This is a genomic window from Bradyrhizobium sp. IC3123 (genome assembly GCF_020193625.1).
Lineage (GTDB): Bacteria > Pseudomonadota > Alphaproteobacteria > Rhizobiales > Xanthobacteraceae > Bradyrhizobium > Bradyrhizobium yuanmingense.
Genome location: NZ_JADYVF010000011.1, coordinates 169,619 through 226,812, shown reverse-complemented (window position 1 = coordinate 226,812; position 57,194 = coordinate 169,619). Strand labels below are relative to the sequence as shown.

The 57,194-nt window shown below is 65.4% G+C and carries 54 protein-coding genes (2 of these 54 running past the window's edge); 27 read left to right on the top strand and 27 right to left on the bottom strand.

Going from position 1 to position 57,194, the window contains the following annotated elements; translation table 11 throughout:
* The 8 genes in view from I6F20_RS29325 to I6F20_RS29290 are tightly spaced (at most 11 nt apart) and all read left to right on the top strand, a layout consistent with a single transcriptional unit that may run on beyond the window.
* Positions 1-321, top strand: the final stretch of a protein-coding gene (locus I6F20_RS29325; RefSeq protein ID WP_036023669.1) for an NAD-dependent epimerase/dehydratase family protein. It extends 792 nt beyond the left edge of the window; only the last 321 of its 1,113 coding nucleotides appear in the window; its start codon lies off the left edge, out of view; the stop codon is at positions 319-321.
* Positions 321-1,382: an SDR family NAD(P)-dependent oxidoreductase gene (locus I6F20_RS29320; protein ID WP_225128987.1), complete on the top strand. Its 1,062-nt coding sequence runs from the start codon at positions 321-323 to the stop codon at positions 1,380-1,382. The genes I6F20_RS29325 and I6F20_RS29320 overlap by 1 nt, the downstream gene beginning before the upstream one ends.
* The gene (locus I6F20_RS29315) at positions 1,379-2,665 is read left to right on the top strand and encodes a TIGR04295 family B12-binding domain-containing radical SAM protein (protein WP_225128985.1); all 1,287 of its coding nucleotides are present in this window, start codon (positions 1,379-1,381) and stop codon (positions 2,663-2,665) included. The genes I6F20_RS29320 and I6F20_RS29315 overlap by 4 nt, the downstream gene beginning before the upstream one ends.
* The gene (locus I6F20_RS29310) at positions 2,662-3,774 is read left to right on the top strand and encodes a glycosyltransferase family 4 protein (RefSeq protein ID WP_225128984.1); all 1,113 of its coding nucleotides are present in this window, start codon (positions 2,662-2,664) and stop codon (positions 3,772-3,774) included. The genes I6F20_RS29315 and I6F20_RS29310 overlap by 4 nt, the downstream gene beginning before the upstream one ends.
* Positions 3,771-4,901 (top strand): CgeB family protein, encoded by a 1,131-nt coding sequence (locus tag I6F20_RS29305; protein ID WP_225128983.1) that lies wholly within the window; start codon positions 3,771-3,773, stop codon positions 4,899-4,901. Before I6F20_RS29310 ends, I6F20_RS29305 begins: the two co-directional genes overlap by 4 nt.
* Positions 4,898-5,986, top strand: a complete 1,089-nt coding sequence (locus I6F20_RS29300; protein ID WP_225128982.1) for a CgeB family protein — start codon at positions 4,898-4,900, stop codon at positions 5,984-5,986. Before I6F20_RS29305 ends, I6F20_RS29300 begins: the two co-directional genes overlap by 4 nt.
* Positions 5,983-7,107 (top strand): CgeB family protein, encoded by a 1,125-nt coding sequence (locus tag I6F20_RS29295; protein ID WP_225128981.1) that lies wholly within the window; start codon positions 5,983-5,985, stop codon positions 7,105-7,107. The genes I6F20_RS29300 and I6F20_RS29295 overlap by 4 nt, the downstream gene beginning before the upstream one ends.
* A gap of 11 nt (positions 7,108-7,118) precedes the next feature.
* Positions 7,119-8,183, top strand: coding sequence for a UDP-glucuronic acid decarboxylase family protein (locus tag I6F20_RS29290; protein ID WP_225128980.1), 1,065 nt, complete (start codon positions 7,119-7,121; stop codon positions 8,181-8,183).
* Between the two features lie 46 nt (positions 8,184-8,229).
* On the opposite strand, the gene I6F20_RS29285 is transcribed toward I6F20_RS29290, so the two are convergent.
* Entirely contained in the window at positions 8,230-10,542 is a 2,313-nt protein-coding gene (locus I6F20_RS29285; protein ID WP_225128979.1) for a TonB-dependent receptor, read from the bottom strand.
* Positions 10,523-11,602 (bottom strand): HoxN/HupN/NixA family nickel/cobalt transporter, encoded by a 1,080-nt coding sequence (locus I6F20_RS29280; RefSeq protein ID WP_225128978.1) that lies wholly within the window; start codon positions 11,600-11,602, stop codon positions 10,523-10,525. The genes I6F20_RS29285 and I6F20_RS29280 overlap by 20 nt, the downstream gene beginning before the upstream one ends.
* Before the next feature lie 108 nt (positions 11,603-11,710).
* On the opposite strand from I6F20_RS29280, the gene I6F20_RS29275 reads away from it, so the two are divergent.
* The gene (locus I6F20_RS29275; RefSeq protein ID WP_156447252.1) at positions 11,711-11,863 is read left to right on the top strand and encodes a hypothetical protein; all 153 of its coding nucleotides are present in this window, start codon (positions 11,711-11,713) and stop codon (positions 11,861-11,863) included.
* Positions 11,864-11,935: 72 nt separating this feature from the next.
* The gene (locus tag I6F20_RS29270; protein WP_225128977.1) at positions 11,936-12,136 is read left to right on the top strand and encodes a hypothetical protein; all 201 of its coding nucleotides are present in this window, start codon (positions 11,936-11,938) and stop codon (positions 12,134-12,136) included.
* 15 nt (positions 12,137-12,151) lie between these two features.
* On the opposite strand, the gene I6F20_RS29265 is transcribed toward I6F20_RS29270, so the two are convergent.
* From I6F20_RS29265 to I6F20_RS29220, 10 genes are all read right to left on the bottom strand, one after another.
* Positions 12,152-13,153: a formate dehydrogenase subunit gamma gene (locus I6F20_RS29265; protein WP_036023646.1), complete on the bottom strand. Its 1,002-nt coding sequence runs from the start codon at positions 13,151-13,153 to the stop codon at positions 12,152-12,154.
* 40 nt (positions 13,154-13,193) lie between these two features.
* The gene (fdh3B, locus tag I6F20_RS29260; protein ID WP_036005105.1) at positions 13,194-13,790 is read right to left on the bottom strand and encodes a formate dehydrogenase FDH3 subunit beta; all 597 of its coding nucleotides are present in this window, start codon (positions 13,788-13,790) and stop codon (positions 13,194-13,196) included.
* 13 nt (positions 13,791-13,803) lie between these two features.
* Complete coding sequence (locus tag I6F20_RS29255) at positions 13,804-16,746, bottom strand: formate dehydrogenase subunit alpha (protein ID WP_225128975.1); 2,943 nt, start codon at positions 16,744-16,746, stop codon at positions 13,804-13,806.
* Between the two features lie 14 nt (positions 16,747-16,760).
* On the bottom strand, positions 16,761-16,970 hold the full coding sequence (locus I6F20_RS29250; protein WP_036023641.1) for a twin-arginine translocation signal domain-containing protein: 210 nt from the start codon (positions 16,968-16,970) through the stop codon (positions 16,761-16,763).
* A 29-nt stretch (positions 16,971-16,999) separates the two neighbouring features.
* Positions 17,000-17,779, bottom strand: coding sequence for a molecular chaperone TorD family protein (locus I6F20_RS29245; protein WP_225111858.1), 780 nt, complete (start codon positions 17,777-17,779; stop codon positions 17,000-17,002).
* Positions 17,780-17,908: 129 nt separating this feature from the next.
* Positions 17,909-18,532: a DUF3306 domain-containing protein gene (locus I6F20_RS29240; protein WP_225128974.1), complete on the bottom strand. Its 624-nt coding sequence runs from the start codon at positions 18,530-18,532 to the stop codon at positions 17,909-17,911.
* Positions 18,529-19,044, bottom strand: coding sequence for a DUF3305 domain-containing protein (locus I6F20_RS29235; RefSeq protein WP_225128972.1), 516 nt, complete (start codon positions 19,042-19,044; stop codon positions 18,529-18,531). The genes I6F20_RS29240 and I6F20_RS29235 overlap by 4 nt, the downstream gene beginning before the upstream one ends.
* Positions 19,041-20,048, bottom strand: coding sequence for a DUF6352 family protein (locus I6F20_RS29230; RefSeq protein WP_225128970.1), 1,008 nt, complete (start codon positions 20,046-20,048; stop codon positions 19,041-19,043). Before I6F20_RS29230 ends, I6F20_RS29235 begins: the two co-directional genes overlap by 4 nt.
* On the bottom strand, positions 20,045-20,584 hold the full coding sequence (locus I6F20_RS29225) for a DUF6505 family protein (RefSeq protein ID WP_036005125.1): 540 nt from the start codon (positions 20,582-20,584) through the stop codon (positions 20,045-20,047). Before I6F20_RS29225 ends, I6F20_RS29230 begins: the two co-directional genes overlap by 4 nt.
* Entirely contained in the window at positions 20,581-21,321 is a 741-nt protein-coding gene (locus tag I6F20_RS29220; RefSeq protein WP_225127771.1) for a biotin/lipoate--protein ligase family protein, read from the bottom strand. Before I6F20_RS29220 ends, I6F20_RS29225 begins: the two co-directional genes overlap by 4 nt.
* Before the next feature lie 164 nt (positions 21,322-21,485).
* On the opposite strand from I6F20_RS29220, the gene I6F20_RS29215 reads away from it, so the two are divergent.
* Positions 21,486-23,456 carry a 4Fe-4S binding protein gene (locus I6F20_RS29215; protein ID WP_225128969.1) on the top strand — a complete coding sequence of 657 codons (1,971 nt, stop codon included), beginning with the start codon at positions 21,486-21,488 and terminating at the stop codon, positions 23,454-23,456.
* A gap of 30 nt (positions 23,457-23,486) precedes the next feature.
* Here I6F20_RS29215 and I6F20_RS29210 read toward each other — a convergent pair whose 3' ends face one another.
* Positions 23,487-24,728 carry a c-type cytochrome gene (locus I6F20_RS29210; RefSeq protein ID WP_225129013.1) on the bottom strand — a complete coding sequence of 414 codons (1,242 nt, stop codon included), beginning with the start codon at positions 24,726-24,728 and terminating at the stop codon, positions 23,487-23,489.
* 136 nt (positions 24,729-24,864) lie between these two features.
* A complete protein-coding gene (locus I6F20_RS29205) occupies positions 24,865-25,125 on the bottom strand; it encodes a hypothetical protein (protein ID WP_157783999.1) in 261 nt (86 codons plus the stop codon).
* A gap of 236 nt (positions 25,126-25,361) precedes the next feature.
* On the opposite strand from I6F20_RS29205, the gene I6F20_RS38020 reads away from it, so the two are divergent.
* Together I6F20_RS38020 and I6F20_RS29200 are read left to right on the top strand one after the other, a co-directional pair.
* On the top strand, positions 25,362-25,484 hold the full coding sequence (locus I6F20_RS38020; protein WP_260346694.1) for a hypothetical protein: 123 nt from the start codon (positions 25,362-25,364) through the stop codon (positions 25,482-25,484).
* Positions 25,485-25,797: 313 nt separating this feature from the next.
* Positions 25,798-26,934: a GNAT family N-acetyltransferase gene (locus I6F20_RS29200; protein ID WP_225128967.1), complete on the top strand. Its 1,137-nt coding sequence runs from the start codon at positions 25,798-25,800 to the stop codon at positions 26,932-26,934.
* 20 nt (positions 26,935-26,954) lie between these two features.
* Here I6F20_RS29200 and I6F20_RS29195 read toward each other — a convergent pair whose 3' ends face one another.
* Positions 26,955-28,172, bottom strand: coding sequence for an FAD-dependent oxidoreductase (locus I6F20_RS29195; protein WP_225128965.1), 1,218 nt, complete (start codon positions 28,170-28,172; stop codon positions 26,955-26,957).
* 409 nt (positions 28,173-28,581) lie between these two features.
* On the opposite strand from I6F20_RS29195, the gene I6F20_RS29190 reads away from it, so the two are divergent.
* The 3 genes from I6F20_RS29190 (at position 28,582) to I6F20_RS29180 (ending at position 32,876) form a co-directional block, all read left to right on the top strand.
* A complete protein-coding gene (locus I6F20_RS29190; RefSeq protein ID WP_128262439.1) occupies positions 28,582-29,928 on the top strand; it encodes a lipopolysaccharide biosynthesis protein in 1,347 nt (448 codons plus the stop codon).
* Between the two features lie 207 nt (positions 29,929-30,135).
* A complete protein-coding gene (locus I6F20_RS29185; protein ID WP_225128964.1) occupies positions 30,136-31,311 on the top strand; it encodes a glycosyltransferase family 4 protein in 1,176 nt (391 codons plus the stop codon).
* Positions 31,312-31,340: 29 nt separating this feature from the next.
* Complete coding sequence (locus I6F20_RS29180) at positions 31,341-32,876, top strand: glucosamine inositolphosphorylceramide transferase family protein (RefSeq protein WP_036023614.1); 1,536 nt, start codon at positions 31,341-31,343, stop codon at positions 32,874-32,876.
* Here the strand turns inward: I6F20_RS29180 and I6F20_RS29175 are convergent.
* The 7 genes from I6F20_RS29175 to I6F20_RS29145 form a co-directional block, all read right to left on the bottom strand.
* Entirely contained in the window at positions 32,841-34,568 is a 1,728-nt protein-coding gene (locus tag I6F20_RS29175) for an FAD-dependent oxidoreductase (RefSeq protein ID WP_036023730.1), read from the bottom strand. The two genes, I6F20_RS29180 and I6F20_RS29175, sit on opposite strands and share 36 nt — an antisense overlap.
* 46 nt (positions 34,569-34,614) lie before the next feature.
* Positions 34,615-35,082, bottom strand: a complete 468-nt coding sequence (locus tag I6F20_RS29170) for a MarR family winged helix-turn-helix transcriptional regulator (RefSeq protein WP_036023611.1) — start codon at positions 35,080-35,082, stop codon at positions 34,615-34,617.
* Between the two features lie 150 nt (positions 35,083-35,232).
* The gene (locus I6F20_RS29165) at positions 35,233-36,180 is read right to left on the bottom strand and encodes an ABC transporter substrate-binding protein (RefSeq protein WP_036023609.1); all 948 of its coding nucleotides are present in this window, start codon (positions 36,178-36,180) and stop codon (positions 35,233-35,235) included.
* A gap of 100 nt (positions 36,181-36,280) precedes the next feature.
* Positions 36,281-37,321 carry an ABC transporter permease subunit gene (locus I6F20_RS29160; protein ID WP_225128960.1) on the bottom strand — a complete coding sequence of 347 codons (1,041 nt, stop codon included), beginning with the start codon at positions 37,319-37,321 and terminating at the stop codon, positions 36,281-36,283.
* Positions 37,314-38,837: a sugar ABC transporter ATP-binding protein gene (locus I6F20_RS29155; RefSeq protein ID WP_057029954.1), complete on the bottom strand. Its 1,524-nt coding sequence runs from the start codon at positions 38,835-38,837 to the stop codon at positions 37,314-37,316. The genes I6F20_RS29160 and I6F20_RS29155 overlap by 8 nt, the downstream gene beginning before the upstream one ends.
* Positions 38,838-38,975: 138 nt before the next feature.
* The gene (gene xylB, locus I6F20_RS29150) at positions 38,976-40,421 is read right to left on the bottom strand and encodes a xylulokinase (RefSeq protein WP_225128958.1); all 1,446 of its coding nucleotides are present in this window, start codon (positions 40,419-40,421) and stop codon (positions 38,976-38,978) included.
* A gap of 13 nt (positions 40,422-40,434) precedes the next feature.
* Positions 40,435-41,358: a LysR family transcriptional regulator gene (locus I6F20_RS29145; RefSeq protein WP_225128955.1), complete on the bottom strand. Its 924-nt coding sequence runs from the start codon at positions 41,356-41,358 to the stop codon at positions 40,435-40,437.
* Positions 41,359-41,465: 107 nt separating this feature from the next.
* Between I6F20_RS29145 and I6F20_RS29140 the strand changes: the two genes are divergently transcribed.
* The 11 genes from I6F20_RS29140 to I6F20_RS29090 all read left to right on the top strand — a co-directional run bounded on the left by I6F20_RS29140 (position 41,466) and on the right by I6F20_RS29090 (position 52,333).
* A complete protein-coding gene (locus tag I6F20_RS29140; RefSeq protein WP_225128953.1) occupies positions 41,466-41,789 on the top strand; it encodes a Dabb family protein in 324 nt (107 codons plus the stop codon).
* Positions 41,786-42,865 carry a maleylacetate reductase gene (locus I6F20_RS29135; protein ID WP_225128951.1) on the top strand — a complete coding sequence of 360 codons (1,080 nt, stop codon included), beginning with the start codon at positions 41,786-41,788 and terminating at the stop codon, positions 42,863-42,865. The genes I6F20_RS29140 and I6F20_RS29135 overlap by 4 nt, the downstream gene beginning before the upstream one ends.
* A 4-nt stretch (positions 42,866-42,869) precedes the next feature.
* The gene (locus I6F20_RS29130; protein ID WP_225128950.1) at positions 42,870-44,234 is read left to right on the top strand and encodes an amidohydrolase family protein; all 1,365 of its coding nucleotides are present in this window, start codon (positions 42,870-42,872) and stop codon (positions 44,232-44,234) included.
* Positions 44,235-44,255: 21 nt separating this feature from the next.
* Positions 44,256-45,158, top strand: coding sequence for an NAD(P)-dependent oxidoreductase (locus tag I6F20_RS29125; protein ID WP_225128948.1), 903 nt, complete (start codon positions 44,256-44,258; stop codon positions 45,156-45,158).
* A gap of 14 nt (positions 45,159-45,172) precedes the next feature.
* Positions 45,173-46,057, top strand: coding sequence for an intradiol ring-cleavage dioxygenase (locus I6F20_RS29120; protein WP_225128947.1), 885 nt, complete (start codon positions 45,173-45,175; stop codon positions 46,055-46,057).
* Positions 46,058-46,107: 50 nt separating this feature from the next.
* A complete protein-coding gene (locus I6F20_RS29115; RefSeq protein ID WP_225128945.1) occupies positions 46,108-47,502 on the top strand; it encodes an FAD-linked oxidase C-terminal domain-containing protein in 1,395 nt (464 codons plus the stop codon).
* 10 nt (positions 47,503-47,512) lie between these two features.
* Positions 47,513-49,036: a sugar ABC transporter ATP-binding protein gene (locus I6F20_RS29110; protein ID WP_225128943.1), complete on the top strand. Its 1,524-nt coding sequence runs from the start codon at positions 47,513-47,515 to the stop codon at positions 49,034-49,036.
* Entirely contained in the window at positions 49,029-49,979 is a 951-nt protein-coding gene (locus tag I6F20_RS29105) for an ABC transporter permease (protein WP_225128941.1), read from the top strand. The genes I6F20_RS29110 and I6F20_RS29105 overlap by 8 nt, the downstream gene beginning before the upstream one ends.
* Positions 49,976-50,953, top strand: a complete 978-nt coding sequence (locus I6F20_RS29100) for an ABC transporter permease (RefSeq protein ID WP_036005199.1) — start codon at positions 49,976-49,978, stop codon at positions 50,951-50,953. The genes I6F20_RS29105 and I6F20_RS29100 overlap by 4 nt, the downstream gene beginning before the upstream one ends.
* A gap of 41 nt (positions 50,954-50,994) precedes the next feature.
* Positions 50,995-51,969, top strand: coding sequence for a sugar ABC transporter substrate-binding protein (locus tag I6F20_RS29095; RefSeq protein WP_036005202.1), 975 nt, complete (start codon positions 50,995-50,997; stop codon positions 51,967-51,969).
* 76 nt (positions 51,970-52,045) lie between these two features.
* Positions 52,046-52,333, top strand: a complete 288-nt coding sequence (locus I6F20_RS29090) for a YciI family protein (RefSeq protein WP_036005205.1) — start codon at positions 52,046-52,048, stop codon at positions 52,331-52,333.
* A 250-nt stretch (positions 52,334-52,583) separates the two neighbouring features.
* Here I6F20_RS29090 and I6F20_RS29085 read toward each other — a convergent pair whose 3' ends face one another.
* The 5 genes in view from I6F20_RS29085 to I6F20_RS29065 are tightly spaced (at most 31 nt apart) and all read right to left on the bottom strand, a layout consistent with a single transcriptional unit that may run on beyond the window.
* On the bottom strand, positions 52,584-53,576 hold the full coding sequence (locus I6F20_RS29085) for an ABC transporter ATP-binding protein (RefSeq protein ID WP_225111838.1): 993 nt from the start codon (positions 53,574-53,576) through the stop codon (positions 52,584-52,586).
* Entirely contained in the window at positions 53,573-54,562 is a 990-nt protein-coding gene (locus I6F20_RS29080) for an ABC transporter ATP-binding protein (protein WP_225128938.1), read from the bottom strand. The genes I6F20_RS29085 and I6F20_RS29080 overlap by 4 nt, the downstream gene beginning before the upstream one ends.
* 31 nt (positions 54,563-54,593) lie before the next feature.
* Complete coding sequence (locus I6F20_RS29075) at positions 54,594-55,517, bottom strand: ABC transporter permease (protein WP_036005259.1); 924 nt, start codon at positions 55,515-55,517, stop codon at positions 54,594-54,596.
* Complete coding sequence (locus I6F20_RS29070) at positions 55,514-56,455, bottom strand: ABC transporter permease (RefSeq protein WP_225128937.1); 942 nt, start codon at positions 56,453-56,455, stop codon at positions 55,514-55,516. The genes I6F20_RS29075 and I6F20_RS29070 overlap by 4 nt, the downstream gene beginning before the upstream one ends.
* A gap of 17 nt (positions 56,456-56,472) precedes the next feature.
* On the bottom strand, positions 56,473-57,194 hold the 3' portion of the coding sequence (locus I6F20_RS29065) for an ABC transporter substrate-binding protein (RefSeq protein ID WP_109145850.1). Its footprint extends 883 nt past the window's final position; the window shows 722 of its 1,605 coding nt (coding positions 884-1,605); the start codon falls outside the window, past its right edge; the stop codon is at positions 56,473-56,475.

The window sequence follows — 57,194 nt, the reverse complement described above, 5'->3', positions numbered from 1 at the left end:
GCGCTCGAATCCGACCACGCCCAGGACGTCTTCAACGTCGGCTCGGGCCAGAGCCGCACCATTCTGTCGGTAGCCGAGGATCTTGCCCAGGTGATGGGACGGTGTGAGATCGCTGCCGAGATCACACGGAAATACCGTGCTGGCGACATCCGGCACTGCTTCGCCGACATCGGCAAATCACGCGACCTGCTCGGCTTCGAGCCGCATGTCGCGTTCAAGGACGGGCTCGAAGAGCTCGCCGGGTACCTCGCCGACCAGATCGCCGACGATCAGGCGGAGCGGGCGACCCGTGAGCTGCTGCAACGAGGGTTGGTCGCGTGATGAGTGAACAAGACAACAGACCCGTCCTGGTCACCGGCGGCTGCGGCTTCATCGGCTGCAATCTCGCCGACCGTCTCGCCGAACGCGGCGACCGCGTGCTGGTGCTGGACAATCTCGCCCGCGCCGGCGTGCGCGAGAACGCGCAATGGCTGAAATCCCGGCATGGCGACCGCGTCGCGATCACGGTGGCCGATATCCGCGACCCCATTCCGGTGATCGACGCCGTGCGCGAGGCACGCGCCGTGCTGCACCTCGCGGCCCAGGTCGCCGTCACCGACAGCGTCAGCGATCCCTCGGCCGATTTCGAGATCAACGCCCGTGGCACGCTGAATGTGCTGGAAGCCGTCCGCCTGCACAACGCCTCGGCCCCGGTGATCTTCGCCTCGACCAACAAGGTCTACGGGCGCCTGATCGAGGACAGCGAGATCACGCTCGCCGGCCGCCGCTACATGCCGGTCAATGATCTGCTCGCTGGCGGCATTTCGGAGAACGCGCCGTTGGACTTCTACAGTCCCTATGGATGCTCAAAGGGCACCGCCGATCAATACGTCCACGACTATGCCCGGGTGTTCGGGCTGCAGACCGTGGTGATGCGCATGAGCTGCATCTACGGGCCGCGGCAATTCGGCACCGAGGACCAGGGCTGGATCGCACACTTCCTGCTCAGCGCCATAAGCGGCAATCCGCTGACGATCTATGGTGACGGCAAGCAGGTCCGCGACGCGCTGCACGTGTCGGACGCGGTGAGCGCCTGGCTCGCGGCGCTCGACCACATCGCGCTGGCGCGCGGGCGCGTCTTCAATCTCGGCGGCGGTCCTGCGAATGCGATCAGCCTGCTCGAGTTGATCGACCGCATCACCGAGCTGACGGGCCGCAAGGTCAGCTATCGCTTTGCGGACTGGCGACCGGGCGATCAGCCCTGGTACGTGACCGACACGCGGGCGCTCGCCACCGCGCTCGGCTGGACGCCGCAAATGCCTCTCGCCGATGGCCTGCGCTCGCTCCACACCTGGCTCGACAGCCGCTTCGGATCACAGAATAGAAGCGAGGCCCTGGCATGACGCGGGTCGCCCTCATCAATCCGAACTGGGATTTTTCGGGCAGCATCTATTTCGGCTGCCGCTCGCCTCACCTGCCGCTCGAGCTCGGCATCTCCGAGCACTATCTGAAGGCGGCCGGCCACGACACGTTGCTGCTCGATGCGCATATGTTCGATCTCTCCCTCGCTGAGATCGAGGCCGAGCTGCGCGCCTTTGATCCCGACCAGATCGTCTTCACCACCGCACCGACCTATCTGTTCTGGCGCTGCGCGCCGCCCGAGCTGCGCGTGCCGCAGCAACTCGCCATCGCGGTGCGGGACCTTGCGCCGACCCTGATCGCGGTCGGCCCGCATGGTTCGAGTACGCCGAAGACCGCCCTGAGGAAGCTTGGCGTCGATATCGTCGTGATGGGCGAGTGCGAGGCGTCCCTGCTGCGTCTCGCCAATGGCGAGCGAGACTTTCCCGGCCTGTGCTTCGCCGACGGTGCTTCGCTCCGGGTCAATGGCGCGCCCCAGGCGGTCGCGTTCAGCGACCAGCCCGCGCTCGACTGGCCGGAGGATATGATCCGGCGTCACCACCACCATCATCATCGTTTCGAGGCCGAGCCGATTGCGCCGGGCGCCGAGGTGGAGGCCTCGCGCGGCTGTCCGTACAATTGCACGTTCTGCGCCAAGGAGAATTTCCGCAACGCCTATCGCAAGCGGCCGCCTGCCGTCATTCTCGACGAGATTGATCGTCTGCGCCGTCACGGCATCGAGTACGTCTACTTCATCGACGAGATCTTCCTTCCCAATCGCGAGCTCCTCGAGGGCTTGACGACACGCGGGCTGAAGTTCGGCGTGCAGACACGGATCGATCTCTGGAAGCCCGACATGCTCGCCCTGCTCGGGCGCGCCGGCTGCGTCTCGATCGAAGCCGGCATCGAGAGCCTCACCGTGGAAGGGCGCGCGGCCCTCGCCAAGAATTGCAAGATGACGACGGATCAGCTCGCCGACCGGCTGGTCGAAGCTCGCCGCCACGTCCCCTTCGTGCAGGCCAATTTGATCGAGGTGCCCGAGGACGACGATCCCGTGGTGCAGCGCTGGCGCCGCACCATGCAGGATGCCGGCGTCTGGGCCAACGATCCCGTGCCGCTCTACCCCTATCCCGGCTCTCCCGACTACCGCAAGCTCTGGGGCGAGCCCGACGACGTCGCCTGGGAGCGCGCACACCGGCACTATCTCGCGATGTTCGACCAGTTCAGCGACGTGCAGAACGGTCGCCCGGTGCCACTCGACAGCCTCGAACTCCAGGTGGCCTCATGAACCGTGGCGCCGACATCAGGATCATGATGACGACCGACACGGTTGGCGGCGTGTGGACCTATTCCTGCGCCCTCGCCACAAGTCTCGCTGCGTCCGGGGCCGACGTCACGCTGGTGACGCTGGGCCCGCGGGCGCGCGTCGATCAGCGCCAGATGCTGCACGAGACTAGCGTTCACCTGATCGAGACGGACCTCGCACTCGAATGGCAGGACCCGGAGGGCCAAAACGTTTCCGACGCAAGGCGCGTGCTTGCAGACCTGGAAGCCAGATTGATGCCCGACGTTGTGCATCTCAACAGCTTCCGCGAGGCGACCTTTGCCTGGCAGGCCCCGACAGTGCTGGTGGCGCATTCCTGCGTAAATTCGTGGGCACTCGCCTGCCACGATACGGCCTGGCTTGGCGAGCCCAAATGGCGCCGCTACAGCGAGCGGGTCGCCGCCGCGCTCGACGCGGCGCAGGCCTGGGTCTGTCCGAGCCGGGCCTTCCACGACGACATCACGGCGATCTACCAGTCGCGATCGCGCGGCGCGGTGATCTGGAACGGAATTTCGCCACGCGCCCCGTCTGGGCGAAAGCAGGACCTGATTTTCGCGGCAGGACGGCTGTGGGACCGAGCCAAGAACATCGAAGCGCTCGCCGCCGCCGCGCCTGGGCTGGATTGGCCGGTCGAGGTGGCCGGTCCTATCGAAGCACGCCTGCCAGCGGGTATCACCTGGCTCGGAGAGCTGCCGCACGCGGCGCTGGAGACGCGCCTGCAGCATGCAGCGATCTTCGTCAGCCCCGCGCTCTATGAACCGTTCGGTCTCTCGGTGCTGGAAGCCGCCGCAGCTGGCTGCGCGCTGGTCCTCTCCGACATCCCGACGTTCCGGGAATTGTGGCGCGGTGCAGCCTTGTTCGTCGATCCCGCCGACAGCGGCGCGCTGCATCGGGCCCTGGCAGAGCTTTGCGCTGACGATATCGGCCGCGCAAAGCTGCAGCGCGCCGCCTATGAGCAATCCCTGACCTATTCGCTGACGCGCATGACGAGCGCCTATCTCGGTCTCTACCAGGATCTGATCGCATCGCGCCGGACGAGCGCCGCGGCCAGCCAAATCGAGGTGCGCGCATGAAATGCGTCCTGTTCTATCATGCCTTCACCTCCTGCTGGAACAACGGCAACGCGCATTTCCTGCGAGGCTATGCACGCGAGCTCCATGCGCTTGGGCACGAGGTGGTCGTGTTCGAGCCCATCGACGGCTGGAGCCGCCTGAACGCCATTCGCGAAGGAGGGAGTCATGCGATGGAGGACATTCCCGCCCTCTTCCCCGGCATCGACATCCGCCGCTACGACACCAGCCTCGATCTCGAGCGGGCGCTTGATGGCGCGGATCTCGTCATCGTGCATGAATGGAATTCGCCGGATCTCATCGCGCAGATCGGGCGCAGGCGGGTGCAAGGCGGGTCCTTCACCCTGCTCTTTCACGATACCCATCACCGTGCGGTCAGCGCGCCCGACGAGCTTGCGCAATTCGATCTCGACGGATTCGACGGCGTGCTCGCCTTCGGCGAGGTGCTTCGGCAGATCTATCTGAAGCTCGGCTGGGCGGACCGGGTCTTCACATGGCACGAGGCAGCGGACGTTGCGCTGTATCACCCGTTGCCCCAGGTCGAGCGGACCGACGATCTGGTCTGGATCGGCAATTGGGGCGACGGCGAGCGCAGCGCCGAGCTGAACGAGTTCCTGGTCGAGCCCGTGGCGGAGATGAAGCTCCGCGCCAGCGTCCATGGCGTGCGCTATTCGGATGATGCGCTCCGCACCATCAGGAGCGCAGGCATCCGCTATGGCGGCTGGCTGCCGGCGCACTGGGCCCCCGTCGCGTTCGCTAGCGCGCGCGCGACCATCCATGTGCCGCGCGGGCCTTACGTCGCCCTGCTGCCGGGCATCCCGACCATCCGCGTGTTCGAGGCGCTGGCCTGCGGCATTCCCCTGGTCTCGGCACCCTGGTCGGATGAGGAAGGCCTGTTCCCCGAGGGCGCCTATCTCAGCGTTGCCGACGGCGCGCAGATGAAGCATGCGCTTCGTATCATCATCGACGATCCGGAATTCTCTGCCGCGATGGTGGAGACCGGACTGAAGGTCATCCGGGATCGTCATACCTGCCGCCACCGCGCCGAGCAGCTCATCGACATCGTCACCGACCTCAGGGATTCCAGCCGTTCGGCACGGCCTCAGCACGACATCGGAGCCGTTGCATGAAGATCTGCTTCTTCGGATCCAGCCTCGTCTCGTCCTACTGGAACGGCGCTGCCACCTACTACCGTGGCATGCTGAAGGAGATCGCGGCGCTCGGCCACGAGGTCACCTTCTACGAACCCGACGCCTTCGACCGCCAGTCGCATCGCGACATCGACGAGCCGGATTGGGCCAAAGTGGTCGTGTATCCCGCGACCGCCGACGGCTGGCGCAGCTCGCTCGACACAGCCGCACAATCGGCCGACATGCTGGTCAAGGCCAGCGGCGTCGGCGTCTTTGATCTCGAGCTGGAGAACGCCGTCGCCGCGCTGCCCTCGCGGCTGACGCGGATCTATTGGGACGTCGATGCTCCCGCCACGCTCGAGGCGATGGAAAGCGATCCGCAGCATCATCTGCGTCGCGCGATCCCATACTACGACATGGTCCTGACCTATGGCGGCGGCGAGCCCGTCGTCTCCGCGTATCGATCGGTGGGCGCGCGGGACTGCGTGCCGATCTACAACGCGCTCGATCCGGCCACGCATTTTCCGTCGCCGCCCAATCCGCGCTTTGCCTGCGATCTCAGCCTGCTGGCGAACCGCCTGCCCGACCGTGAGAGGCGCGTCGAGCATTTCTTCCTCGACGTTGCACGCCATCTGCCCGAAAAGTCCTTCGTGCTCGGCGGCTCCGGCTGGGACGACAAGGACGCCTCCGCCAATCTGCGAAAGGTCGGCCATGTCGGCACCGCCGATCACAACGCGTTCTTCGGCTCGGCGCTCGCCACGCTCAACGTCAATCGCGACAGCATGGCGCGCTATGGCTTCTCACCGCCGACGCGGGTGTTCGAAGCGATCGGCGCCGGCGCCTGCCTGATCACCGACGAGTGGGCCGGCATCGATCATTTCCTCGAACCCGGCCGCGAGGTGCTGGTGGCCGCCGACGGAGCCGAGGTGGCCGAGCACCTCACCGCGCTCGATCCCGAGCGGGCCCGGTCTATCGCCCGCCGCGCCCGCGCACGCATCCTCAGCCAGCACACTTACCGGCAGCGCGCCCGCCAGTTCAACGATCTCTTCGTCGCCCACAGCTCCCGAATCGAGGCAGCAGAATGAACCTCTCCATCGTCGTCATCGGTCTTTCGGTCACTTCGTCCTGGGGCAACGGTCATGCCACGACCTACCGCGCCCTGATCGAAGCGCTGGCGCGACGAGGTCACCGCGTCACGTTCCTGGAGCGGGACGTGCCCTGGTATCGGGATCACCGCGACCTGACCAAGCCCTCTGCCTGGACTGTCGAATTGTACCATTCTTCGAAAGATGTTCCGCGCCAGTTCGGCAAGCTGATCCGCGATGCCGATCTGGTGATCATCGGCTCTTATGTTCCCGACGGCATCGCCCTCGCCGAATGGACTACGACGCACGCGAGGGGCATCACCGCGTTCTACGACATCGACACGCCGGTCACTCTGGCGCGGCTGGAGCAAGGCCTCGCCTATCTCTCGGCGGCAATGATCCCGCGCTTCGATCTCTATCTGTCCTTCACCGGCGGACCGGTGCCCGGCATGATCGAGCAGAGCTACGGCAGTCCGCTCGCGCGTGTGCTTTACTGCAGCGCAGACGCGGAGATCTACGCGCCGAAGCAGGCGCCGCCGAAATGGGCGCTCGGCTATCTCGGGACCTACAGCGAGGACCGGCAGCCCGTTCTCGAGGAGCTGCTGCTGGCACCGGCGCGCACGCTGCCGAGCGATCAATTCGTCGTCGCCGGCGCGCAATATCCGGACAATATCGCGTGGCCCGCCAACGTTACGCGGATCGAGCACCTCTCGCCGAAGCAGCACCCGGAGTTCTACGCGGCGCAGCGTTTCACGCTGAACGCCACCCGCGCCGACATGAAGGCGCTGGGCTTCTCCCCGAGCGTCCGGCTGTTCGAGGCGGCGGCCTGCGGCACGCCCGTGATCTCGGACCGGTGGCCCGGGATCGAGACGATCTTCGCGCCCTCGAAGGAAATCCTGCTGGCAGCCAGCCCGCGCGAGGTTGTCGAGATCCTGCGCGACATGCCGGACGAGCAACGGCGCACGATCGCCCACAACGCGCGGCGGCGGGTGCTCGCCGACCACACCCCCGACCATCGCGCGCGGCAGCTGGAGACCTATTACGCCGAGGCAGCCGCGCGGCGCCGCCGCAAGACGGCGCCACTCCCCGTCGTTCGCCCCATGCAGGTCGCCCAACTCTGAAAGGCCACGTCATGACGCTCCAGACCCGCATCCACGCGTCCCGCCGCTCGCCGACGGTCCTGGTCGCCGGCGGCGCCGGCTTCATCGGATCGCATCTCTGCGACGCGCTCCTGCAACGCGGCAGCATGGTGATCTGCCTGGACAATTTGTTCACGGGAACCACCGACAACATCCGGCCCCTGCTCAACCATCCGAACTTCCGCTTCATCGAGCATGACGTACGCGATTCCATCGAGATCGAGGGCGAGATCGACCGGATCTACAGCCTCGCCTGCCCAGCCTCGCCCCGCCATTATCAAGTCGATCCGGTCGGAACGATGAAGACATGCGTGCTCGGCTCGATCAACCTGCTCGAACTGGCGCGGCAGAAGGGCTCCCGGATTCTTCAGGCCTCCACCAGCGAGGTCTACGGCGACCCGGAGGTGCATCCGCAGCCGGAATCCTATCTCGGCAACGTCAATCCCGTCGGGCCGCGGGCCTGTTACGACGAAGGCAAGCGGGCCGCGGAGACGCTGATGTTCGACTATCGGCGGATGCACGGGACGGAGATCAAGGTCGCGCGCATCTTCAACACCTACGGCCCGCGCATGCTCGAGAATGACGGCCGCGTCGTCTCCAACTTCATCGTGCAGGCGTTGCGTGGCGAGCCGATCACGATCTACGGCCAGGGCACGCAAACCCGCAGCTTCTGCTTCGTTGACGATCTCGTGCGGGGGCTTCAGCTCCTGATGGAGAGCCCCGCCTCGGTCAGCGGTCCGTGCAATCTCGGCAATCCGCACGAGGTCACGATCGAGGCCATCGCCCGTGAGGTGCTGGCATGCACCGAATCTGCGTCCCCGCTGCGCTTCGAGCCCCTGCCGAAGGACGATCCCAGGCGGCGCAAGCCTGTGATCGACGCCGCCGAGAAGATCCTGGGATGGCGTCCGAGGGTGGCATTGAAGGACGGCCTTCAAGCGACCATCGCCTATTTTGCGCTCCGTCTCGCCGGGGAATCGCCCACGCTCGTGCCGGCCATCGCCGCGCGCAGGACGCGCCCTCCAGCACGCGGCCGCCTGACGATGTCCGAGCAACCGTGAAGGCAAATCCTTTGACAGGCTAGCCCAGTGTGCTCGCGCAACAGGCCTAAAACATTCCGGCCACAGTGACCCGAAACGCCATCGGCTCGACCGGGTGCAGCACATAGTCCATCACGCCGTTCCCGCAGACTGCGGCCGGTGCGGCATTGGCGGCGCAGAGATTGTAGAGCGTATCGGTCTTCAACAGCGAGCCATAGGCATAGGTGATCTGGTTCGCCTTGCTGTTGAACAGGTTGAGCACGTCGAACTGGATGCGCCAGCCGTTCTCGCTGCGGTAGCCGAGCCGCGCGTTGGCGAGGCCGGTCGGCCGCGAGCGGAACGCATTGTTCTCGGTCAACGGGCTCGCGCCGATATAGCGCCAGCGCGCGCTGCCGAACCAGCCGGTCTTCTCGCCGAGCGTTATTCCGGCCGATGCCACCATCGCCGGGGCATTGGGAATGTAGTTGCCGGGCGCATTGCCGATTTGCGCCTCGGGATAGCCGGCGAGCGAGGCATAGACCGCGGCCTGCTCGCCGTCATGGCCGCGGAAGCGCGCATGCGTCATTGCAAGATCCACATCGATGTCGATCCAGGACCGCGGCCGGTAATGGTTGGTCCACTCGAAGCCGTAGCGGCGGCTGGCGCGGGTTGCCGAGGTATCGCCGGCATCGCCGGAGAACAGGATCTCGGAATCCTGGTCCAGGATGAAGAGGCTGAGAGAGCTCTCGAGGCCGGGAACGATCCTGCTACGAACCCCGACCTCCGCGCCTCTGGTGCGCACCAGGAGCGGCGACGGCGTGAGCCTTGTCGCGGGATCGGTGGGATCCTCTGTCGTGGTCGCACCGCGGGCATCGTTCGAGTGCATGCCGTAGCCGGCGCCGAGGAAGAATTCCGTATGATTGAACGGCCCAAGCACCATCCTGAATTTCGGGCTGCCGAGCGCGGCATCGGCGCGACCGGAATTTGCGGCGTTGAACAGAGAGGTGACGTCGGCGGCGTAATAATCGCCCCGCCAGCCCAACGTCGTCCTGAGCCAGTCGGTCCAGCGCACCGTGTTCTCGGCATAGACCCCGACGCTGCCCTCGCCGACCTTGTCGCTGCGGATATTGCCGATGAAGCCGCGCCGGAACGTATTGGTGAGCGCGAGGTCGATCGCATCATAGCGCGATTGCAGACCGAAGGTGGTCTGCATCGGCAGGCCGGCAAAGGAGCCGTCCAGCGTGCGCGAGACATTGGCGCCCGCCATCAAGCGGTCGTCGTGCTGGTGGAACTGGTCGCCGAGCACGGGATCGTCAAGGAAGTAAGTGAAATTATTGAAGAGGTCGAGCTGGCTCTTCACCAGATAGGCGTTGGCCTTCCATGAACCGATGTCGTCGGTCTGCGCGATGCGCCCGGACAGCGCAAAGCGGTTGGCATGACCACCGTCGCTCGGATCTTCCGAACCATAACGGCCGAGCAGGCCGCTGGTGATGGCGCGCTGCGGCACCTGGTCGGTCGCATTCCATTTGTTGACGTAGGCCATGCCGGTGAGCGACATGCCGTCGGTCGCGGTGCCCTGGCTGTAGCGCACGAGGCCGTTGAGCTTTCGCAATTTGTCCGGATTGTCCCACGGGCCGTCGTAGGTACCGATCTCGCCAGCCACCAGCAGCGAACCGTCGCCAACTTTCGCGGAATCCATGCCGAGCAGACGGCGGTAACCGAAGCTGCCGGCGCTCACCTGCGCCAGCCGCCTTGTGCTGTCGATCAGGCCGATGTGAACGCTTCCGACCGAGGCGAAGTCGCCTTCGTCGGCGAAGTAAGGTCCCTTGCGCACGTCCATTGCGGCGATGGTTTCCGGGATCAGCCAGTTGAGATCGGCATAGCCCTGACCATGCGCGTGGGTGCGCATGTTGACGGGGACGCCGTCGACGATGATCGCCAGATCGGTGCCGTGGTCGAGATTGTACCCGCGCAGGAAATACTGGTTGGCTTTGCCCTCGCCGGAATGCTGCGTCACGATCAGACCGGGCACGGCTTCGAGCGCCTCGCCCGGCCGTGTGAAAGGGCGCGCGTTGATCTCGTCGCCGGAGACAGTGATCTCGCTGGCCATGCCGGCTGCGGCCCTTGCACCCGAGCCGGCACTGCGCGGATCCGACGCCTGCGCCGTCGCGGAAGACACGAAGATCCGGCGGCCGGCCGCGGGCGATCTGGCGGCACGGCGCGATGCGGCCGTCATCTTGCGCCCGGGCGTGGCGCCGCCACTGACCTCGACCGGCGGCAGTTCGCGTGAGGTGTCATTGCTCTGTGCGAGGGCGCGGCCGTCATCCGCGAGCAGCGCCAGGACCGAGAGTGCCGTCAAAGCGCCGCCGCGACGACCGTGCTCAGGCCGCCTCGGTCGCATCGGTGCATTCCAAAACTTTCGTGCCGGCGCGGCGAGGCTCGTTCCCGAACATGCGGCGATAGAGCACGACCGAGACGAGCCATGCGACCGCAAACAGCGCGATCACGACAAAGCCGACATTGGCAAGCGACTCGTTGAGGTCCTCGACCAGCACCCATGCGCCGCCGGAGAGACCGAGCCGCTCGCCGATCAGGCCGAGCGCTTCGATCCCGCCGATGAACAGTGCAACCGCGACGGAGGCGCCGGTGATCGTGAGATTGTACCAGAGCTTGCGCAAGGGATCGACGAAGGCCCAGCGATAGGCGCTCACCATCAGCGCGGAATCGGCAGTGTCGACCAGCGCCATGCCTGCGGCGAACAGCGCGGGGAAAACCAGCACATCGGCGAGCGAGGCGCCGCGCGCGGCTTCGCTGGCGGAGATGCTGAGCAGGCTGATCTCCGTCGCGGTGTCGAAGCCGAGGCCGAACAGGAAGCCGAGCGGGTACATGTGCCAGGGCTTCGTCACCAGGCGGAACATCGGGCCGAGCAGCCGGGCCAGAATACCGCGGCTGGCAAGCAGCGCATCGAGTTGCGCAGCATCGTGAACGCCCTGCTCCCGCGCCGCGCGAAACGTCCGCCACAGGCCGACGAAAATGACGAGGTTGATCGCGGCAACCGCAAGCAGGAACAGGGCCGAGACTGAGGTGCCGATGAGACCGCCGATCTCCTTGAGCAGGCTGTCGCCGCCGAGGCTCACGACGCCCAGTGCCAGCAGCATGGTCGCCACCACGACGACGGTGGAATGGCCGAGCGCGAAATAGAGGCCGACGCTGCGCGGCGTCTCGGCGCCGTGCATCAGCTTGCGCACGACGTTGTCGATCGCGGCAATGTGATCGGCATCGACGGCATGACGCAGGCCGAACACCCAGGCCAGCAAGGCCGTCGCCATCACCGTCGGCCGGTCGCCGAACAGCGTGAAGGCCCAGGCCCATGCGGCGATGTTGGCGGCGACGAGCCCGCCAAGCAGCGCCACCGTTCCGGGCTCGACCGCCCGCAAAGTCCGCATCGCTGCTCGTTCCATTCGCTCGCCCTTACAGTATGACGTTTATCAAAATTTCTCATACTGGCAAGAGCAAGAGCCGGACCAGTTTCGGTCTGCCCCCTGACGAGCCGACGGAATGCGAGCCAAATGGCGGGCCTGATGGAGGAATTCCGCGTCAGCGGGATCACCGCGCCGATGCGGGATGGGCGCTCGCATTGGCAAGCAGATATCCAGTTTGACGCCGAAGTTGACGGTCGTCAGGGGGAGCTCGACCCACGCAACTGGAACCCGTTGCTGTGAAGCCGCTCACATCCGATTCGACGATCCCGATGTATTCATCGTGCCGGGTGGAGATGGCAGACGGAGACGCGCATGAAACTCCTCATGCTCTCGCTAATCGCAGCCATGCTTCTCGCCGGTGCGGCCAATAGCGTGTTCAGGCCGCATGCAGTACCTCACTTCGGTCAGCCCGGCATGGCGTCCATTCAAGACATGCAGACGGGCCAAGCCGACAAGCTTCCCGAGCAGGAGCTGCAGGACCGCTCCGTCTTGTTTGCGAAAGAGCCGCGGTAGGCCGGCAGGTCCGCTTTATTCGGCCGCTGCGGTCGCGGGTTGCCGCTGCCCGTCGTTCGGTCCCGTTCGCGCCATCTGCTCGTCGAGCCAGAGGCTGTGGTGCTCGCGCGCCCAGTTGACGTCGACTTCGCCCGAGCCCATGGCCGCGAACGCACCTTCCATGCCGATGGTGCCGATATAGATGTGCCCGATCATCGCCGCGACGAACAGGACCGCCACAATGGAGTGGACGATCTGGGCCATCTGCATGCTTTCGATACCCGTGCCGTAGAACGGGAACATCAGCGCATAGCCGCTCGCCGCGACGAGCCCACCACCGATCACGACGATCCAGTAGATCATCTTCTGGCCGCCATTGAAGCGATTGGCCGGTGGATGGTCATGCCCGATCAGGCCGCCACCCCGCTTGGCCCATTCGATATCCACCTTATTGGGGATATTGCCGCCGATCCACATCAGGAAGATCAGCACGACCCCCAGCGTGAACGGGAAGCTCAGATAATTGTGGGCGTATTTGGCCCATTGCGACCATTCGGAAAAGGCCTCGAAACCGATCAGCGGCAATAGCAGTTGCCGGCCAAAGGTGACGTTGAGGCCGGAGATCGCCAGGATGATGAAGCAGGTTGCCGTCATCCAGTGCACGAAACGTTCGAAACCGTTGAAGCGCACGATGGTGCGGCCCGAGTGGCCGCTTTCCAGCCGAACCATGCCGCGGGTGAGATAGAAGATCATGATCAGGGCGATCATGCCGATGATGGCAACGCCGCCGATCCAGGGCAGCGTCACCATGCGGAATTCCCGCCATTCCCGCCCCTGCGGCTGCTCGAGAACGCCGGACCGCTGATCCGGAATGCTGACACGCCCTTGAATCCGGTTCAGCTCCTGCAGAAGCTGCTGCTCCTTGACCGAGCTTGCAGTCGGATTGACCTGCTGAGCACTCGCAGGCGCCGCCATCGCCAAGAGAAGCAGCGTGCAAACGCCGAACGCCAGGCGAATGAACCTTCCAAATGACGCCATCACGTCCTCCCCGGTATTTGCGCGCCCTTCTGTTGCCACTTCAGGACTCGATCGCCTCGCGATAAGCGGTCTTCCAGCCCCATGCACCCGAGCCATAGCCGCGCTTCATGACGCGCTCCTTGTAGATCTGCGCGATGATCTCGCCGTCGCCCGCAAGCAAGGATTTGGTCGAGCACATTTCCGCGCAGAGCGGCAGCTTGCCTTCGGCCAGCCGGTTCGCACCGTATTTCGCGTATTCCTCCTTGCTGCCGTCGGCCTCCGGGCCGCCGGCGCAATAGGTGCATTTGTCCATCTTGCCGCGGGAGCCGAAGTTTCCGACCTTTGGATATTGCGGCGCGCCGAACGGACAGGCGTAGAAGCAATAGCCGCAGCCGATGCAGAGGTCCTTGGAGTGCAGCACCACGGCATCGGCCGTGGTGTAGAAGCAGTTCACCGGACAGACCGCCGCGCAGGGCGCGTCCGTGCAGTGCATGCAGGCCATCGAGATCGAGCGCTCGCCCGGCTTGCCGTCGTTGATGGTGACGACACGCCGCCGGTTGATGCCCCAGGGCACCTCGTGCTCGTTCTTGCAGGCGGTGACGCAGGCGTTGCACTCGATGCAGCGATCAGCGTCGCAGAGAAATTTCATCCGAGCCATGTGCGTGCTCCTCTCAGGCTGCGACGATCTGACAAAGCGTGACCTTCGGCTCCTGCATGCCGGTTGCAGGATCGTAGCCGTAGCTCGTGATCGTGTTGGCGCTCTCGCCCAGCACGATCGGATCGGTGCCGGCAGGATAGTTCTTGCGCAGGTCGTTACCGCCGAGCCAGCCGCCGAAATGGAACGGCATCCAGGCGACGCCCTTGCCGACGCGTTCGGTCACCATCGCCTTCATCTTGGCCCGCGAGTTGTTCTCAGCGCCGCTCACCCAGACCCAGCCGCCGTCCTTGATGCCGCGATCGGCGGCATCAGCCGGGCTGATCTCGATGAACATGTCCTGTTGCAATTCGGCGAGCCAGGGATTGGTGCGGGTTTCCTCGCCGCCGCCTTCGTATTCGACAAGACGCCCGGAGGAGAGGATCAGCGGGAACTGCTTGGCGATTCCCTTCTCCACCGCCGCCTTCTGCACCGAGAAGCCGATGTTGGGCAGACGGAACTGCTTGGCATCGGGCAAGGTCGGATACTTCTCGACGAGGTCGACGCGCGGCGTGTAGATCGGCTCGCGGTGCACCGGGATTGGATCCGGCAGACCGAACGCATTCATGCGCGCCTTGCCGTTGCCGAAGGGCACGCAGCCATGCTTCAGCGCGACGCGCTGGATGCCGCCGGAGAGGTCGAGCGCCCAGGACACCGCATCCGGATTGGCCGGGTTGACCCGCTGGATCGTCGCCATCTCGGCGTCGGTGAGATCCTTGTCCCAACCGAGCTTCTTCAGGCTCGCCAGCGTGAACTCGGGATAGCCGTCCTCGATCTCCGAGCCCTTGGAGAAGGACTTGTCGGCGAGCAGGCTGACCTTGCGCGTCGTGCCGTCGGGCAGCTTCTCCTCGCGCTCGATGCCGAAGCGCGGACGGAATGCGCCGCCGCCGTCCATGACGTGCAGATTGTTGTTGTAGAGCAGCGGCGAGCCGGGATGCTTCACCTCGGGCGAGCCCCAGCACGGCCAAGGCAGGCCATAATAATCGCCGCCGACTTCCGGATCGTCCTTGGGGGCGCGCATCGTCACCAGGTCGAACTTGTGCTGGTTCTTCATGTGCGCCTTGATGCGCTCCGGCGACTGGCCGCAATAACCGGTCGACCAGCTTCCACGGTTGATCTCGCGCAGCACGTCCTCGGGGACCGGAAGGTTGTTCTCGACCTTGATGTTCTTGAACATCTTGTCGGCGAAGCCGAACTTCTTCGCCAGCAGATAGATGATCTCGAGGTCGTCCTTGGATTCGAAGATCGGCTTGACGATCTGCTCGCCCCATTGCATCGAGCGGTTGGAGGCGACGCGCGATCCCGCGCATTCGAACTGCGTCGCCACGGGCAGGATATAGACGCCGTCCTTGCGTCCGGCCTCGACCGCCAGAGACGCCCAGGTGGTCGGGTGCGGATCGGCGATCACCAGCAGTTCCAGCGCCTTCAGGCCCTTCAGCGATTCGGGAATGCGCGTGATGCTGTTGCTGGCGTGGCCTTGCACGAACACGGCCTTGACGTTGTCCTTCTGTGCGACGTCGGCCTTCGGCAACAGCGCGGCATCGAACCAGCGCGTCAGCGGGATGCCTGGCGTCTCCATCTGCTTCTTCTCGTCGAAGCGCGAGACGAGATAGTCGTAGTCGACCTCCCAGACCCGGGACCAGTGCTTCCAGGCGCCCTCCGCGAGGCCGTAATAGAACGGCAACGTCACGATATCGAGGCCGACATCGGTCGCGCCTTGCACGTTGTCATGGCCGCGCAGGATGTTGGCGCCGGCCCCGGCCTTGCCGACGTTGCCCGTCATCAGCAGCGCGATGCAGCTCGCCCGCACGTTGGCGGTGCCGACCGTGTGCTGGGTCTGGCCCATGCACCAGATGATGGTCGCGGGCTTGACCGTCGCGAACGTCTTGGCGACGCGCTCGAGCTGCGCGGCGGGCACACCGGTGACGCGCTCGACCTCCTGCGGATTCCATTTCTCGACCTCCTTGCGCAGGTCGTCGAAGCCGTAGACGCGCTGGGCGATGAATTCCTTGTCCTCCCAGCCGTTCTTCAGGATGTGCCACATCATGCCGTAGAGCACGGGAATGTCGGTGCCGGGACGGATGCGGACATATTCGGTGGCATGTGCCGCGGTGCGGGTCAGGCGCGGATCGAAGACGATGAAATTCGCCTTGTTGAGCTCCTTGGATTCGAGCAGGTGCTGCATGCTGACCGGATGCGCTTCCGCCGCGTTGCTGCCGATAAACAGCATCGTCTTGGAGTTGCGCATGTCGTTGATGCTGTTCGTCATCGCGCCGTAGCCCCAGGTATTGGCGACGCCGGTGACGGTGGTGGAGTGGCAGATCCGCGCCTGGTGATCGGTGTTGTTGGTGCCCCAGAACGCGCCCAACTTGCGGAACAGGTAGGCTCCTTCGTTGGTCATCTTGGCCGAGCCGAGCCAATAGACCGAATCGCTGCCCGACTTCTCGCGAACCTGCAGCAGCTTGTCGCCGATCTCGTTCACCGCCGTGTCCCACGACACGCGCGTCCACTGCCCGTTCACCAGCTTCATCGGATAGCGCAGGCGGCGATCGCTGTGCACGAGCTCGCGCACCGAGGCGCCCTTGGCGCAATGCGAGCCACGGTTGATCGGCGAATCCCAGCTCGGTTCCTGCCCGATCCAGACTCCGTTGAGGACTTCCGCCGTCACCGTGCAGCCCACGGCACAATGCGTGCAGATGCTCTTCTTGACGGTGGCGCCGGCCGCGAGCGGGCCGGCGGCGGCCGCCTCCGCCTTTCGCACGTTGCCGACCGGCATGGCCCCGAGCGCGGCGAGCGCGCCGCCGGCCAGGCCGGACTTGCGCAGGAATGTGCGGCGATCAAGTCCCCCACCCTGCCCCGCAAGGGATTCGGCGACGGAACCGCGGCGATCGGAACGCTGGTGTGTTCGCTTGATAAGCACGGGCAGCCTCCCTCTCAGGCCGGATAACGATTGACGCGGTAGAACGTCTTCACGTGATCGGATTCCTTGTAGCGCGCCTTGCGCTTCTCATCGTTGGTTTCACTGTCGGCCTGGGCGGACCCGACCAACGGTGTTGCAAGCGCCGCGCCGGCACCGGCGGTACCCAAGCCGACCTTGCGCAGGAAATCGCGGCGTCCGACCTTTGATTTCGTCTCGTCACTCATCGCATCTCTCCCGGACCGAAGCGCCTCGGTCAGCTGGCGAATGTAAATGCTTCCGTCTCGATTTCGATGAAAGTGCGGCCGAGCGCGCCGACTGCGCGATAGAAACGGGCAGTCCCCGCGTTCTCGATGTCGGCGAACAACCGCCCCATCCATGGCGACACGTGCTTTTCGAAGAAGGCGCGCTGCGCCTCGTGTGAGGCATCGAAGCGGCCATCGGCAAGGCCCGACATGATCTCGCACAGGATGGCAGCGTGATCTTCGGGTTCGGAATCGTTGGCGATACGCTCGATGCCGAGCGTCATCAGGTCGCCGCGCAGGCGCGACAAAGGCCGTTCGTTGAGAAAGCCCGTGAGATAATAGGAAGCATAGGGCAGCAATTCACCGCGGCCGAGCCCGACAAACAAATCGAAATACTCCCGCTCGACCTTCGCTGGGACGGCGTTCGAGGCGGCCTCGGCAAGCGCCGCATGCGCGCGACCGAGCGGCGTCGCGTCTCCGCTGAGCGCGGCGAGCTGATCGAGCAGGCGCTTCGACGGAGGCGCAGACAGCAGCGCCGCGAGCAAGACGTATTCCTGCGCGCGCGCCGCATCGATGGGATCGACGAGCTCGGCGGAGCCGGCTTGCTCACCGTAAAGATCGGGCCGCAGATCGTTTCGGGAGACGCCGGTCGCCGTTTCGACTGCAACCACCCGTTGTGCGGGCACACGGGTCCAATTCGAGACGGAGGGCTGGCTGATGCCTATTTTGCGTGCAAGCTGAGCGATGCCGCCTGCGGCATCGATCGCTCGATCAAGTCCGTCATCGCGCACGTGGACCTCCCATCCCAGTCCCGTCTGCTTGATTATCGCTTTTGTTACAAAGCAGTAGGTAGCGTAATCCGGGTTCCAGCAACGGTCAATCGCCTGCCATAGCCTGTACCTATAGTCTTTGGTCGTGGTTCAGCGCGGCAGTGCACCACCATGCGTGCGGGACCTCACAGGCTCTGCAGAATCCGCAGGTCTTTCACCCACTGTCGGTTGCACTGCAGCAGGGATTGCCAGGTGCTGCGTCTCATCGGGCGGCTCGACGACATTGGAAACAAGTGCCACATCGGCTTGATGCGATTCCGCCGGAGAATCCGCCGTTTCGATCGACGCCTCAGCAAGAGTCTGGGCCGCAGACTTGGCCGCCTCGCGCACGCCGCCGACAATGCGATCGACCAGTGCGGCCAGCTCCTCCGAGGAACAATCCAGCGGGCCAAATCCCGGCATCGCCGTCGGGTCGTTGAAGTCCCATGCATTCTCCGCGAGCCCGACGAAGTCGCGAATCGCGGGATCGGTCGCCCAAGCGCGGCGAAGAGCCGCAAGGCTCAACTCGCGAGGAATCCCCTTGCCGAGGAAGGCCGTGATGTCGGTGGCAGCATTGATCTCGTCGATCGACGGCAGGCTCGACAGATCGAACTCCGTCTCGTCCTCTTTGGTTTCGGACGGCGGCGTCGGCTGCGCCGGGGCAGGTTTCGCCGGCTCCGCTCGCGACTGCTGTTTGCGGCGGGACCAACGCGCAAGGAAGTCCTCCTCACTCATTCCTGTCCGCCTTCATGTTCGCGCCGCGCCAGCGCCTCCGGATCGGCACGGCGCCGCTTGCGTTTGACGAATTCGCGCTCGACATGGTGCTCGGCCACGAAGCTTTCAATCGCCTCGCGCAGCACTTCCGGCATCGGCACGGCCTCGACGAGATTGTCGGCGGCTTCGGTAAAGCCTTCGCCCTCGGCGGGGTCGGCGGTCACCGCGGTGACTGCATAGGGCCAGACGCCTTCCGCAGGCGACAACACGACCCAGATGCTCGGACCGCCGGAGGCGAGATTGTCGCGATAGCGCGCCGTCTCCGACGGATAGAGATCGATGGTCGCACTTCCGGCATAGAACAGGGTCGTGCCGTCCTGCTCGCGAAGCACGGTCCATGGCTCGGTCGACGGCTCGTCCGGCAGGACAGCAATTCCGCGCCAGATGAAATCGACCCAAGGCGAGTCGGCCTTGCGCCGCTCGACTACGACGCCGACGGCAATCGAGAGGGACGGCAATGCCGCGGGGCTCACGTCGCCATCTCCAGCCGCTTCACCGGCAACCCGGTCAGCAGATTCTGTGGCTTCATCCGCAGCTTCTGATCCGCCGTCATCGACAGGATCAGGTAGACCGGCTCATCCCCGACATCGTCGAGGGCACGGCTGGAATCCGCAAACGTCAGCCGGAACAGCGCCAGCACGCGATCGGCGTCGCGCTCGCCGAGCTCTTCGCCGTGCCACAGACGGTCGCCGAGCCTCGTGGCATCGGCATCGAGCCCGACATACCAGCTCAGCTTCGCCTCGTGCAGCGCCCGTAGCGGCTCGATCACGACATCGATGCCGAGCAGATGGGAGACCCAACGCGTCATCGCCTGCGCCAGCGCTACAGGTCCGCGGCCCTCGGCGGTCAGGTCGAGGGCCATGTCGAACTGGTCGCTCCGGTGCCAATAGGCCTGGGCATTCTCCTCGCCCAACACCTCGACCACCGCATCGGTGGTGGCGCCGAGCATCGACATCAGCGAGAGCACCGGGGTCGGGCTCCGGCCGCCAACGACCTCCTCGTCTCCCAGCAACAAAGCGTGCTCATGTGGGAGAACGCGCTGGATCCGGAAGAACAATTCGGCCGCGCGCAGCACGAACGGGTCGTCGCAGCCGTCGAGCGCGTTGCGCAGGATGACGTGCACGAGCTGGTTGACGAACAGCGGCGGCAGATCGTTCGCCCCTGAGCGGAGCCAGGCAAGATAGGCCGCTTCGAGCGTCGGATGCCGCAGCAGAAGATCGCGGAACGCCAGCACGAACTGCCAATTCTCCCTGGCATCAGCATCGGCAATCGCGGCGATCTCGCCGGCGCCGACGGCCTGGCGCGGGTCGGCGAGCAGATCGCGATGCAGCCGGCGTTCGACCGGGCACGCGTCGTCCGGCGGCATCAGCTCGGGACGGGCAAAATAGGCTTTGAGAAATTCGTCCGTGACACGCAGGCCGCCGCCCTCGTCGCGATCGAGCAGGTGGTGACCACAGGAGATCCAGAAATCGTTCATCGGACGGTCGGCTCCCGGCCGAGATCCGCAAGCCTGAGATCGCCGTCCGGCTCGACGTCGTCCTCCATCTCGATGAACGAGAACGCCTTGCCATGCCCCTGGCCTTCCCGAAGCTGCAGCCGGCGGAACGACTCGCGGACCTCCCCGTCGCTCGAGGTGCGGTGCACTGCAATAAGCGAGCTGATGGGATGGCTGCAGAGCGACTGGGCAAAAGCGACCTCCTCTTCGGCCGCCGTTTTCGCCGCCGCCATATCCGGCGCGCCGAAACGATCGACCAATTGCCTCGCCAGCAGATCGACCAGGCCGTGGTAATCGTCCGCGGTCGCCGGAACGATCTGCGCCAGCGTCGACCAGCCCCAGGATTGCACCCCGAGGAACCCACCGCGAAACGCCGCGCGGGCCTTGCCCTCGAGCTTCGCGCCATCGCAATCCCAGAAGCGGAAGGCGCCGGAAACGGCCCATTCGCCCGGCTCTGCCGCCACGTCGAACACGAAAGTGTCCGAGGGATCGAGCGCGATCGTGCGCAGGAGTTTCACAGGCGCGGTCCTCCGAGGGCCGGATCGAGCCAGGACGGCACCGCGAGCGCCCGGACCAGGTCGCTTCGTTCGATCGTCTCCGTCCCGATGCGGCGCGTCAGGAGGTCGCCGCAATCATCTATGCGCTGTATCGTCTGCCTTTCACGCGGCATCCGCGTGAGATAGTCGCGCGCGACGCTGTCGAAGCCGTCGACCCGCCAGCCGTCCAGCGCCAGCATCAGATGCCGGGCGAAGCTTTCCGTGATCTGCGCCGCGCCCGCCTCGCCAAAGCCTTCCTGGTCGAGCGCCGAGGCCAGCGGGTGGACGCCTGGATCGTCATCGTTCATGGCAACCGTCCGTATCATCGCGCCGAAGACCAGCCAGGGGGGCGGCGCCTCCTCGTCAGCTCCGGAACACCAACCCATCCGTCCGCCGCCGACCAGCCCCCCGTCGATCCTGACCGCATCCGGCCAGCCGATCGTGATCGGCTTGCTCGGCGGTGCATAGGCGCGAAGCGCGTCGGTGAGTGCGACCATGCCTGCGTAGAACGCACGCCGCGCGCTGCGCAACGGCTCGGCCGGCTCGAGCACCACGGCGAACTCGGCGAGGTCGAAGCGGCCGACATAGACGAGCGTTCCGGCGCCGCTCTCCGGTGCGATGCGGCATGCATGGGCAAAAGCGTCGCCGCTCTCGCGCAATCGCACCAATGTGAACGGCGGCGGCAGGTGGATCGGTTCCGCCGCGGAAACATGGCTCACTGGGATCGACGGCAGACCGTCCTCCGCTTTCCTTTTCTTCCCGATGGATAATGTCTATACGAGGCGAAGGGCCGGCGCGAGTCCGTCGTCGTCGTCCGAAAGGCGGAGGAGTTAACCTGGAGCAGCCGTCGAAGACCATCCTGATCTGCTCGTGCGAAGACACGATGCGCCTCGACGTGGCTGCGATCCGGCGCGGATGTCCGAACAGCGAAGTCAAGAGCTTCCGCCACCTCTGCGGGGCGGAGCTCGATCATTTCCGCAACATGGCCGCGACAGAAGGCGTGTTGACGGTCGCCTGCACGCAGCAGGCGGCGCAGTTTTCGGACGAGGCCGGCGAGCGGCCTGACGCGATCGGCTTCGTCAATATCCGCGAGACGGCTGGCTGGTCCCGCGACGGCGCGCACGCCGGCGCAAAAATGGCCGCCCTGCTCGCATCCGCCTCCATCCCCGCCCCGGACTATCCGCTCGTCACCTTGTCGAGCGAGGGCGTCATCCTGATCTACGGGCGCGATGAGGCCGCGATCGAGGCCGGCCGCCTGCTTGCCGATCACCTCGACGTCACCGTGATGCTGAAGCAGCTCGATGACACGGTGCCGCCGGTTGCCACGGTGTTCCCGATCGTGAAGGGCACGATCCGCTCCGCGAAGGGACATTTCGGCGCGTTCGAGCTTGTCATCGACGATTATGCGCGTCCCCGCCCCTCCTCGCGCGATCGCTTCGTGCTCGACTCGCCGCGAAGCGGGGTCACCTCGCGCTGCGATATCGTGCTCGATCTTTCCGGCGGTCTGCCAATGTTTCCCGCCCACGACCTGCGCGACGGCTATCTCCGCGCCGACACGAAAGATCCCGCCGCGGTGCTGCGCGCGGTGCTGACCGCGCGCGATCTCGTCGGCAGCTTCGAAAAGCCGAGATATGTCGAGGTTGCGCCGGCGCTTTGCGCCCATTCGCGCTCGAAGCGTACGGGCTGCCATCGCTGTCTCGATCTTTGCCCGACCGGGGCGATCACGCCCGTCGGCGATCATATCGCAATCGATCCGAATATCTGCGCGGGCTGCGGCCAATGCGCGGCGGCCTGCCCTACCAGCGCGGTCTCCTACGCGCTGCCGCCCGCCGATACGCTGCTCCATAAACTTCGCGCCATGCTGCTCGCCTATCGCGAGGCCGGCGGCGCGAATGCGGTGCTGCTCTTTCACGACAGCCCGCACGGCACGCCGTTGATCGACGCCCTCGCGCGGCATGGCGACGGCCTGCCGGCGAACGTGCTTCCCTTTGCCGTCAACGAGCTCACGCAGGTCGGGCTGGAGGCGATCGTCGGCGCCTTCGCCTATGGCGTCTCTGCCGTGCGCTTCCTGCTCCGTGGCAAGCCGCGCCACGACGTGACCGGATTGACGCAGACGATCGCGATGGCTGAGGCGATCCTCGGCGGCCTTGGATTTGCGGGCCGTCGCCTCGCTACGATGGAAACCGACGATCCCGACGCGCTCGGCGCGCATTTGACTGATATCGGCACGCTCGCCGCGGTACCGACGCCGGCAACTTTCAAGACCGTCGGCAAGCGGCGCGATCTCTTGCGGTTCGCCCTCAGCGAGTTGCACCGGCTGGCGCCGCAGCCCGTCGACGTCATCGCGCTGCCGCAAGGTGCGCCCGTCGGCGCAATCAGCGTCGAGACCGATGGCTGCACGCTGTGCCTATCCTGCGTCTCGGCCTGCCCGACCGGCGCGCTGCGCGACGATCCCGAGCGGCCGGTGCTGAAATTCATCGAGGATGCCTGCGTCCAGTGCGGCCTGTGCCAGAGCACCTGTCCGGAGAAGGTGATCAGCCTCAAGCCGCAGATCGATTTCCGCGCTGCGCGAGCGCCCGCCCTTGTCATTAAGGAAGAGGAGCCCGCGCTCTGCGTCCGCTGCGGCACGCCCTTCGGCGTCAAGAGCACGATCGACCGCATCGCCGCCAAGCTCGAAGGCCGGCACTGGATGTATCCGGCCGGCGACAAGCGAATCGAGGCGCTCAGGATGTGCGCGGACTGCCGCGTCGTGGTCATGAGCGAACAGCAATTCGATCCGTTCAAGGGCGTTCCGGAACGAACGCCGCCGCGAACAACGGATGATTATCTCCGCGAACGCAATGGCAAGGACTAAAGCGGACGCCGTCGAATCGGCGCAAGGCAATCATCTCGACGTCGCGCGGGCCAGAAATTCGGTCAGCGCGCGTCGGTCCTCGGCCGAGCCGATGCGCTGCTCCGGCATCTTGGTGCCGGGGGTGTAGGCATTCGGCCCGATTTCGAACAATCGTGCGACGGTTTCCGGCGTCCAGACGATGTCCATCGTCTTCAGTGCATCAGAGAAGCGATATCCCGGCACCGAAGCGATCTTGCGGCCGTAGAGTCCCGCAAGTGTGGGACCCGCACGCTGCACCTCCTTGTCCGAGAGCGTGTGGCAGGCAACACAGGCCCGAAACACATCGGCGCCGTGATCGCCGGCATAGGCCGCAAGCGGGTCGGCCGGTGTGCCGACCAGGCTTGAACCGATGGGATTGCCGGTGCGGGCATTCCAGCGCCTGATCCTGCCGTCCGCACCCCCCGTCATCAGTGTCTCGCGATCGGCAAGGAAGGCGACCGCCCACACCGGCAGCCCGGGCCCAACCAGGGTGCGCAGCAGGTTGCGCGACTTGCGATCGATGATCGCCACCGTGCCGCCGATCCCGGCCGCAGCGACCAGCGCACCGTCCGCCGACATGGCCAAGGCCACCACCGGCGTCGGACTGGCCGCGACCTCGCCGCTGACCTTGCCGTCCGTTGTCAGCACGCGCAGCCTGCCATCGACCGCGCCCGTGACGATTTCACCATCCGGCGCGACAGCCACCGCGTTCAGCGGCGCCGGCAAAGTCACGATGTCAGGTTGGCCATCCGGCAAACGCCAGATGCGCAGCGCAAGATCGTAGCCGACACTGACGAGCCTGCCGTCCGGCAGGAAAGCGACCCCATTGACGTTCTGCGTATGCCCTTCGAGCACGCGGGATGTGCCGTCCGACAGCGACCAGAGCCGCACTGTCTGGTCCCATGACGCCGATGCGAGAAGCGTCCCATCGGACGACACAGCAAGCGCCGCGATCGGTGCGACATGTCCCTCCAGCACCCGGTCCGGCTCGGGCCGGCCCGCTGTCCACACCGCAATGCGCGCATCGGCTCCGGCCGTGATCATGCGGCCATCTTTGAGAAAGGCGACGGCGTTGACGCCATCGGCATGATACCGCAGCACGTGCTCTGCCGTATCCGTCCTCAGCGACCAGCGGATGACGGCGGTGTCGAAGCTGCCGGAAAGAAGGCTGTCGCCATCGGGCGACACGGCGAGAGCCCGTATCGGGCCGCCGTGTCCGACCATGTCGGCATGCACGGACGATGCGGCAAACATGGTCCACAGCAATGCGGCCACCTTCGTGCACAGAGCCGATCTGTTCATTCCTGGCCGCCTGCTGACATTCACCCGCTCGAGATTGCCAGAAGAGGCAACGGAAATGAATATCCTGGAACGGTCTACTTGAAACAGTCTACTTGGCCGGTGCCGTCGTGGTCTTGGACGACCCCTCCGGCGCGGGCTGCATTCCGGGCGGACTCTGGCCCTGGGGGCTTTCGGGCGGCGCACCACCCGAGCCGGTATTGATCGGACCCGTCCAACCTTGCGGCTGGAGCTGGCCCTTGTCCTCGGGAGGCGTTTGCCCCGTCGGCGAGTTGGTTTGCGCCGGCTGGGCCAGGGCGCCCTCGACAAAGCAAAGTGCTGCGAAGCACAGGATCGTTCTCGGTAATTTCACGCCAAGCCTCCGATGCGCTCACCAGGCCTGCAGAAAACTTGCAAGACCCGCATCCGTTCCGGATCGTGCAGCGCAGCAGCGCCGAGCTCCGGTCCCTTGGCTCGATGGGCGATGCGTCTTTCCGCCGATCCCGTGTTCAAAAGCCCATAGCGGGCGGATGGCTGATGCGATCGACGAGCTTGCTCGCCGCAGGCCCTGTCGTATAGATGGCGTGGTCCAATCGAGGGAGGCTGAGGATGAAGGCTTTTTTGCTTGGCTGCGTCGCGGCCGTGGTGATCGCGGTTGGTGGGATGGTGATCCTCGATCGCGTGCAGGAGCCCGCCGCGCACGCGTTTGCCACCACCGGGGTGCGTCTCTAAGAAGGCTCACTCGCGCTTGAGCCCGATCGGCCCGAGGATCGGAGCGGAGGGAACGAGCTCGACCTTGCGAACCATAGCTTTCCTGCAGCCGAGGATCATAGATCATTGCCTGCGCCATGCAGACGATGGCGCCGCGCAAGGTGCGCTCCATGCGCCATTTCCGCCTCCGGCTTCAGAATTTGGTAACCATACGAGCATGGTTGAACGCATCGGCGCAAATCGCGCGGCGGCAGTGTCTGACCTGTAACGGCCTTGGTATAAGCGCAGCTACGGTTCGAACGACGTTCGCGGATGATCCGGTTTCCTTGTGCGCATGAATAAGCCCAGCAACACGTTCGACATCGCCATCGAGCCGTCGTTCGACTTTCTGTCTCCGGAATATGCAGAGCTGTTCGATCGTTCGGCTGCCACTGCCTTCCAGCATCCGGTCTGGTTGCATAGCCTCTACACCAGGCTCGCGCCGGAAACGGATGCAACGGCTCTGGTCGTCGTGGTGCGCTACCGCGACACCGGCGCCCTTGCCATGGTGCTGCCGCTGCTCCGGATCCGGCGCGGTCCGATACGGACCGTCGAGTTCGCCGACTTGCGCGTTTCCGACTATCTGGCACCGGTTTGCAGCCCGGACGTGTTCTCGCAATTGCTCCATGATGCGGCTGCATGCGCGCAGATTCGGCGCCTTGTCCGCCCCTTCGATCTGCTGCGAATGGCCAAGCTGCCTGACGGACGGCTTCCGATCGAGGACCTCCTCGCCACGTCCCGCCGTGTCTCGATGAACACCAATGCTTATGCCACGGTTCTGGTCGCGCCGTACGAGCAATGGCGGGCCAGTGCGATGGATCGCTCCTACCAGAAGGAGCTCGCCAAGAAATATCGCCAGCTGCAGAAGAAGGGCGCGCTGAGCTTCTCATGCTGCAGCGACAGCGCCGCCGTGCTCGAGACGATGGAGGTGATGAGGAAGTTTCGCGGCCCGCGCTTTCACGCACAAGGCGACGGAGACCTGCTGCAGCGGCCCGAATATTACGGCTTCTATTCCGACGTCGCCCTTCGGGGCCTCGGGTCCTTCGTTCGCCTCTATGTCATGAAGATGGACGGCGAAGTGATCGCCGCCGTGCTCGGATTGTGCCACCGCGACAGCTTCCTCGTCATCATGAGCGCCTTCGACATCGCCGGCTACAAGAGCCAGTCCATCGGCGCGCTGATGTTCGAACAAGTGGCGCGGGATTGTATCGAGCGCGGAGATCAGATGCTCGACTTCACCATCGGCGACGAGCCATACAAGAAATCGTTCGGCGCACAGGCTTCACCGATGTGGGAGGTCACGCAGGTCGGCAGCGCCGTAGGCGCAATCGCCCTCTTCGCGTTGAGGCAGGCGCCCTGGCTCAAGCTGGCGGCCAAGCGGCTCTCCGATTTGAAGGTTCAGCCCGCCCACACCGCGAGGCCCACGCGCTGACCGGCGGGGGGTCGCAGAGATCAGGCGCGCAATACGCCGCGGACGCGGCCAAGCCAGCCCGGATGCATCTGATCGACGCGGTGTGCAAGACTGCGCCGCAGGAAGTGCAACCGTCGCCGCACGTCCCAGCCGATATCGTTGCGCGAGGTCAGCGCCTGGCGGAAGCGTGCCATCTTCAGCGACTGCTGATCCGCCGCGATCTTGTCGCGATCGGCATAGAATTGCGAGATCTTCTCCAGGCCCATGCCTGCCGTCATGAGCCATCGCGGCACATATTCGGTGCAGAGACGGTCGACGTCCACGAGCAGGCGGGCGACGCCCGTTCCGGCCGCGGGACAATTGGTCTGGAACGCATCGCCGATGAGCACGATTCCAGGCCGGAGATGCCCTTCAACGACGGTCAGATCCATCACCCAGTTCTGGACGCGATCGGTCACACGGAAATCGCCGAGGTAGCTCCGCAATCCCGGCAGCAGGCGCAAAACTGTCGCCTCCGGTTCGCGGCGCAACTCGCGCATAACAGGATCGGTCGGATCGCGGAACATGAAGAGATTGGCACGCATTCCGGCGTGGACGGGAAACAGGCTGAGATAGTCGATGCCATCGGCGGTGCGTTCGCCGTAACAGGTCAACGCCTCGAAATCGAACGGGGTGCCATCCTTGCGCGCGATCGTGAAACCGAACGACACCGAATGGCGCTCGGCAAGCACGCGCCGCCTGATGCCGAGCTTGTAGCCCAGGGCTCCCGCCATGCCGGTGGCCAGAACGACGAGGCGCGCCGCCACGCGCCGTCCGGAGGCGAGCTCGAGATGCTGGACATCGCCGCTGCTGCCAATCGCTGTGACCTCGTCGACGATCAGGTTGGAAGGATCCGGAAGCTGGCGACGCGCCATTGCGACGAGATCGGCATAGGCAAATCCGTAAGCCCTGCCGACGCTGACATCGACCACCTTGCCCTCACGGATGTTGAGCACTTGATCATATCGGCACGCGACATCTTCGAGCGCATCGAGAAAGCCGAGCTTACCGAACAGCTCCAGCTGATGGCCGCCGATCTTCTCGACCCGGAACTCATCCGGATGGACTGCCCGCTTGTCGATCAGAGCGACGCGACGCCCTGCCCGCGCCAGCACGGCCGCCGCAAGCGATCCCGCAAGACCGCCACCGACGATGGCGACGTCCGAGTCGATGGTTGCGGTCTCGTCCCCGTCGACCGGCTCGGTCACGGTTCTCGTCATGGCTCCGGCTCCCACGGTTAACAGCGTCTGCAGTGCAATTCTCTCGCCTGATGTCGCATCGCAGGGCCGGGTGCGAACATTTCCTGAGATTGAGGTTAATGACCGCAGGTGCCCAGTTCGCCGACTCGCCGCGGCACGCGTCTTGCTGTCCCGAAACCATTCTGCACGCGAGCCCCGGATCTCGCCTTCTCAGTCGTCGATGCGGCGTTATGCCGTCCGTCGCGCGAGTTGAAACTCGCAGATGTTGGACAATGGAGACAGCGATGTTCCAGAACGAAGCAACCCGTATCACCGCGATCGCCGAAATCCTCCAACTCGTCCATTAACACTCGCGATTGCTCGACATGCTAGGTTCTCGCCGGTATCGGAACATGTCTCGTCAGGGGAGCGCGGCTCCCTTAACCCTTCCATGATCGCATCCATTCTCCAGTTCATGCGGCGCGACGTCACGCGCGGCGTTGCCGGGACCATCCTGCTCAAGGTCGGCAGCGGCGTGCTCGCGTTCGCGTTGTTCTCGCTGGCTGCGCGGACGATGTCGCCTGACGGCTTCGGCATCTTTGCGACCTGGCTGTCGGTCGCGCAGATCGCAGCCGTCGTGGGACTGGTCGGCCAGGAATCCCTGCTGGTGCGATTCCTGAACGAATATCAGGTCGGCGAAAGGCCGGACCTTACCAAAGGCGTGCTGCAATCGAGCTTGAAGATCGCCTCGGTCGCAATGCTGATCGTGATCGGCGGGATCGCGATCGTCGCGAGCATGAGAGGCGACTGGTGGCTGCTGATCCTTGCGGTGTCGGCCTACACGGCCGTCAACGCCGGATTGATGCTCGGCAGCCAAATCGCGCGCTCGCTGGTCAGCATTATCATGGGCGAAGGAAACCGCGAGTTCCTTTGGCGGGCCCTCGTCGTCGTGTTCCTGCTCGTCATGCTGCTCGCCCATCGCCAACTCGATCCGGCCGAGCTGTTCGCGGCGATGACGGTCGCCATGTCGGTTGGCCTTGTTGCGCAGATCGTATCCGTCGCGCGCGTGCTGCCGGATCTGCGCAGTACGCCGGCGCGCTCGGAGACGTCACGCTGGCGATCAAGTGCCCTGCACTTCTGGCTCGCATCGATCCTCGAAGTCGCCAATCAGTATCTCGACGTCATTCTGGTCTACTGGATGCTGGATCCGACGACCGCGGGAATCTACTTTGCCGCCTCGCGCCTCGCCAACATTTTCGCCATGGTGTCCGCGGCGCTTTACACGTTCGGTGCGCGCCGGCTCCCGTCGCTCTATTTCAGCAAGAACCACGGGGAGTTCGAGCGGACCTCGCGCTTGATGGCGGAAGTGACTGGGCTCTGCGTCGTCGCCGGTCTCGCCACGATCTGGATCGGCGGCCCCTATCTCCTCAACCTGTTCGGACCTCATTTCGCCGAGCAGCATTCGGTCCTGATCGTGCTTGCAATCGGAACCGCCATTCAGGCGGCGGGCGGCCCGGCTGCTGCGATCCTGCAGCTGACCGGTCATGAACGAATCTATGTGCCGGTGGTCGCTGCCAACGTCGGGCTGCGGCTCGTCGGATTTCTCGTCCTGGTCCCCTTCCTCGGCGTGCTTGGCGCGGCGATTTCGACGACCGTGTCGCTCGCGCTCGCGACCATCGCCCTGAACGTCCTCTGCCGCCGGCGCAGCGGGGTGGATCCTTCCGTTCTGGTGCTCTTGCGCTTCCCAGCATCGAGGCGCGGCAATTATGCCGTTCGTAGCGCGGACTCGCGTGACTAGGTGTCAGCACGCGCCGCCGGGGTGAACGCGCAGGACCGATTGGTTAACGCGCCAGCGGGGAACCAGCGGAAATGCTGCGCCAACGACACCGTCGCCATCCGCGCCGCATTAACTCCGTTTGTTGCTAGCCGGTGTCCGCGGGATGCCCGCATGATAGGTACGGAGTTAAGAAGGTGAAGATTTCGTTGCTTTAGCGGGTCGGGATCCGTGCTCCATTATCAGCCGAACAAAGACCTGGACGAGACGAGCGCGACGGCACCTGCGCGGCCGAACGGCAGTGGGCGAAAACTCCACGTGCTTCTTGCGCAAACCCAGGCCGAGAACGCCGGTGCACAGGAGATCTCGCGGCTGCTCGGCGCCGGGCTGACCGCGCGCGGTCACCGGGTCACCAATCTGTTCTTCTTCCGCAAATCGGACTCCTTTGACGAACCGCCCGCCACGCTCTACTGCGCGTCGAGCCGGCCGGGCAATCCGCTGGCGCTGCTGCGGATGCTGTGGACGCTCGGCCGCCACATCAGAACCACCAGGCCCGACGCCGTCCTGACCTTCCAGCATTTCGGCAACGTCATCGGCGCCGGCGTCACGCGCCTCGTCAGCCGTGCACCCGTCGTCGCCAATCAGGTTTCATCCGCGCTGGCGATGAGCTGGCCGGTCCGCACCGCCGACATCGCCATGGGCAGCCTCGGCTTCTTCGACTGCATCACGCTCAATTCGCAGGACATGGAGCGCGAATATTCGCGCTACCCCGCGGCCTACCGGTCGCGCATGGTGCATGTGCCGCACGGCTTCGACGACAAGGCCCTTACCCTGTCGAAGGAGGCGGCACGAGGTCAATTCAACCTGCCACCGGACCGCGTCCTGCTCGGTTGCGCGGCACGGCTGCATCCGCATAAGCGGCTCGATCTGGCGATCGGTCTGCTGCCGGATCAACCGTCCTGGCATCTTGCGCTGGCCGGCCAGGGAGCCGACGAGGCCCGGCTGAGGCAGCTCGCGAACGACTTGAACGTCGCGGACCGTCTGCATTTGCTGGGAGAGATTCCTCCTGGCCGGATGGCGGACTTCCTTGCTTGTCTCGACGTGTTCGTCTTTCCGACCCAGGCCGAGACCTTCGGTCTGGCCGCGGTCGAGGCTGCCAACGCCGGTGTTCCCTCCGTCGTGACCGATCTTCCCGTCCTGCGCGAGGTATTGTCCTACGAGGGCAGACCGACGGCGCTCTTCGTCGATGCCTCCGATCATGCGAAGCTCTCCGCGGCGGTCTCCAGGCTGGTAACCGACAAGCAATTACGTGACGAGCTGCGACAAAACGCCAAAGGCCTGCGGCTGCGCTATTCGGTAGATGCCATGGTCGAGGAATACGTCCGGATTCTCGACCGGGTCGTTTGACCTGATACGTCGGAACAGATTGGCTCGACATGATCATCGAGTTTCGCTGTGAACGTGACTATGCGCGGCGCTGGATGGACCGCAGGACGCTGTCGGTCGACGGCCGGGACATGTCGGTGCAAGTTGCATGGACGGCAACGGCGGAGCCGCGGCCGGCAGGTCTCGATGCGCTGGTCGAGCTCGAACGCATCGTGTTGCACAAGGGCAAGCACAGCGCCGCCGACAGGCTGACGATCAGCTCCGAACCAGCACGGGTCAGCATCGGCACCGCCGACGTAATCGTCGATTTCACGAATGCCCCGCGCGATCCGGCGAGCCCGGCCCGGCTGTATCTGCGGCCGCTGTTCAACGGCGTCGCAGGCGAAAATGCCGCGCTCGCCGCCATCCTCGCCGGCGACCTGCCCGTGATCGAGATCGTCAACGAGATCGACGGTTCGGTCCTCGACCGCGGCCATCCGTCCGGTGAGATTGCTGCGGGCCTCAGTGGTGCGCTCGAAACGATCATGGCGCGGACCCTCACCATGCTGGCGGCGATCCTGTCGGGAAGGCCGCGCATCGTGCCGCACCTGCCGCGCCCCGCTTCAACTGTCCCGCACCGCGGACCCGTTGGCTACGTGGCGCGCGGCCTTGCCGTATCGATCGCCAAGGAGATCTATCGCCTCTGCTGCTATGCCCCGCATTGGCATATCGGATGGCGCTTCAACGACGGCCCGGGCGTCTGGCAGACCGGAGACCTGTCAGGTCCAAGCTGGAACGTTCTGGGAGATCCTGGAAACCACTTCTACGCCGATCCCTTTCCCGTCACGTGGCAGGGACGGACCTTCGCCTTCTTCGAGGATCTCGATCACCGTGTCGGAAAAGGTATCATTTCCGCGATCGCGTTCAACGACGCGGGGCCGATCGGCGAGGTGACGCCGGTGCTGGAGGAGCCCTGTCACCTCTCCTATCCGTTCCTGATCGAGGACGATGGCGAGCTGTGGATGATCCCGGAGAGCTCGACCCGCGGGGACGTCGCCCTCTACAAATGCACTCGGTTTCCGGACAAATGGGAGCGATACGCAACGCTCCTTTCCGGCCTCGAGCTGGCCGACGTCACGATCACGCGCCACAACGGCCTGTATTATCTGTTTGGCGCCTGGCGCGACGGAACGGGTGGCTATTCGGATTCGCTGGCGATCTATTACGCCGATCGGCTCTTGGGGCCTTGGCTTCCCCACGCCAGCAATCCCGTCTTGATCGACCGCGCCAGCACGCGGCCGGCAGGAAACTTCGTCACGCTCGATGACAAACTGTGGCGACCGGTCCAGGATTGCACCGACGGATACGGCGCAGCGCTTGCCCTGGCGGAAGTGGTCGAGCTGTCGCCGACGGTATTCAAGCAGGTCGTCCGCCACACTCTGAAACCCGGACCGGCATGGCCGGGCAGGAAGCTGCACACCTTGAATCGCTGCGGGCGGCTCGAGCTGATCGACGGATCGCGCGTCCAGCCCAAGACCAGTCTCTTTACGAGCGCAATTCCATCGGCCGTGTCACCTGCGCGAACCAATCCCTCCACCGCCGGCTAGCAGCCGCGCGTCTTCGCGCCCGAGTACGCGGCTAAGAACGCGTGCGATCGTTCCTGCCTGCGATGCGTTGCCGCGCCAAGCCACGATCTGGTCGGGACGTATCAGGGCGAGATCCGCCTCATAGAGATCGCGCAACGATCTGGGTAGCGTGACGAGCTTTACGTCGGCCCCGATCGCGCGAATGGTGTCAGCGAATGACGCATGGGCCGACATGACGTCCCCAAACTGAAGCAAGGTCCATTCGAATCCGAACTGGTCGTATAGCGACATGCCGTCCTCCAGCCACGCATGCGGTGGGCGGCCACCGGGAGAGGCGGTGGGAACGTAGACGTTGGCAGCATCCGGCGGCGGCTCGCTACCATCGGGGACGATGATTGGGGAGCCGTCGTAGCGTCCGCCGAAGGTGACGCCGGGGATGTTGAACTCGGCACGGGCGTGCTGATTGAGATAGGCACCCGCGATTCGCCGCGCCTTGTGGCCGGCCTCCGTGGCATCCTCGATCTCCGGCGCCGGCGCGAAGAGGCCAAGCGAATCGGCGAAGCGGCGCGCATGATCGGTGTTGCGGAGCGCCACCGGACGCCGCTCGACCTCGTAACTATTGAGCAGTGCCGCCGGGCTCACGCCCTTGACGACGCTTGCGAGCTTCCAGCCGAGATTGACCGCATCCTCGATGGCGGTGTTGTAGCCGAGCCCGCCGGTCGGCGTGAACAGATGCGCCGCGTCGCCGCCGAGGAAGACCCTGCCCCGCTGCATCCCGCTTGCCACCAATGCGTGACCGGCGGTCCAGGTCAGGAAGGACAGAACTTCGCAATCGATCGGCGCACCGCAGGCGCGCTGGAACGCGGCTTTGGCCTGGTTGATCGTGATCGCAGTTTCGTCCTCGCCCGGTCGCAACTGGGTGTGGAATGCAAACTCATCACGACCGTTCACCGAGGCCATGAAGGCGCGGCGGTCGCCGTTGAAGCAATTGTACATCCACGCTTTCGCGTGGGGAACGCGCGCGTAGAAATCGGGCGAGCGGAGATAGACCGCCAGCATGCGGCCGCCCATGAAGTCGCGCTGCGTCCCGCTCTCGCCGCCATAGACGATCCCGAGCGATTGCCGGACCATCGAGCGCGGCCCGTCGGCCCCGACCAGGAAGTCGGCGCGGACCCGAAAGCGGCTGCCATCGTCGAGACATTCGATATTGCCGGCGATACCGTCATCACTTTCCGTGTAGCCGATCAGCCGGTGACTGTAGTTGAGCTGGATTCCGGGCAGCCGTTCGGCGTGGCGGCGCAGCACCGCCTCGACATATTTCTGCGAGACCCGATGCGGCAGCTCCGCCGCGCTCCAGGAGCCTGACATGCCCTTGATCAGCTCACCCGCCCGCGACGCTGACGGCAGCGCGAACCGCGCCAGCTCGTATCCGGTATAGCGCGTGAAATATGCGACATCGGTCGGGTAGTCCGCGGGCAGACCTTCGCGCCTGATCTCGTCGGCAAAGCCCAGCCGCCGATAATGCTCCATCGAGCGCGCCTGCGTCGCATTGGCTTGCGGGTTGAAGGCCGTGCCCGGCTTTTCGTCGACCAGGATCGCGGACACGCCGCGGCGGCCGAGCTCGTTGGCCAGCATCAGCCCGCAAGGGCCCCCGCCAACGATGAGCACCGCGGCCGTCAGACGAATTTCCAAGATGCTTCTCCCTACCAACACCAACCTGCATGGTAAGGACACCTGACTATTTCGTCAAGCTGCCTGACTAATTCGGGTCGTCGAGCGTGTCGAATTCCGTGCCATACACCGCGAGCCCCTTCAGGATTGCATCCATCGTGGCCTTGCCGAGCTCGACGCGCATCTCCCGCTCGGCGATGTCGACGGCATCACGGAACGCATCGAGCCATTTGCGTCCGGCCGGCGTGAACACGACGATGCGCGCGCGCCGGTCGGTCGGATCGGCGATGCGATCGACGAGGCCGAGCGCGGCGCATTGGTCGACCAGCTCGCCCATCGCCTGCTTGCTCATGGAGGCGCGGCGGGCGAGCTCGGTGAGCCGCGTCCCCTCCACGTCCAGATTGCGCGTGAGGCTGACATGGGCGATGCGCGTCTCGTCGTGGCCCCGCTCGGTCATCAATTCGAGCACACGGCCTTCGAAGCGCCGCACCGCGTTATTGAGCAGGCGGCCGATATTGGCATGCCGCCACGCGGTGCCTGACGTCGTGGATTTCACCGGATCTGCTTTCCGAATCGACCGAACGAGATCGTGGAAAGCTAGCACAGGCATTGCTGCGTGCTACTGGTGAGCACGCGAGGTATCGGCGGCGGGCGGCGCGAACGAACCGCCACCCGCCATCTCTCGTGCTTCGAACGCCCCGATGCCTTACTGCGAGCGATCCGAGGTCCAGCCCTTGTACGCGGCAACGTTGTCCCTGGTCACCAGCTTGGACGGCAGCAGCTCGACGGTCGAAGCCGGCTTCTGGCCGTTGAGAATGCCGACGCCGACCTGCACGGCCCGCCGCGCCATGAAGAACGGATCCTGCGACGCCGATGCCTGGATCTGCGGCGACTGCGGATCTTTCAGCGCGGCCTCGATATCGGGCGCGCCGTCGACGGCGGTGATGATCATGCCGGTTCGGTTCTGCTGGCGTGCCGCAAGGTCGGTGCCGATCGCCTGCGGATCGTTGATGGCGAAGATGGCGTCGATCTTGGGGAAGCGGGTCAGATAGCCCTGCGCGACGGTGAGGCCGCCCTCGCGCGAGCCCTTGCCGTCCTGGTCGCTCGACAACACCTTGATGCCGGGATTCTTCGCGAACACGTTCTTGCAGCCGACCACACGGTCGATCACGGCGGAGACCTGCGGCCCGTTCTCGATGATGACGTCACCCTTGCCGCCCAATTTGTCGACGATGTACTGGCAGGAGATCTCGCCGGCCTGCACGTTGTTCGTGGTCACGGTGGCATCGGCGCCTTCGGCCGCGGTGTCGACAGCGACGACGACGATGCCTGCGGCCTGCGCCTTCTTGATGGCCGGCCCGATCGCCTTGGGATCGCCGGGATTGAGCAGGATCAGGTCGACGCCAGCGGCGATGAAATTGTCGATCTGGGTGACCTGCTTGCCGAGGTCGTATTCGAAGCCGACCGTCGTGATCTTCACGTTGGGATTGGTCTTCTTGGCCTCGAACTCGGCGCCCTTCGACAGCGCGACGAAGAACGGATTGCCCATCGATCCCAGCGAGACGCCGATCGACTTGAGCTCCTTGGCGAAGGATGGTGCGGTGGTGAGGGCAAGCGCCATGGCGGCGCCGGCGAGCATGATCGTCTTCAACATGGACTTCCTCCCTGGTCTGTCTTCGTCCCCGGCGCGGCAGACCAGTTGCCGCAACGGAATCTCGTCTCAAGCCATGCGCACGCCGTTGCGCGCCAGACCTTCACGTTCTCGCGGAGCCTTGCAGCCGGTAGCGGTCCAGCGCCACGGCACCGATGATCACCAGGCCCTTGATCACATATTGCCAGATGTCGGAGACACCGATCAGGATGAGCCCGTTCGAGAGCACGGCGATGATGAGCGCACCGACCAGCGTGCCCCAGATCGAGCCGATGCCGCCGACGAACGAGGTACCGCCGAGGATCACCGCGGTGATTGCATCGAGCTCATAGGACTGGCCGAGCTGGAGTCCGTTGGCTGCGTAGAGCCGCGCCGCCTGCATGGCGCCGCCGAGCCCGGCGAAAAGTCCGGAGATGCCGTAGACGAAGATCAGGACGGCCCAGACCTTGATGCCGGCAAGCCGCGCTGCGCTCTCGTTTCCGCCCACGGCATAGATATGCACGCCGAGCACGGTCCGGCGCAGCACCAGCCAGGAGACGAGAATGACGAGCAAGGCGATTACTGAGAGCCATGGGATCGACGCGACTCCGGGAATGAGCGTCAACGAGCCGTTGCCGATGAAGGCATAGGGAATGGAGGGATTGAACACGGTGGTGTCGGCCCCGAGCAGCCGCGCCAGGCCGCGCACCGCGGTGAGCGAGCCGAGCGTGACGATGAAGGGCGGCAGGCGCAGCAGCGCAATCAGCGCGCCGTTGACGATGCCGAAGACGAGGCCGGTGAGCAGTGCGGCCGGCAGCCACAGCATTCCGAGCTCCGGCATCTTGGAGAGCGTCAAACCCGCCATCGCGGAGGCCGCCAGGATCGAGCCGACCGACAGGTCGATGCCGCCGGTGAGGATGACGAAGGTCATGCCGGCGGCGAGCACGGTGTTCACAGCGGCCTGCTGCAATACGATGCCGAGATTTTGTCCTGTGAAGAAGCGGCCTTCGGACAGCACGTTGAAGCCGATGCAGAGGATCAGCAGCACCGGCAACATGCCGAGCGCGCTGATCAGCATCCTCATCCGCTGGCGTCTTGTTTCCGCGGCAGCGCCATTGGTCGTCGTCGATGCCGGCTTTGCCTCCGCAGCACCATTGTCAGGCATCGAGATGCTCCATCCCCGTGGCAAGCCCCATGATGTCTTCCTGCGCCAGCGGCGAATTCGGACCGCGGCTGACCTCGCCGGCAATGTGCCCGGCACGCATCACGATGACGCGGTCGCAGATGCCGATGATCTCGGGCAGATCGGACGAGATGACGAGGATCGCGGTGCCGGCCTTGGCGAGATTGTCGATGATCGAATAGATTTCCGACTTGGCGCCGACATCGACGCCGCGCGTCGGCTCGTCGAGAATCAGGACCTTCGGCGCGATGGCGAGCAGCCGCGACAGCAGCACCTTCTGCTGGTTGCCCCCTGACAGGCCGCCGGCGGGAACGCCGGCATTGGCGGCGCGGATGCTGAGGCCTGCAAACGCGCGGTCGGCGCGCTCGCGTGCCTTGTCGCGGTCGAGAAACCAACCGAGCTTCGCGTCGCGGCCGAGCACGGCGAGGTTGATGTTGTCCAGGCACGACATGTCGAGAAACAGGCCGAGCGCCTTCCTGTCTTCGGTCAGATAGGCAATGCCGGCCTCGAGCGCCTCGCCCGGCGTGCGGATCTCGACCGGACGCCCCTCCAGCTCGAGCCGGCCGGAGGTTTTTGGCGACGCGCCGATGATGAGATGCGCAAGCTCGGTGCGACCGGCGCCGATCAGGCCGGCGAGGCCGACCACCTCACCCGCATGCACGGTGAGAGAGCAGCCCTTGACGCGCCCGCCATCGGCCATGTCGATCGCCGCGAGCACGGGATGCCCCCGCCCCGCCTCCGGATCATGGTCCTTCTTGTAGAACGAGGAGACGTCGCGACCGACCATCAAGCGCACGATGGTGTCGGCGCGGATCTCGGGCTTGTCGAGCGAGCCGACCAGGCGGCCGTCGCGCAGCACGGTGACGCGATCGCCGAGCGCATAGACCTCGTCCATGCGATGCGAGATGTAGATGATGGCAAGGCCCTCGGCGCGAAGCTGGCGGATCAACGCGAACAGCCGCTCACTTTCGGCGGCCGACAACGAGGTGGTCGGCTCGTCCATGATGAGGATTTTCGATCTGACGTGCAGCGCACGGGCGATCTCGACCAGCTGCCGCTGCCCCATGGACAGATGCGCCACCAGCGTCGAGGGCAGGAAGTCCGCGCCCAGGCGCTTCAGGATCGGGCCGACGCCCTCGCGCATTGTGCCGCGCGCCAGCAAGCCTGACCGCGATATCTCCCGTCCCAGATAGATGTTCTCGGCAACGCTGAGATTGGGAGCGAGCGACAGCTCCTGGTAGATGATGGAGATGCCCGCCGCGCGGCCGCCGAGCGGGCCTTCGATCCGCACCGCCCTGCCCTCGATGCGGATCTCGCCGCCCGGGTCGGGCCGGTAGGCGCCGGACAGGATCTTCATCAGCGTCGACTTGCCGGCGCCGTTCTCACCCATCAGGGCGTGAATTTCGCCGGGATAGACGGTGAGATCGACGGCCCGCAGCGCCTTGATGCCGAAGAAGGTCTTCGAGACCCCGCGCATCTCGAGGATCGGATCGTTCATCGTGCCTCCCGGCGCACAATGCGTTTCCCACCCGCGTCTCGTTTCTCGGCAACGCGGTTTGGTCATTAAACAAAAGCGGGTGACGCAGGGCAATACCGAAGGCGAATATACCGAAGTATGCAAACCAGATTGGGCCAGCTAGTGGCGCGGCCGATACAGGTCGCGCCAGGCGGGAAGCCGTTCAGCGTAGGCATCGACCAGTGCAGCGTCGGGCTCGAATGTTTCGATGCGCTGCGGCTGCATGCATACGTCACCGATTGCCTCACCCGTGACAGCAAGCCGCCCCAATCTCGCCGCACCGAACGCGGCGCCGGTTTCACCTCCGGCAAAGCGATGGATCGGAATGCTCAGCACGTTCGCCAGCACCGAGAGCCAGAAGGTAGAGCGTGAACCGCCGCCAATCACGTCGGCCTCCGCAATCCCGATGCCGGCATCCGCGAGCGCATCGCGGCAATCGGCTAGCGCGAAGGCAACGCCTTCGAGCACCGCCTGCACGATCGCCGCGCGATCGGTGCCATGGCTCAGGCCATCCAGCATGCCGCGCACAACGGGATCGTCGTGCGGCGTCCGCTCACCGGCGAGATAAGGCAGGAAGCTCACGGGCGACGGCGCCTGCGGTCGTGCTCCAAGCGGCGCCAGCAGCTCGGCCTCGGCGGCGCCGAACAGGCGCGCGAGCCAGGCAAGGCAGGAAGCGGCCGAGAGGATCGCGCCGGCCTGAATCCACATCCCTGGAATGGCGTGGCAGAACGTGTGCACGACACGGTCGGGATTGGCGGCGATCCGGTCGGTGGGGACCATGAGCGCACCCGAGGTTCCCAGCGACACGAAAGCGGCTCCCGGCCGGATTGCGCCGATGCCGATGGCGCCCGCGGGATTGTCGCCGGCCCCACCCGCGATCACCGGCTGCCTGATCATCCCCCAGCGCCGCGCGAGTTCGCTGCGCAGCGTGGTTGCGGGCGCGCATCCCTCGACCAGGCGCGGCATGTGCTCGCGCGACAAGCCGCTCGCTGCCAGCGCTGCGTCCGACCAGTCGCGGCGCGCGACGTCGAGCCACAGGGATCCCGAGGCATCCGAGACATCCTCGACGGCCTCGCCCGATAGCACCAGTCGCAGATAGGCCTTTGGCAGAAGAACGAGTTTCGTCGCCGCGAAGATCTCGGGCTCGTGCGTGGCGATCCAGAGCAGTTTTGGCGCGGTGAAGCCCGGCATCGCCTTGTTGCCCGTCACTTCGCGCAAGGCGGGCCAGCGTTGCTCCAGGATATGGCACTCGCTGGCCGATCGTCCGTCGTTCCAGAGAATGCAAGGCCGCAGCGGCCTCAAGCTTGCATCAAGCAGCGTGGCGCCATGCATCTGGCCGGACAGCCCGATGCCTGCGACCGCTGCCAACGCATCGGCATGCGACGCCTTGAGAGCATCCAGCGTGGCGAAGGTCGCACCGATCCACTGCGCCGGATCCTGCTCGGAATAGCCCGGTTGCGGCGAGACGGTCGCGAGCGACCGGCTCTCGCTTGCGATCACGCGCTGGGCATCATCGACGAGAACCGTCTTGACCGCCGACGTGCCGAGATCGATGCCGAGATACATGGCTGCTTCCCGCTCACTTCGCCGCGTCGATCCAGATCCCCGGCTCTGAATGCTCCCGGATGTAGCTGACGAGGAAGTCGGAGAACACCCTGATCTTGGCAGGCAGCCTGACGCGGTTCTGATAGGCGATGTTCATGGTGAGCAACGGCAGCTGCCAATCGCTCAGGACAGGCACCAGCCGCCCAGCCGCGATATCGCCCTGCACGATATAGAGCGGCTGGATCAGGATGCCGAGCCCCGCGCGCGCCGCACCACAGATGATCTGGCCGTCGTTGCTGTCGAGCGTCGGCGCGATCCGGATCGTCTGCGTCGTGCTGCCCTGGCTCAGCCGTAGCGAATAGGGATCATTGGCGAGATTGTAGATCAGCATGTTGTGCCGGGCGAGATGGGCGGGATGCTCGGGCCGGCCGTGCTTCTCCAGATAGGACGGAGCGGCCGCGAGCACGCGGTGCATTTGCCCGATGCGCCGGACGATGATGTTGGAATCCGGTTCGTGCTCGCGGGTACGGATCGCAACGTCAATGCCGGCTTCGATGAAGTCGAGGTAGCGGTTCGCGCTGATGATCTGCACGCTGAGATCAGGATAGAGCGCACGGAAGGCGGGCAGCATCGGCGCGAGGTAGATCATCGCAAAGGACAGCGAAGACGTGACGCGCAGCATGCCCTTCGGCGACAGCGCGCGATCGGAGACGGCGTCCTCGGCTTCGGCGAGCTCGTTCAGAAGCGTGCTGCACCGCTGCAGCAGTTCCTGTCCCGCTTCGGTCAGCCATTGCCGGCGCGTGTTGCGCTCGATCAGCCGGACCGCAAGCCGCTCCTCCAGCGCACTGAGATGGCGGCTCGCAGCGGCGTTCGACATCCGCAGGATTTCGGCGGCCTTGGAAAGGCTGCCGAGCTCAGCGGTTTTGGAGAACACCTCGAGTTGAAGCAGCCGGTCCATTTTTGCATAAAGAGGAAAAGAGACTTACAAATTTTGACCTTTATTTCCGTTTTCTGCAAGGCAAAATGGCGCCAACAAAGCACCATTGCAGGCGAGGAAATCAGGAAATGTCGGGCCCGATCAGGCACATCGTGATGTGGCGACTGCGCGGGGAGAGCCCTGAGGAGCGCTCGGCCGCCCGGCTCAAGGTCAAGACCCTGTTCGAGGGCCTCAAGGGCCGGATCGACGGCCTCACCCATATCGAAGTCGGCATGGACGTCAGCGCGGTCGATTATGCTTGCGACGTGGTGCTGTTCTCCGAATTCACCGACCCGGCGGCGCTCGCCGCCTATGCCAACCACCCGGAGCATCTGCGCGTGCGCGAGGCGCTGGGCGACTTGCGGATCGGGCGCTTCCAGGTCGATTATCCCATCAAAGAGACCGGCGCATGATCGGCTCGTTCACCTTCGAAAACCTGCCCTGCCGCGTCGTGTTCGGCAGCGGCACGCTTGCCTCAGCCAAGGCCGAGGTCGAGCGGCTCGGCGGCAAGCGTGCGCTGGTGCTGACGACGCCGCAGCAGGAGGCACAAGGCAAGAGCTTGGGAGCCGCGCTCGGCCCGCTCTATGCCGGCATCTTTTCCGGCGCCACCATGCACACGCCGGTCGAGGTCACGGACCGCGCGCTCGCGGCAATGAAGGCATGCGAGGCCGATTGCGTCGTCTCGCTCGGCGGCGGCTCGACCACCGGGCTAGGCAAGGCGCTGGCCCTGCGCACCGGCGTCAACCAGCTCTGCATCCCCACCACCTATGCCGGCTCGGAGATGACGCCGATCGTCGGCCAGACCGAGAACGGACTAAAGACGACGGTGCGCGATGCAGCCGTGCTGCCGGAGACGGTGATCTACGACGTCGACCTGACCCTGACGCTGCCGGCGAGCCTCGCCGCGACCTCGGGAATCAATGCGGTCGCCCATGCGGTCGAGGCGCTTTACGCGCGCGACGCCAACCCTGTCACCTCGCTGATGGCCGAAGAAGGCATCCGCGCGCTGGCGCGCGCCCTGCCCGCCATTGTCGCCAGGAGCGACGATCGGGAGGCCCGCATTGAGGCGCTCTATGGCGCCTGGCTGTGCGGTGTCTGCCTCGGCACTGTCGGCATGGCGCTGCATCACAAGCTCTGCCATACGCTCGGCGGCACTTTCGACCTGCCGCACGCCGAAACGCACACCATCGTGCTGCCGCATGCGCTGGCCTACAACGCGCCGGCCGTGCCCGACGCGATGGTGCGAATCGCGCGCGCGATCGGGGCAGCCGATGCAGCTCGGGGGCTTTTCGAACTTGCGAAGCGGCTGGGTGCGAAGGTCGCGCTACGCGATGTCGGCATGCCCGAGGGCGGCATCGACAAGGCGGCTGACCTCGCAGTCACGAATGCCTACTGGAATCCGCGGCCGCTCGAACGAGGCGCCATTCGCGAGTTGATCGCGCGCGCCTGGACCGGCGAGCCACCCGGCGCCATCAAAGCGGTAGCTTGAAGCGATGCGGCGCACCCTGATCAGATCCGCCACCGTCATCAGCATGGATGACGCGATCGGCGATCTCTCGACCGGCGATGTGCTGGTCGAGGGCAGCCGGATCGCCGAGGTGCGCCCGTCGATCGACGCTGCGGCCGACACGGCGGTCGTCGACGGCACGGGCCGCATCGTCATTCCCGGCCTGATCAACGCACATATGCACACTTGGCAGACCGGCTTGCGCGGCTTTGCCGCGAACTGGACGCTGCTGGAATATTTCCGCCGCATGCATGCGGGCCTCGCCACCATGTTCCGGCCCGACGATATCTACATCGCAACCCTCGTCGGCGCGCTGAACCAGATCAATCACGGCGTCACCACGCTGGTCGATTGGTGCCACAACAACCCGACGCCGGATCATACCGACGCCGCCGTGCGCGGCCTGATCGAAAGCGGCGTCCGCGCCGCGTTCTTCCACGGCTCGCCGAAGCCCGAGCCGAAGCCGGGCGAGCCGCATTTCTCGGAAGTGCCGCATCCGCGCCGTGAGGTCGAGCGGCTGCTGGCCGGGCCCCTCGCCGACCGCGACGGCCTCGTCACGCTCGGGCTCGCCATCCTCGGTCCGCATTATTCGACGCTCGACGTCGCCATGCACGATTTCCGCCTGGCGCGGGAGCAGAAGCTGATCGCATCGATGCATCAGGGCGGCGGTCCGGCCAAGACGCAAGGCGGCTGGGAGAAGCTGCTCGAGGCCGGCCTGGTCGGACCCGGCATCAACATCGTCCATGGCAATGATCTGCCTGATGATCTGCTCGATCGTCTCGTCGATCTCGGTGTGTCCTTCTCCGTCACGCCCGAGAACGAGATGATCCAGGGCCACGGCTTTCCGATCACCGGCCGCCTCTTGAAGCGCGGCGTGCGGCCGACGATCGGCATTGATCTCGAATCCGTGCTCGCCGGCGATCTCCTCTCCGCGGCGCGCGTTGCGCTGTCGATGCAGCGGGCGCTCGACAATGCGGAGTCGCGCAAGACCGGCGGCACAATTCCGGCGACGACTACGGTTGTGCTCCGCGAGGCGCTGCGCTGGATCACGACCGAAGGCGCGCGCATGCTCGGGCGCGAGCACCAGATCGGCTCGCTGACGCCGGGCAAGCTCGCCGACCTCGTCATCATCAACGCCTCCGAGCTCAATCTCCATCCGGTGCATGACCCGATCGCAACCGTCGTGATGCAGACGAGCCTCGCCAACATCGAGTCCGTCATGATCGGCGGTGCCTGGAAGAAGCGCGAGGGCCGGCTGCTGGTCGAGGGACTGGAGACGAAGAAGCATCTGCTAGCACAATCCGGCCGGCGGCTGGTGCGGGACATCGAACGACAGGGACGCGCCGCCTGAAGGCGCCAATGGACGATAACAATGACTGACGCTCTGAAACAAGTTGCTTTCATCGGGATCGGCAAGATGGGCCTGCCGATGTCGGTGCTCGTCGCGAAAGCCGGCTACACCGTCACCGCGTTCGACCAGAGCGCGGCGCGCATCGACGAGGCACGCGCGCAGCGCATTGCGATTGCCGCCTCGCCGGCCGAGGCCGTGAGCGGCAAGGCCGCTGTGATCACGTCCCTGCCCGACGACGCCGCTTTGCGCGGCGCATTGCTCGGCTCCGCCGGCCTGATCGCCGCGATGGCGCCCGGTGCCGTCTTGATCGAAACCAGCACCGTGAGTGTCGAAGCCTCGGCTGAGGTTGCAGCCGCCGCGCTGGCACGCGGCATTTCCTATCTGCGCGCGCCGGTCTCCGGCAATGCCAGCATCGTGCACACCGGCGCGCTGACCTGCTTCGTGTCGGGGCCGAAGGACGCCTTCGAGAGCGCAAAGCCGCTGTTCGCAGCTTTCACCCGCGCCCAGACCTATCTCGGCTCCGCCGAGGAAGCGCGCTTTGCAAAACTCTCGGTCAATCTGATGATCGCCGTGTCGGCGGCGATGATGGCGGAGAGTCTGGCGCTGGCGCGCAAGGGCGGCATCGCCTGGCAGGACATCCTGAAAGTGCTCGACGACAGCGCGGTCGCCTCTCCCATGGTGAAGTACAAGACCGCGCCGCTGCGGACTCGCGACTTCGAGTCCACCTTCTCCTGCAGGCAGATGGCCAAGGATCTCGACCTGATCCTGGGCGCCGGCCACGCCGTCGGCGTGCCGTTGCAGCTCGCCGCGCAAGTGCGCGAGACCTATGGCGCGCTGGTCGCGCAGGGCGACGGCGATACCGACTTCATCGCGACCGTCAAGCACCTCGAACGGCTGTCCGGCCTCGGCGAACCAAAATCCTGATCGCGGAGATACACATGCGTAACTTCAACGAAAACACGATCACGGACGCCGTTCTGGAGCGGATGGCGGGCGCGACCGATCCACGCATCAAGCAGGTGAGCGAAGCGCTGGTGCGGCACTTGCACGCCTTCGTCCGCGAGGTGCGGCCCACCCAGAAGGAGTGGGAATACGGCATCGACTTCCTGACCCGCACCGGGCACATGTGCAACGACAAGCGCCAAGAATTCATCTTGCTCTCGGACACGCTTGGCGTCTCCATGCTGGTCGATGCCATCAACCATCCGGTGCCCGAAGGCGCGACCGAGACCACGGTGCTCGGCCCCTTCTTCGTCCAGGCTGCGCCCGAGAAGGACAGCGGCGCTGACATCTCCGGGCCGATGGATGGCGATCCCATGCTGGTCACCGGCTCGGTCTCGACCGTGGACGGAAAGCCGCTCGCCGGCGCGATCGTGGACGTCTGGCATTCCGACGACGACGGCTATTACGACGTGCAGCAGCTCGACAGGATCGGCGATCTCGCGATGCGCGCCCGCTTCCATACCGACGCCAACGGCCGCTTCCATTTCTGGTCGATCAAGCCGGCCGCCTACCCGATTCCGCATGATGGACCGGTCGGCGAGATGCTCGAGGTGCAGGGACGCCATCCCTGGCGCCCGGCGCACGTGCACTTCATGATCTCAGCGCCCGGTTTCGAGCAGCTGGTGACGCACGTCTTCGTTGCCGGCGACCAATATCTCGACAGCGACGTGGTGTTCGGCGTCAAGGACAGCCTGATCCGTGACTTCGTCCGCCATCCCGCCGGCCGTGCGCCGGATGGTCGCATGGTGGAGCGCGACTATTTTCATCTCAACTATGATTTCGGCCTGAAGCAGGTCGCAAGCAACGCAAGAGCCGCTTAAGCTCAATCACGGACCAACAAGAGTCCATAAGACAGGGACGGGAGCTGAGGATGGGACCGCGGGTCAGCACGGGCGTTTTGGCCGAGCGCCTTGCCGGCATGATCGGTCCGCGCGCGAGCGTCGCGCGCGGCGTGCTCGATCAGCACGGGCAGAGCGAGTCGCATTATCAGAGCCTGCCGCCCGACATCGTGGTCTTCCCCGAGACCACGCAGGAGGTCGCCGAGATCGTCAAGCTCTGCGCCGGCGTGGGCATGCCGATCGTCCCGTTCGGCGCCGGGACCTCGCTCGAAGGCAATGCGGCGGCGGTCGCCGGCGGCGTCTGCTTCGACTTCGCGCGCATGAACAAGGTGCTCGCAGTGCACGACAGCGACATGGACGTCGTGGTGCAGCCCGGCATCACGCGCAAGCAGCTGAATGCTGAGCTGCGCAATACCGGCCTGTTCTTCCCGATCGATCCCGGCGCCGACGCCTCGATCGGCGGCATGGCTTCGACGCGCGCCTCGGGCACGATGGCGGTGCGCTACGGCACCATGAAGGACAATGTCATGGCGCTGGAGGTGGTGTTGGCCGACGGCCGCGTGATCCGTACCGCCCGGCGCGCGCGGAAATCGGCGGCCGGCTACGACCTCACGCGCATGTTCGTCGGTGCGGAAGGCACGCTCGGCGTCATCACGGAGATCACGCTGAAGGTACACCCGGTGCCGCAGGCGATCTCGGCGGCAGTCTGCAGCTTCGACACCCTGCACGATGCGGTGGACACCGCGATCTCCGTGATCCAGTCCGCGATCCCCGTGGCCCGCATCGAGCTGCTCGACGATGTCATGATGCGCGGCATCAATGCCTACGCCAAGCTCGGCTATCGCGAGGCTCCCACCCTGTTCTTCGAATTCCATGGCTCAGAGACTTCCGTCGCCGAACAGGCCGAAGCCGCGCAGGCGATCGCGGCCGAGCATGGCGGCCATGGCTTTGCCTGGGCCAAGGCGCAGGAAGACCGCAGCCGGCTCTGGCATGCCCGCGACAACACCCTGTACGCCGGCCTTGGCTTGCGGCCCGGCGCGCGCGCTGTGATCACCGACGTCTGCGTGCCGATCTCGCGTCTGGCGGAATGCCTGACGGAGACGCGTCGCGACGGTGACGAGCACGGCTTCACCGCGCCGATCGTCGGCCATGTCGGCGACGGCAATTTCCACATGCTGATCCTGATCGACCCCGCCAGGCCCGAAGAGGTTGAGGGCGCCAAGGCGCTGCAGGCCCGCATGGTCGCGCGCGCCATCGCCATGGACGGCACCTGCACCGGCGAGCACGGCATCGGGCTCGGCAAGATCGACTATCTCACCGACGAGCTCGGCGAGGCCGTGGACGTGATGCGATCGATCAAGGCGGCGCTCGATCCCGACGGATTGATGAACCCCGGAAAGATCTTTGCTGGCAGAGCCAAAACATGAGCAACAAGCCATGAGCGACGCGCTCCCGATCGAGGTCACCTCACCCACGCCGCTGCTGGAGCTGCGCGGCATCAGCAAGGAGTTTCCGGGCGTCAAGGCGCTCGACGACGTGTCCTTTGCCGTCTACCCCGGCGAAGTCCATATGCTGCTGGGCGAGAACGGCGCCGGCAAGTCGAGCCTGATGAAGGTGCTGTGCGGCGCGTATCGCGCCGACGCGGGCGAGTTCTATTACAACGGCGAGCGGGTCGCGATCTCCTCGACTGCCGATGCGCAGAAGCTCGGCATCGCCGTAATCTTCCAGGAATTCTCGCTGGTCCCCCATCTCGACATCGCCCAGAATATCTTCCTCGGCCGCGAGCCGAAGGGCCGCATTCCCGGCACCATTGACCGCCGCAGGATATTGGCTGACGCAAGGCGCGTGCTCGACACCATCGGCTTCGACATCGATCCCGCCACCACCGTCGACAAGCTCGGCGTCGCCCAGCAGCAGATGGTCGAGATCGCCAAGGCGATCAGCCAGAACGCCCGCATCCTCGTCATGGACGAGCCGACCGCGGCACTGTCCGACCGCGAGACCGAGCTCTTGTTCGCGCTGATTGCGCGGCTGAAGGCCGACGGCGTTTCGATCGTCTATATCTCGCACCGCATGGCCGAGGTGTTCGCGCTCGGCGATCGCATCACCGTGCTGCGCGACGGCCGCCGCATCGACGGCGTCCGGCCCGCCGACGTCACGCCGGACCAGCTGGTGCGCATGATGGTCGGCCGCAACATCGACATGACCTATCCGCGCCATTTCGCCGACAAGCCCGGCGAGGTGCTGCTCCAGGTCAAGGGCCTGAGCGCGCCCACCGGCATCTCCGACATCAACATCGAGGTGCGCCGGGGCGAGATCGTCGGGCTATGCGGCCTGGTCGGCTCCGGCCGCAGCGAGGTCGCCCGCGCCATCTTCGGCGCCGACCCCGTGACGTCGGGCGAGATCATCTTCGACGGCAAGAGCATTTCCGGCGAGCCGGATCTCGCCGCCCGTCGCGGCATCGCGCTGATCCCCGAAAGCCGCAAGAGCGAAGGCCTCGCGCTGCTGCGATCCGTCAGCGACAATCTGGTGGTGTCGGCGCTGAAAAAGCTGTTTCCGAGCGGGCTATTCGACCAACGCTCGGCCCAGCGTACCGCCGACGGTCTGATCCGGCAGCTCCGCATCGCGACACCAAGCGCACGCCAGACCGTCGGCCTGCTCTCGGGCGGCAACCAGCAGAAAGTCGTGATCGGCAAATGGCTGGCAGCCGGCTCGAAGCTCTTCATCTTCGACGAGCCGACGCGCGGCATCGATATCGGCGCCAAGTCGGAGATCTTCGCGCTGATCGACCGCCTCGTCGCGGACGGCGCCGCGGCCCTGATGATCTCGTCCGAGCAGGTCGAGATCTGCCATGTCTGCGACCGCGCCTATGTGATGCGCGAGGGGCGCATCGCGGGACATTTGTCACGCAACGAATTGACCGAGGAGAACATCGTGCGATTGGGGATGCATCATGCGTGAGGTCGCGGTCGTCGCTCAACCCAATCCGCTGCAGCGCATTCCCGGCGTTGCCATGGTGCTGGTGCTGCTGATCGCGCTGTTCAGCGTGATCGCGCCCGGCTTCCTGTCGGTCGCCAACCTCTCCAACGTGCTGGTGCAGTCGACCATCCTGACCATGCTCGCGCTGCCGATGACCCTGATCATCATGACGGAGGGGCTGGACCTGTCGATGGGCGCGGTGCTGACGCTGACCTCGCTCTGCGTCGCGATCGTGTCGCTAGCGACCAAGTCGATGCTGCTGGGCCTCGGCGCCGGCCTTCTGGTCGGCACCGCCTTCGGCCTCGCCAACGGCTGGCTGGTCGCGATTCTCGGCATACCGCCCTTCGTCGCGACGCTCGGCACGCTCGGCATGGCGCAGGGCCTGTCGCTGATCGTCAGCGACGGCCAGAGCGTGGTCGGCATTCCCCACAGCGTGCGCGACATCTATTCGGCGACGCTGCTCGGCATTCCCGTGCCGATCGTGATGGCGCTGGTGACTTATGCGGCCTTTCACGGCCTGCTCTATCACACCCGCTTCGGCACCTACATCTTCGCCCTCGGTGGCAACCGCGAGGCGCTGCGCTATGCCGGGCTCTCGCCCAACAGGCTGCTGATCGCGGTCTACGCGATCGGCGGCGCCATGGCCGGCATCGCGGGCCTGTTGATGACCGCACGCATGAACTCCGGCCATCCCACCGCCGGCCTCGGCCTGGAATTCGATGCCATCGCGGCCGTCGCCGTCGGCGGCACCTCGTTCGAGCGCGGGAATGGTTGGCTACTCGGTACGCTGCTCGGGGTCCTTTCCGTCGGCGTGTTGCGCAACGGGCTGAACCTGATCTCGCTGCCCTCTTCGGTGCAGGTCGCCAGCGTCGGCGTGCTCGTCATCCTTGCCCTGTTCCTCGACGGCCTCAGGAGCCGCACATGACCGACATCACCAAGGGCGCCATGGCGCCGCCCCGCTCCTTCCTGTCGCAGGACGCGGTCCAGCTATTCTATCGCCTGCTCGCGGCTTTCCTGATCTGCGCGGTGCTGGCCGTGCTCAGCGATTCCTTCCTGAGCCTCGGCAACATCCTCAACGTGCTGAGGCAGGCAAGCTTGACCTTCTTCATCGCCTCCGGCCTGACGCTGGTGGTGCTGACCGCAGGCCTCGATCTCTCCGTCGGCGCCAATGTCGCGCTGTCCGCCTGCCTCGCCGGTACCGTGATCCACACGACCGGTTCGCCTGCGCTCGGCATCCTCACCGGACTTGCCTGCGGCGGGCTCGTCGGCCTGATCAACGGCGTCATGGTCACGGCGCTCCGCATCCCCTCCTTCATCGCCACCTACGGCATGCTCTGGGTGCTGAACGGCCTCACCTATTGGTACATGGCGGGCGAGACCCTGCACGGCTTCCCGGCCGGCTTCCGCCAGATCGGCAGCGGCTATCTGTTCGGCCTGCCCATTCCGGTCTACCTGCTCCTGGTGTTCCTCGGCATCGGGACGTTCTTCGCGCAGCGCACGGTCTGGGGCCAGGAGATCTACGCGATCGGCGCCAATCCTGTCGCCGCACGACTATCAGGCATTCCCGTCGCACGCCGCCTGCTGCTGGTCTACGCGGTCTCAGGCACCATGGCGGGACTTGCCTCGATCATCTTCCTGTCGCGGCTCAATTCGGCCGAGGCCGATATCGGCGAGAGCCTGACGCTGCCGGCGATCGCGGCCGTTCTGATCGGGGGCACCTCGCTGTTCGGCGGCGTCGGCACCGTGTTCGGCACCTTCATCGGCGCGCTGATCCTGACCCTGGTGCTGAACGGCATGAACCTGCTCGCGGTCAGCGCCAATTGGCAGCCGCTCGTCACCGGCGTCATCGTCATTCTCGCGGTCTGGCTCGACATGAAGACCCGCCGCCGCGCGCAATGAGTTCCAGCAATCCAACAAGCAAAATGAGGGATGGAGGCAATATGAGAAAGACAATTGGCTATGTGGCGCTGCCGCTGCTGATGGCGACCGCGCTCACCACTGCGGCGCGTGCCGACGGCGAGACCATCGCCGTCTTCACCAAGAACCAGACCAATCCGTTCTTCCAGACGGTGCGGGTCGGCGCCGACAACATGGCGAAGGTGCTGAACGCGAAGACGCTGCAGTACATCCCGACCAAGCCGGACTCGATCCCCGAGCAGCTCAGCCAGATCGAGGACGTCGTGGTGAAGAAGCCGAGCGCGATCGTGTTCACGCCGGTCGACTACAAGGCGATGGTCCCCGGGGTCGAGAAGATCAACGAAGCCAAGATCCCGGTCGTCAACATCACCGACCGTTCTGCCGGCGGCAAGTTCCTGTCCTTCGTCGGCGCCGACGATTACAGCCTTGGGCTGGAGACCGCGCGCTTCCTGCTGAAGACGCTCGGCGGCAAGGGCAACATCGTCATCATCGAAGGCGTCAAGGGCTCGCTGACCAATGTCGACCGCGTCCGCGGCTTCAACGACGCGCTGAAGGAAGCGCCCGGCGCCAAGCTTTTGGCCTCGCAGCCCGGCAACTACCAGCGGCTCCAGGCGCTCCAGGTGATGGAGAACTTGATGCAGTCGAATTCGCAGATCGACGGCGTGTTAGCCGCCAACGATGCCATGGCGGTCGGCGCGATCGAGGCGCTCGACGGCGCCAACCGCAAGGCGCAGGTGATCGGCATCAACGGCACCAAGGAGGCGATCGACGCGATCAAATCCGGCAAACTGCTGGCGAGCGGCGACTACAACGGCTTTGCGCAAGGCTGCCTCGGCACCATGATGGCAATCCGCTCCTTGCGCGGCCAGCCTGTTATCAGCGAGATCGTGCTGAAGCCGACGGTGATCACCAAGGACAATTACGGGCCGTTCGACGTGCCGCTGGAACAGCGGACCTGCCCCACCTTCGAGGACGCCGGCAAGCTCAGCGCGAAGTAGGCCATCCCCCCACATCAAGACCGGACGGCCGCAGCCCGCGGCCGTCCCAAGAATGAAGCCAAGAAACGGAGACAGCATGCTGTTCGCCATTCACGCCCTCGACCGCACCGGCGCGTTGCCGACCCGGCTCGCCAATTACGATGCCCACAAGGCTTTCCTCAGCGACACCTCGCGCTTCGGCGTCAAGATCGTGATGTCCGGTCCGCTCGTCTCCGACGACGGCCAGACCATGATCGGCAGCCTGTTCCTGATCGAGGCCCCTAGCCGTAGCGAGGTCGAGGCCTTCAATCGCGCCGATCCGTTTGCCGCGGCCGGCATCTGGGACAAGGTGACGATCACCGGCTTCCTGCGCCGGCAGGGTTGAGGGTCCGCCACGACAAAGTGCGAAAACAACCCCATGCACAGTAGAACGGGGCTTGTTTTCGCTTACGAATTTCCGATGCACCGCGCGACCTCGCATCCGAGGCCAATGCCGACCCGGATCGGCGGTGGATTTTGACTCGTCGGGCAAAACAGGGGCATAATGCCATCATCACCCGATGTCAGTCGCGCCCGCCATCCAGGCATCTGCCTAGCGTCGGCGCGGGTGTGCGACGCGGACTGGCGTCAGGTCCCTAACCGCTGACTGCCGGCGCAGCCTCTTCCAGGTGACACGCCACCCACTGCTCGGCTCCGGCCGCGCGCAGCGTCGGCTCCTCGGTCCGGCAACGATCGAACACGAACGGGCAACGGGTGTGAAAGCGACACCCCTTCGGCGGATTGATCGGGCTCGGCACGTCGCCCTTGAGGATGATGGGATTGCGCTGGGCTCCGGGCTCCGGCAGCGGCACGGCCGAAAGCAGCGCTTTAGTGTAGGGATGCCTTGGCGCGGCAAAGATCTCGCGGCGCGGGGCGACCTCGACGATCTTGCCGAGATACATCACCGCGACGCGATGGGTCATGTGCTCGACGATGGCAAGATCGTGGCTGATGAAGAGCAGCGCGAGGCCGAACTCGCGCTGCAGATCCTGCAGTAGATTGACGATCTGCGCCTTGACCGAAACGTCGAGCGCGGAGACCGCCTCGTCGCAGACGATCAGCTCGGGCTCGGCCGCAAGCGCCCGCGCGATGCCGATGCGCTGACGCTGGCCGCCGGAGAATTCGTGCGGCCTGCGGTTCAGCGCCTCGCGCGGCAGGCGCACCGTGTCCATCAGCGATGTGACACGAACCTCGAGATCCTCTGCGGACTTGGCGAGGCCGAAATTGCGGATCGGCTCGGCGAGAATGTCGCGCACGCGCATGCGCGGATTGAGGCTGGAGAACGGATCCTGGAACACGACCTGCACGCGGCGGCGCATCTGGCGCATCGTGCCCGGTGCGGCGTCGTCGATCCTCTGGCCGTCGAGGATGACCTGGCCCGAGGTGATCTCGAACAGCCGCAGGATGGCGCGGCCGACCGTCGATTTGCCGCAACCGGACTCGCCGACCAGCGACAAGGTCTCGCCGCGCGCGATCTCGAACGACACGCCGTCGACCGCATAGACGAATTCGGTTTGCCGTCCGAAGAGGCCCTTGTTGATCGGAAAGTGCTTCTTGAGGTCGTTGACCTGGAGCAGCGGAACACTCATGCCGCGATCGCTCCCTTGGCGGCGTAATGGCACGCAGCGATGTGACGGGGACCCTTCTCTTCCAGCCCCGGAGCATATTGGCGGCACAGATCGGTCGCGAGCGCACAGCGCCCGGCAAAGACGCAGCCCGTGATCGGCTTGCGCAGATCAGGCACCTGTCCCGGGATTTCGGCAAGGCGGGTCGCGGTGCCCGCGAGCGAGGAGCCGAGCTTCGGCACCGCGCCCAACAGGCCTTGCGTATAGGGATGACGCGGGGATCGGAACAGCTCGGCCACCGGCGCCTCCTCGACCTTGCGGCCGGCGTACATCACCATAACGCGCTCGGCGATCTCGGCGACGACGCCGAGATCGTGGGTGATCAGGATGATGGCGGCGCCGACCCGGCGCTTCAGGTCCAACATCAGCTTGAGGATCTGCGCCTGGATCGTCACGTCGAGCGCGGTCGTCGGCTCGTCCGCAATGAGAAGCTTGGGATTGCAGGCCAGCGCGACCGCGATCATCACGCGCTGGCGCATGCCGCCGGACAGCTGGTGCGGATATTCGCCGACGCGCCGTTTCGGCTCGGGAATGCCGACCAGTGTCAGCATCTCCACCGCGTGCGCCTCCGCCGCCTGCTTGTCGAGGCCCTGATGGATCATCAAGGTCTCGCGGATCTGGCGGCCAACGGTCAGCACCGGGTTCAGGCTCGTCATCGGTTCCTGGAAGATCATCGAGATGTCGTTGCCGCGGATCGCGCGCATCTCGCGGTCGGACAGTTTCAGGATATCCCTGCCCGCGAAGCGGATGCTGCCTGCGATCCGTCCCGGCGGCTCCGGAATCAACCGCATCAGGGACATCGACGTCACCGACTTGCCGCAGCCGGACTCGCCGACGATGGCGAGCGTCTCGCCCTCGTTGACGTGGAAGGAGACGCCATCGACCGCACGGTTGATGCCGCCGGGCGTACGGAAATGGGTCTGGAGGTTCTCGACTTCGAGCAAAGCCATCGCGATCAGCCTCGATCCATCACAGACAACATCACAGACTCTTGGCCATGCGCGGGTCGAGCGCATCGCGAAGGCCGTCGCCGAGCAGATTCACGGCGAGCACGGTGACGGACAGGAACGCTGCCGGGAAGAACACGATGTAGGGCTTGACCTGCCAAAGCGCGCGGCCTTCGGCCATGATGTTGCCCCAGGACGGGATGGTCGGCGGCGTGCCGGCGCCGATAAAGGACAGGATCGCCTCCGTGATCATGGCGCTGGCGCAGATGTAAGTCGCCTGGACCAGCATTGGCGCGACCGTGTTGGGCAGGATATGACGCAGGATGATCATCGGCGTGCGGGTGCCGCAGGCCACCGCCGCGTCCACATAGGGCTGTTCGCGCAAGGACAGCACGACGCTGCGGACGAGGCGCGAGACGCGCGGGATCTCGGCGATGGTGATCGCCAGGATGACGTTGCCGACGCTGCCGCGCGTCAGCGCCATCAGCGCGATGGCGAGCAGGATCGGCGGGATCGACATCAGCCCGTCCATGAACCGCATCAGGATGCCGTCGGCCCAGCGGATGAAGCCGGAGACCATGCCGATGGCAAGGCCGATCGCCGAGGCGCAGATCGCGACCGACAGGCCGACCGTGAGCGAGACCCGCGCGCCGAACAGCACGCGCGAATAGATGTCGCGGCCGAGCACGTCGGTGCCGAACCAGAAATCGGCCGACGGCGCGCGGGTGCGCTTGGCGGGCGCAAGCGCGGTCGGATCGACCGTGCCGAGGTACGGCGCAAAGACCGCGATCAGCACCAGCATGAGCAGCAGCGCGCCGCCGATCGCGACCGTCGGATGGCCGCGCAGGAGGCCGACGAAGCCGCGCCGTATCCTGACCGGCCGCAGGATCTCGGGCAGCTGCGGTGCAAGGACGAGGCCGGCCGGAAGCGAATGCGGATTAACGGTGGTGTCGGTCAATAGCGGATCCTCGGGTCAACGAGCGTGTAGACGACGTCGATCATCAGATTGACGAGGACGTAGACGAAGCTGAACAGCAGCACGATGCCCTGGATCACCGGATAGTCACGGCGCAGGATCGCATCGATGGTGAGGCGGCCGAGGCCGGGGATCGCGAACACGCTCTCGGTGACGACCGCCCCGCCGATCAGCAGCGCGATGCCGATCCCAATCACGGTGACGATCGGCACCGCCGCGTTCTTCAGCGCGTGAATGAACAGGATGCCGCCCTGCCCGAGGCCCTTGGCCTTGGCGGTGCGGATATAGTCCTGCTGCAGCACTTCGAGCATGGCTGCCCGCGTGATGCGGGCGACCAGCGCGATGTAGACGCAGCCGAGCGCGATCGCCGGCAGGATGAGATTCTCGAGCCACGGCCAGAAGCCGGAGCTGAGCGGCGTGTAGCCCTGCACCGGCAGCCATTCCAGCTCCAGCGCGAAGATGTAGGCGAGCATGTAGCCGACCACGAAGACGGGCAGCGAGAATCCGAACACGGCAAAGCCCATGATGACGCGATCGATCAGGCTGCCGGCCTTCCATGCCGCCACCACGCCGAGCGGCACCGCCACCACGATCGTCAGCAGCAGCGTGACGATCATCAGCGACAGCGTCGGTCCGAGACGCTGCCCGATCATCGCGGAGACCGGCAGGTTGGTGAAGATCGAGGTGCCGAGATCGCCGTGCAGGATGCGCCAGACCCAGCCTCCGAACTGGACCAGGAAGGGCCGGTCCAGCCCGAGGCTCTGGCGGATGCGCTCCACATCCTCCGGGCTTGCCTGATCGCCCGCGATCACCACGGCCGGATCGCCGGGCGCGATGTAGAGCAGGCTGAACACGAACAGCGCGACGATGGCCATGACTGGCAAGGTCGCGACGATGCGACGGAGGATGTAGGAGAGCATCTGGCCTCAGCGCACGATCATGCGGACTTCGACACGCCCCAAAAGAACGGCAGCGGTCCCTTGGCAACGCCGGAGACGTTCTTGCGCCACGCGGTGTAGCTCAGGAAGAAGCCCGTGGGCGCGTAGACGACGTCATCGATCGCCGCCTTGTTGAGGCGGCCCATGGCGGCCTTCTCTTCGTCGACGTTCTTGGCCTCGAACCACGAGGCGACCTCCTTTTCGGTGGCCGCGCTGGTGGGCCAGCCGAACCAGGCCTTGTCGCCGTTGGCACGAATGGCGGTGTAGGGAGCCGGATTGACGCAATCCGCGCCGGCGTGCCAGGTGTGGAACATGTTCCAGCCGCCCTGTCCCGGAGGTGTCTTCTGCGCGCGGCGGGAGCCGACCGTGCCCCAATCGGTTGCGACGAAGTCGACATTCATGCCGAGCTTCTTGAGAAGATCGGCGGTGACGTCGCCCATCGCCTTGGTGATTGGCTGGTCCTGCGCGACGAGGCACGTCACCGGCTGGCCGGAATAGCCGCTCTCGGCGAGCAGCTTCTTGGCGGCGTCCAGATCGCGCTTGCCCTTCAGGATCTCGCCGCCCACTTCGGTGTAGAGCGGCGTATCCGGCGTGAAGAAGCCGGGCAGCGGCTTCCACAGCGAATTGTCGTCGCCGACGATCGCGCGCATGTAGTCTTCCTGGCTGAGCGCCATCAGCACCGCACGCCGCGCCTTGACGTCGTTGAACGGCGGATACAGGA

Coding starts and splice junctions, on each gene's coding strand:
- I6F20_RS29320 (WP_225128987.1), top strand. CDS start 321: ATGAGTGAACAAGACAACAGACCCGTCCTGGTCACCGGCGGCTGCGGC.
- I6F20_RS29315 (WP_225128985.1), top strand. CDS start 1,379: ATGACGCGGGTCGCCCTCATCAATCCGAACTGGGATTTTTCGGGCAGC.
- I6F20_RS29310 (WP_225128984.1), top strand. CDS start 2,662: ATGAACCGTGGCGCCGACATCAGGATCATGATGACGACCGACACGGTT.
- I6F20_RS29305 (WP_225128983.1), top strand. CDS start 3,771: ATGAAATGCGTCCTGTTCTATCATGCCTTCACCTCCTGCTGGAACAAC.
- I6F20_RS29300 (WP_225128982.1), top strand. CDS start 4,898: ATGAAGATCTGCTTCTTCGGATCCAGCCTCGTCTCGTCCTACTGGAAC.
- I6F20_RS29295 (WP_225128981.1), top strand. CDS start 5,983: ATGAACCTCTCCATCGTCGTCATCGGTCTTTCGGTCACTTCGTCCTGG.
- I6F20_RS29290 (WP_225128980.1), top strand. CDS start 7,119: ATGACGCTCCAGACCCGCATCCACGCGTCCCGCCGCTCGCCGACGGTC.
- I6F20_RS29285 (WP_225128979.1), bottom strand. CDS start 10,542: ATGCGACCGAGGCGGCCTGAGCACGGTCGTCGCGGCGGCGCTTTGACG.
- I6F20_RS29280 (WP_225128978.1), bottom strand. CDS start 11,602: ATGGAACGAGCAGCGATGCGGACTTTGCGGGCGGTCGAGCCCGGAACG.
- I6F20_RS29275 (WP_156447252.1), top strand. CDS start 11,711: ATGGCGGGCCTGATGGAGGAATTCCGCGTCAGCGGGATCACCGCGCCG.
- I6F20_RS29270 (WP_225128977.1), top strand. CDS start 11,936: ATGAAACTCCTCATGCTCTCGCTAATCGCAGCCATGCTTCTCGCCGGT.
- I6F20_RS29265 (WP_036023646.1), bottom strand. CDS start 13,153: ATGGCGTCATTTGGAAGGTTCATTCGCCTGGCGTTCGGCGTTTGCACG.
- fdh3B (WP_036005105.1), bottom strand. CDS start 13,790: ATGGCTCGGATGAAATTTCTCTGCGACGCTGATCGCTGCATCGAGTGC.
- I6F20_RS29250 (WP_036023641.1), bottom strand. CDS start 16,970: ATGAGTGACGAGACGAAATCAAAGGTCGGACGCCGCGATTTCCTGCGC.
- I6F20_RS29240 (WP_225128974.1), bottom strand. CDS start 18,532: ATGAGTGAGGAGGACTTCCTTGCGCGTTGGTCCCGCCGCAAACAGCAG.
- I6F20_RS29230 (WP_225128970.1), bottom strand. CDS start 20,048: ATGAACGATTTCTGGATCTCCTGTGGTCACCACCTGCTCGATCGCGAC.
- I6F20_RS29215 (WP_225128969.1), top strand. CDS start 21,486: ATGCGCCTCGACGTGGCTGCGATCCGGCGCGGATGTCCGAACAGCGAA.
- I6F20_RS29210 (WP_225129013.1), bottom strand. CDS start 24,728: ATGTTTGCCGCATCGTCCGTGCATGCCGACATGGTCGGACACGGCGGC.
- I6F20_RS38020 (WP_260346694.1), top strand. CDS start 25,362: ATGAAGGCTTTTTTGCTTGGCTGCGTCGCGGCCGTGGTGATCGCGGTT.
- I6F20_RS29200 (WP_225128967.1), top strand. CDS start 25,798: ATGAATAAGCCCAGCAACACGTTCGACATCGCCATCGAGCCGTCGTTC.
- I6F20_RS29195 (WP_225128965.1), bottom strand. CDS start 28,172: ATGACGAGAACCGTGACCGAGCCGGTCGACGGGGACGAGACCGCAACC.
- I6F20_RS29190 (WP_128262439.1), top strand. CDS start 28,582: ATGATCGCATCCATTCTCCAGTTCATGCGGCGCGACGTCACGCGCGGC.
- I6F20_RS29180 (WP_036023614.1), top strand. CDS start 31,341: ATGATCATCGAGTTTCGCTGTGAACGTGACTATGCGCGGCGCTGGATG.
- I6F20_RS29165 (WP_036023609.1), bottom strand. CDS start 36,180: ATGTTGAAGACGATCATGCTCGCCGGCGCCGCCATGGCGCTTGCCCTC.
- I6F20_RS29160 (WP_225128960.1), bottom strand. CDS start 37,321: ATGCCTGACAATGGTGCTGCGGAGGCAAAGCCGGCATCGACGACGACC.
- I6F20_RS29155 (WP_057029954.1), bottom strand. CDS start 38,837: ATGAACGATCCGATCCTCGAGATGCGCGGGGTCTCGAAGACCTTCTTC.
- xylB (WP_225128958.1), bottom strand. CDS start 40,421: ATGTATCTCGGCATCGATCTCGGCACGTCGGCGGTCAAGACGGTTCTC.
- I6F20_RS29145 (WP_225128955.1), bottom strand. CDS start 41,358: ATGGACCGGCTGCTTCAACTCGAGGTGTTCTCCAAAACCGCTGAGCTC.
- I6F20_RS29140 (WP_225128953.1), top strand. CDS start 41,466: ATGTCGGGCCCGATCAGGCACATCGTGATGTGGCGACTGCGCGGGGAG.
- I6F20_RS29135 (WP_225128951.1), top strand. CDS start 41,786: ATGATCGGCTCGTTCACCTTCGAAAACCTGCCCTGCCGCGTCGTGTTC.
- I6F20_RS29130 (WP_225128950.1), top strand. CDS start 42,870: ATGCGGCGCACCCTGATCAGATCCGCCACCGTCATCAGCATGGATGAC.
- I6F20_RS29125 (WP_225128948.1), top strand. CDS start 44,256: ATGACTGACGCTCTGAAACAAGTTGCTTTCATCGGGATCGGCAAGATG.
- I6F20_RS29120 (WP_225128947.1), top strand. CDS start 45,173: ATGCGTAACTTCAACGAAAACACGATCACGGACGCCGTTCTGGAGCGG.
- I6F20_RS29115 (WP_225128945.1), top strand. CDS start 46,108: ATGGGACCGCGGGTCAGCACGGGCGTTTTGGCCGAGCGCCTTGCCGGC.
- I6F20_RS29110 (WP_225128943.1), top strand. CDS start 47,513: ATGAGCGACGCGCTCCCGATCGAGGTCACCTCACCCACGCCGCTGCTG.
- I6F20_RS29105 (WP_225128941.1), top strand. CDS start 49,029: ATGCGTGAGGTCGCGGTCGTCGCTCAACCCAATCCGCTGCAGCGCATT.
- I6F20_RS29100 (WP_036005199.1), top strand. CDS start 49,976: ATGACCGACATCACCAAGGGCGCCATGGCGCCGCCCCGCTCCTTCCTG.
- I6F20_RS29095 (WP_036005202.1), top strand. CDS start 50,995: ATGAGAAAGACAATTGGCTATGTGGCGCTGCCGCTGCTGATGGCGACC.
- I6F20_RS29090 (WP_036005205.1), top strand. CDS start 52,046: ATGCTGTTCGCCATTCACGCCCTCGACCGCACCGGCGCGTTGCCGACC.
- I6F20_RS29085 (WP_225111838.1), bottom strand. CDS start 53,576: ATGAGTGTTCCGCTGCTCCAGGTCAACGACCTCAAGAAGCACTTTCCG.
- I6F20_RS29080 (WP_225128938.1), bottom strand. CDS start 54,562: ATGGCTTTGCTCGAAGTCGAGAACCTCCAGACCCATTTCCGTACGCCC.
- I6F20_RS29070 (WP_225128937.1), bottom strand. CDS start 56,455: ATGCTCTCCTACATCCTCCGTCGCATCGTCGCGACCTTGCCAGTCATG.